General features: G+C 63.4%; 48 protein-coding genes, 2 tRNA genes, 1 pseudogene and 2 riboswitches (1 of these 53 cut by a window edge). Of the genes and pseudogenes, 32 read left to right on the top strand and 19 right to left on the bottom strand.

The genetic code is table 11. From position 1 onward, the window contains the following. The 3 genes in view from ASC48_RS16685 to ASC48_RS16675 are tightly spaced (at most 15 nt apart) and all read left to right on the top strand, a layout consistent with a single transcriptional unit that may run on beyond the window. Window positions 1-868, top strand: partial view of an RluA family pseudouridine synthase gene (locus tag ASC48_RS16685; protein ID WP_055456868.1) — the 3' portion only. 134 nt of this gene lie to the left of the window's left edge; only the last 868 of its 1,002 coding nucleotides appear in the window; its start codon lies off the left edge, out of view; it ends in the stop codon at window positions 866-868. Window positions 869-883: 15 nt separating this feature from the next. Continuing rightward, on the top strand, window positions 884-1,564 hold the full coding sequence (locus tag ASC48_RS16680; RefSeq protein ID WP_055456845.1) for an HAD-IA family hydrolase: 681 nt from the start codon (window positions 884-886) through the stop codon (window positions 1,562-1,564). Then, window positions 1,564-2,340: an ATP12 family chaperone protein gene (locus ASC48_RS16675; RefSeq protein WP_055456844.1), complete on the top strand. Its 777-nt coding sequence runs from the start codon at window positions 1,564-1,566 to the stop codon at window positions 2,338-2,340. The genes ASC48_RS16680 and ASC48_RS16675 overlap by 1 nt, the downstream gene beginning before the upstream one ends. A 415-nt stretch (window positions 2,341-2,755) precedes the next feature. On the opposite strand, the gene ASC48_RS16670 is transcribed toward ASC48_RS16675, so the two are convergent. The 4 genes from ASC48_RS16670 to ASC48_RS16655 are packed head-to-tail and all read right to left on the bottom strand — an operon-like array spanning window position 2,756 to window position 6,751. Beyond that, window positions 2,756-3,487 carry a proteasome-type protease gene (locus ASC48_RS16670; protein ID WP_055456867.1) on the bottom strand — a complete coding sequence of 244 codons (732 nt, stop codon included), beginning with the start codon at window positions 3,485-3,487 and terminating at the stop codon, window positions 2,756-2,758. 40 nt (window positions 3,488-3,527) lie between these two features. Continuing rightward, window positions 3,528-4,340 carry a transglutaminase family protein gene (locus ASC48_RS16665; protein WP_055456843.1) on the bottom strand — a complete coding sequence of 271 codons (813 nt, stop codon included), beginning with the start codon at window positions 4,338-4,340 and terminating at the stop codon, window positions 3,528-3,530. 36 nt (window positions 4,341-4,376) lie between these two features. Beyond that, entirely contained in the window at window positions 4,377-5,321 is a 945-nt protein-coding gene (locus ASC48_RS16660) for an alpha-E domain-containing protein (RefSeq protein WP_055456842.1), read from the bottom strand. Between the two features lie 5 nt (window positions 5,322-5,326). Continuing rightward, window positions 5,327-6,751, bottom strand: a complete 1,425-nt coding sequence (locus tag ASC48_RS16655) for a circularly permuted type 2 ATP-grasp protein (protein WP_055456841.1) — start codon at window positions 6,749-6,751, stop codon at window positions 5,327-5,329. Window positions 6,752-6,958: 207 nt separating this feature from the next. Between ASC48_RS16655 and ASC48_RS16650 the strand changes: the two genes are divergently transcribed. After that, window positions 6,959-8,491, top strand: a complete 1,533-nt coding sequence (locus ASC48_RS16650) for an acyl-CoA carboxylase subunit beta (RefSeq protein WP_055456866.1) — start codon at window positions 6,959-6,961, stop codon at window positions 8,489-8,491. Between the two features lie 114 nt (window positions 8,492-8,605). On the opposite strand, the gene ASC48_RS16645 is transcribed toward ASC48_RS16650, so the two are convergent. From ASC48_RS16645 to cobD, 3 genes are read right to left on the bottom strand one after another with little or no spacing between them, the layout of a single operon-like run. Further along, entirely contained in the window at window positions 8,606-9,214 is a 609-nt protein-coding gene (locus ASC48_RS16645; protein ID WP_055456840.1) for a DUF938 domain-containing protein, read from the bottom strand. 36 nt (window positions 9,215-9,250) lie between these two features. Next, the gene (cbiB, locus tag ASC48_RS16640; RefSeq protein WP_055456839.1) at window positions 9,251-10,225 is read right to left on the bottom strand and encodes an adenosylcobinamide-phosphate synthase CbiB; all 975 of its coding nucleotides are present in this window, start codon (window positions 10,223-10,225) and stop codon (window positions 9,251-9,253) included. Continuing rightward, window positions 10,219-11,238: a threonine-phosphate decarboxylase CobD gene (gene cobD, locus ASC48_RS16635; protein WP_055456865.1), complete on the bottom strand. Its 1,020-nt coding sequence runs from the start codon at window positions 11,236-11,238 to the stop codon at window positions 10,219-10,221. The genes cbiB and cobD overlap by 7 nt, the downstream gene beginning before the upstream one ends. Window positions 11,239-11,715: 477 nt before the next feature. Between cobD and ASC48_RS16630 the strand changes: the two genes are divergently transcribed. Next, window positions 11,716-13,938 (top strand): putative bifunctional diguanylate cyclase/phosphodiesterase, encoded by a 2,223-nt coding sequence (locus ASC48_RS16630; RefSeq protein ID WP_055456838.1) that lies wholly within the window; start codon window positions 11,716-11,718, stop codon window positions 13,936-13,938. Window positions 13,939-13,970: 32 nt separating this feature from the next. Here the strand turns inward: ASC48_RS16630 and ASC48_RS16625 are convergent. Then, a tRNA-Cys gene (locus ASC48_RS16625) sits at window positions 13,971-14,044 on the bottom strand. A 284-nt stretch (window positions 14,045-14,328) separates the two neighbouring features. Here ASC48_RS16625 and ASC48_RS16620 point away from each other — a divergent pair. From ASC48_RS16620 to ASC48_RS16600, 5 genes are all read left to right on the top strand, one after another. Then, entirely contained in the window at window positions 14,329-14,991 is a 663-nt protein-coding gene (locus tag ASC48_RS16620; RefSeq protein WP_055456837.1) for a protein-L-isoaspartate O-methyltransferase family protein, read from the top strand. Window positions 14,992-15,215: 224 nt separating this feature from the next. Beyond that, complete coding sequence (locus tag ASC48_RS16615) at window positions 15,216-16,580, top strand: TolC family outer membrane protein (RefSeq protein ID WP_072242684.1); 1,365 nt, start codon at window positions 15,216-15,218, stop codon at window positions 16,578-16,580. Between the two features lie 238 nt (window positions 16,581-16,818). After that, on the top strand, window positions 16,819-17,553 hold the full coding sequence (locus ASC48_RS16610; protein ID WP_055456835.1) for a PopZ family protein: 735 nt from the start codon (window positions 16,819-16,821) through the stop codon (window positions 17,551-17,553). A gap of 162 nt (window positions 17,554-17,715) precedes the next feature. After that, a complete protein-coding gene (locus tag ASC48_RS16605) occupies window positions 17,716-20,547 on the top strand; it encodes a valine--tRNA ligase (protein ID WP_055456834.1) in 2,832 nt (943 codons plus the stop codon). 127 nt (window positions 20,548-20,674) lie between these two features. Then, window positions 20,675-21,217 (top strand): DUF2155 domain-containing protein, encoded by a 543-nt coding sequence (locus ASC48_RS16600; RefSeq protein ID WP_055456833.1) that lies wholly within the window; start codon window positions 20,675-20,677, stop codon window positions 21,215-21,217. A gap of 49 nt (window positions 21,218-21,266) precedes the next feature. Here ASC48_RS16600 and ASC48_RS16595 read toward each other — a convergent pair whose 3' ends face one another. Beyond that, on the bottom strand, window positions 21,267-21,860 hold the full coding sequence (locus tag ASC48_RS16595) for a hypothetical protein (RefSeq protein WP_208975787.1): 594 nt from the start codon (window positions 21,858-21,860) through the stop codon (window positions 21,267-21,269). Window positions 21,861-22,560: 700 nt separating this feature from the next. Here ASC48_RS16595 and hemA point away from each other — a divergent pair. Then, on the top strand, window positions 22,561-23,778 hold the full coding sequence (hemA, locus tag ASC48_RS16590) for a 5-aminolevulinate synthase (protein WP_055456863.1): 1,218 nt from the start codon (window positions 22,561-22,563) through the stop codon (window positions 23,776-23,778). Between the two features lie 178 nt (window positions 23,779-23,956). Next, window positions 23,957-24,970: an SDR family NAD(P)-dependent oxidoreductase gene (locus ASC48_RS16585; protein ID WP_055456832.1), complete on the top strand. Its 1,014-nt coding sequence runs from the start codon at window positions 23,957-23,959 to the stop codon at window positions 24,968-24,970. A gap of 30 nt (window positions 24,971-25,000) precedes the next feature. Here the strand turns inward: ASC48_RS16585 and ASC48_RS16580 are convergent, their stop codons facing one another. Both ASC48_RS16580 and ASC48_RS20020 read right to left on the bottom strand, forming a co-directional pair. Beyond that, window positions 25,001-25,642 (bottom strand): TetR/AcrR family transcriptional regulator, encoded by a 642-nt coding sequence (locus tag ASC48_RS16580; protein ID WP_082440171.1) that lies wholly within the window; start codon window positions 25,640-25,642, stop codon window positions 25,001-25,003. 147 nt (window positions 25,643-25,789) lie between these two features. Beyond that, window positions 25,790-25,978, bottom strand: coding sequence for a DMT family transporter (locus tag ASC48_RS20020; RefSeq protein ID WP_244270094.1), 189 nt, complete (start codon window positions 25,976-25,978; stop codon window positions 25,790-25,792). Between the two features lie 72 nt (window positions 25,979-26,050). Here ASC48_RS20020 and ASC48_RS16570 point away from each other — a divergent pair, with 72 nt between their 5' ends. The 6 genes from ASC48_RS16570 to fhuB all read left to right on the top strand — a co-directional run bounded on the left by ASC48_RS16570 (window position 26,051) and on the right by fhuB (window position 34,055). Next, window positions 26,051-26,737, top strand: coding sequence for a LysR substrate-binding domain-containing protein (locus ASC48_RS16570; RefSeq protein WP_341860389.1), 687 nt, complete (start codon window positions 26,051-26,053; stop codon window positions 26,735-26,737). Window positions 26,738-26,982: 245 nt separating this feature from the next. Continuing rightward, window positions 26,983-27,471: an RNA polymerase sigma factor gene (locus ASC48_RS16565; RefSeq protein ID WP_244270091.1), complete on the top strand. Its 489-nt coding sequence runs from the start codon at window positions 26,983-26,985 to the stop codon at window positions 27,469-27,471. Window positions 27,472-27,591: 120 nt separating this feature from the next. Then, window positions 27,592-28,563, top strand: a complete 972-nt coding sequence (locus ASC48_RS16560; RefSeq protein ID WP_244270090.1) for a FecR family protein — start codon at window positions 27,592-27,594, stop codon at window positions 28,561-28,563. Window positions 28,564-28,705: 142 nt separating this feature from the next. Further along, window positions 28,706-31,204: a TonB-dependent siderophore receptor gene (locus ASC48_RS16555; protein WP_244270089.1), complete on the top strand. Its 2,499-nt coding sequence runs from the start codon at window positions 28,706-28,708 to the stop codon at window positions 31,202-31,204. An 11-nt stretch (window positions 31,205-31,215) separates the two neighbouring features. After that, window positions 31,216-32,100, top strand: coding sequence for an ABC transporter substrate-binding protein (locus tag ASC48_RS16550; RefSeq protein ID WP_055456827.1), 885 nt, complete (start codon window positions 31,216-31,218; stop codon window positions 32,098-32,100). Next, on the top strand, window positions 32,097-34,055 hold the full coding sequence (gene fhuB, locus ASC48_RS16545) for a Fe(3+)-hydroxamate ABC transporter permease FhuB (RefSeq protein WP_055456826.1): 1,959 nt from the start codon (window positions 32,097-32,099) through the stop codon (window positions 34,053-34,055). Before ASC48_RS16550 ends, fhuB begins: the two co-directional genes overlap by 4 nt. A 79-nt stretch (window positions 34,056-34,134) precedes the next feature. Here the strand turns inward: fhuB and ASC48_RS16540 are convergent. Continuing rightward, window positions 34,135-34,210: transfer RNA gene (locus ASC48_RS16540), tRNA-Asn, on the bottom strand. A 271-nt stretch (window positions 34,211-34,481) separates the two neighbouring features. Then, window positions 34,482-34,705: riboswitch (cobalamin riboswitch) on the top strand. 136 nt (window positions 34,706-34,841) lie between these two features. Between ASC48_RS16540 and cobU the strand changes: the two genes are divergently transcribed. From cobU to ASC48_RS16515, 5 genes are all read left to right on the top strand, one after another. After that, window positions 34,842-35,414: a bifunctional adenosylcobinamide kinase/adenosylcobinamide-phosphate guanylyltransferase gene (gene cobU / locus ASC48_RS16535; RefSeq protein WP_055456825.1), complete on the top strand. Its 573-nt coding sequence runs from the start codon at window positions 34,842-34,844 to the stop codon at window positions 35,412-35,414. Further along, complete coding sequence (gene cobW / locus ASC48_RS16530; RefSeq protein WP_055456824.1) at window positions 35,411-36,529, top strand: cobalamin biosynthesis protein CobW; 1,119 nt, start codon at window positions 35,411-35,413, stop codon at window positions 36,527-36,529. Before cobU ends, cobW begins: the two co-directional genes overlap by 4 nt. A gap of 106 nt (window positions 36,530-36,635) precedes the next feature. Beyond that, window positions 36,636-40,391 carry a cobaltochelatase subunit CobN gene (gene cobN, locus ASC48_RS16525; RefSeq protein ID WP_055456823.1) on the top strand — a complete coding sequence of 1,252 codons (3,756 nt, stop codon included), beginning with the start codon at window positions 36,636-36,638 and terminating at the stop codon, window positions 40,389-40,391. A 5-nt stretch (window positions 40,392-40,396) separates the two neighbouring features. Then, a complete protein-coding gene (gene cobO / locus ASC48_RS16520; protein ID WP_055456822.1) occupies window positions 40,397-41,032 on the top strand; it encodes a cob(I)yrinic acid a,c-diamide adenosyltransferase in 636 nt (211 codons plus the stop codon). Further along, complete coding sequence (locus ASC48_RS16515; protein ID WP_055456821.1) at window positions 41,032-42,519, top strand: cobyric acid synthase; 1,488 nt, start codon at window positions 41,032-41,034, stop codon at window positions 42,517-42,519. The genes cobO and ASC48_RS16515 overlap by 1 nt, the downstream gene beginning before the upstream one ends. Window positions 42,520-42,526: 7 nt before the next feature. Here ASC48_RS16515 and ASC48_RS16510 read toward each other — a convergent pair whose 3' ends face one another. Both ASC48_RS16510 and folB read right to left on the bottom strand, forming a co-directional pair. Further along, on the bottom strand, window positions 42,527-42,838 hold the full coding sequence (locus ASC48_RS16510) for a hypothetical protein (RefSeq protein ID WP_244270088.1): 312 nt from the start codon (window positions 42,836-42,838) through the stop codon (window positions 42,527-42,529). A gap of 147 nt (window positions 42,839-42,985) precedes the next feature. Further along, window positions 42,986-43,351 (bottom strand): dihydroneopterin aldolase, encoded by a 366-nt coding sequence (gene folB / locus ASC48_RS16505; RefSeq protein WP_055456819.1) that lies wholly within the window; start codon window positions 43,349-43,351, stop codon window positions 42,986-42,988. Between the two features lie 258 nt (window positions 43,352-43,609). On the opposite strand from folB, the gene ASC48_RS16500 reads away from it, so the two are divergent. From ASC48_RS16500 to ASC48_RS16490, 3 genes are all read left to right on the top strand, one after another. After that, window positions 43,610-45,622: an acetyl-CoA carboxylase biotin carboxylase subunit gene (locus tag ASC48_RS16500; RefSeq protein WP_055456818.1), complete on the top strand. Its 2,013-nt coding sequence runs from the start codon at window positions 43,610-43,612 to the stop codon at window positions 45,620-45,622. Then, a complete protein-coding gene (locus ASC48_RS16495; RefSeq protein WP_055456817.1) occupies window positions 45,619-46,284 on the top strand; it encodes an HAD hydrolase-like protein in 666 nt (221 codons plus the stop codon). The genes ASC48_RS16500 and ASC48_RS16495 overlap by 4 nt, the downstream gene beginning before the upstream one ends. A gap of 60 nt (window positions 46,285-46,344) precedes the next feature. Beyond that, a riboswitch (FMN riboswitch) is annotated at window positions 46,345-46,502 on the top strand. A 91-nt stretch (window positions 46,503-46,593) separates the two neighbouring features. After that, window positions 46,594-47,496 carry a DMT family transporter gene (locus tag ASC48_RS16490; RefSeq protein WP_055456816.1) on the top strand — a complete coding sequence of 301 codons (903 nt, stop codon included), beginning with the start codon at window positions 46,594-46,596 and terminating at the stop codon, window positions 47,494-47,496. A gap of 13 nt (window positions 47,497-47,509) precedes the next feature. On the opposite strand, the gene ASC48_RS16485 is transcribed toward ASC48_RS16490, so the two are convergent. After that, entirely contained in the window at window positions 47,510-47,947 is a 438-nt protein-coding gene (locus tag ASC48_RS16485) for a rhodanese-like domain-containing protein (RefSeq protein ID WP_055456862.1), read from the bottom strand. A 146-nt stretch (window positions 47,948-48,093) separates the two neighbouring features. On the opposite strand from ASC48_RS16485, the gene ASC48_RS16480 reads away from it, so the two are divergent. Beyond that, the gene (locus ASC48_RS16480; RefSeq protein WP_082440169.1) at window positions 48,094-49,149 is read left to right on the top strand and encodes a helix-turn-helix domain-containing protein; all 1,056 of its coding nucleotides are present in this window, start codon (window positions 48,094-48,096) and stop codon (window positions 49,147-49,149) included. Here ASC48_RS16480 and ASC48_RS16475 read toward each other — a convergent pair. From ASC48_RS16475 to ASC48_RS16460, 4 genes are read right to left on the bottom strand one after another with little or no spacing between them, the layout of a single operon-like run. After that, a complete protein-coding gene (locus ASC48_RS16475) occupies window positions 49,110-49,838 on the bottom strand; it encodes an ABC transporter ATP-binding protein (protein WP_055456815.1) in 729 nt (242 codons plus the stop codon). The two genes, ASC48_RS16480 and ASC48_RS16475, sit on opposite strands and share 40 nt — an antisense overlap. After that, on the bottom strand, window positions 49,835-50,671 hold the full coding sequence (locus tag ASC48_RS16470) for an ABC transporter ATP-binding protein (RefSeq protein WP_055456814.1): 837 nt from the start codon (window positions 50,669-50,671) through the stop codon (window positions 49,835-49,837). The genes ASC48_RS16475 and ASC48_RS16470 overlap by 4 nt, the downstream gene beginning before the upstream one ends. A gap of 10 nt (window positions 50,672-50,681) precedes the next feature. Further along, window positions 50,682-51,584: an ABC transporter permease gene (locus tag ASC48_RS16465; RefSeq protein WP_055456813.1), complete on the bottom strand. Its 903-nt coding sequence runs from the start codon at window positions 51,582-51,584 to the stop codon at window positions 50,682-50,684. Beyond that, the gene (locus ASC48_RS16460) at window positions 51,581-52,633 is read right to left on the bottom strand and encodes an ABC transporter permease (RefSeq protein ID WP_055456812.1); all 1,053 of its coding nucleotides are present in this window, start codon (window positions 52,631-52,633) and stop codon (window positions 51,581-51,583) included. The genes ASC48_RS16465 and ASC48_RS16460 overlap by 4 nt, the downstream gene beginning before the upstream one ends. Window positions 52,634-52,713: 80 nt before the next feature. Here ASC48_RS16460 and ASC48_RS16455 point away from each other — a divergent pair, with 80 nt between their 5' ends. From ASC48_RS16455 to ASC48_RS16435, 5 genes and pseudogenes are all read left to right on the top strand, one after another. Further along, complete coding sequence (locus ASC48_RS16455) at window positions 52,714-53,334, top strand: helix-turn-helix domain-containing protein (protein WP_055456811.1); 621 nt, start codon at window positions 52,714-52,716, stop codon at window positions 53,332-53,334. Between the two features lie 50 nt (window positions 53,335-53,384). After that, window positions 53,385-54,989, top strand: a complete 1,605-nt coding sequence (locus ASC48_RS16450) for an ABC transporter substrate-binding protein (protein WP_055456810.1) — start codon at window positions 53,385-53,387, stop codon at window positions 54,987-54,989. A 278-nt stretch (window positions 54,990-55,267) separates the two neighbouring features. Beyond that, window positions 55,268-55,726, top strand: coding sequence for a GAF domain-containing protein (locus tag ASC48_RS16445; RefSeq protein WP_055456809.1), 459 nt, complete (start codon window positions 55,268-55,270; stop codon window positions 55,724-55,726). Beyond that, window positions 55,727-56,362 (top strand): aminopeptidase P family N-terminal domain-containing protein, encoded by a 636-nt coding sequence (locus ASC48_RS16440; protein ID WP_055456808.1) that lies wholly within the window; start codon window positions 55,727-55,729, stop codon window positions 56,360-56,362. Window positions 56,363-56,422: 60 nt separating this feature from the next. Beyond that, window positions 56,423-56,692 (top strand): annotated as a pseudogene (locus ASC48_RS16435) (transposase); the annotation flags it as partial. Between the last annotated feature and the right edge of the window lie 9 nt (window positions 56,693-56,701).

The following is a 56,701-nucleotide window of genomic DNA, read 5'->3' as shown; positions in this document are numbered from 1 at the left end:
CGACGGCAAGCGCGCCGAAAGCGCCACGCGCCTCGCTGCCGGGCAGAGCGTGCGCATCCCGCCGCTCGGCATCGAAATCGAGGCGGACGACCGCAAGAACGCCCGGCCGAAGTCCACCAAGCTCATTGATGACGACCGCAAGGCCATCGAGGACATGTTGCTGTTCGAGGACAGCATGGTGATGGTGCTGAACAAGCCCGCCGGTCTTGCCGTGCAGGGCGGTTCGGGCCTGCGCCGCCATCTCGATGGCATGCTGGATGCCTTCACCGACAGCAAGGGCAACAAGCCGCGCCTCGTGCACCGGCTGGACCGGGAAACCTCCGGCATCATCCTCGTCGCCAAGACCCGCCTTGCCGCGCAGGAGCTGACCAAGTCCTTCCGCCACCGCAATACCCGCAAGATCTACTGGGCGATGCTGGCCGGCGTGCCGAAGCCCAAGCAGGGCCGCATCTCCACCTATCTCGCCCGTGACGAGAGCGAGGAGCGCATGCGCATTGCCCGTCATGGCGAGGACGAGGCCCAGCACGCGGTGTCGCTCTACAATGTGGTGGAACAGTCGGCGCAGAAACTGTCCTGGGTGACCATGAAGCCGGTGACCGGCCGCACCCATCAGCTGCGCGCTCATGCCGCCCACATCCATCACCCGATCATCGGGGACGACAAGTATTTCAACGTGGAGAACTGGGAGCTGCCCGGCGGCATCCAGAACCGCCTGCACCTGCTGGCCCGGCGCATCATCATTCCGCACCCCTCGGGTCACGGGAAGATTGACGTCTCCGCGCCGCTGCCCCCGCACATGCAGCAGACCTGGAACCTGCTCGGCTTTGATGTGGCCGATTATGTTCCGGAGCTGGACGAGGAAGACTGACGACCGGGGCGGCCCATGTATCTTGTGATCTTTGACTGCGACGGCACGCTGATCGACAGCCAGGAGACCATCCTGCACGGGCTTGAGGTTGGCTTTGCCGCCGCCGGCCTGCCGATGCCGGGCCGCAAGGAGGCGCTGTCCATCGTCGGCCTGTCGCTGGAACAGGCCTTCGCCCGTTTGGTGGGGCCCGATCACCGCGGCAAGGTGGCGATGATGTCCGAAGCCTACCGGGCCTCCAAGCGCAGCCGCCGTGAGGCGGGGCTGGATCATGATCCGCTTTATCCGGGTGCAAGGGAGGCCATCCTGCGCCTTGGCGCGCGCGATGACGTGCTGCTGGGCATCGCCACCGGCAAGGCCCGGCGCGGTGTGGACCACATGCTGAAACTGCATGATCTGGAAGGCCGCTTCATCACCATCCAGACCGCCGACACCAGCCCCTCCAAGCCGCATCCGGACATGGTGCTGAGGGCCATGGGCGAGACGGGCGCCGAGCCCCTGCGCACGGTGATGATCGGCGACACCAGCTTTGACATGGAAATGGCCCGGGCCGCCGGTGCGCTCGCCGTCGGCGTGTCCTGGGGCTATCACACGGCGGACCTGCTGCATGGGGCAGGGGCCCATGCGGTGATCGGCCAATTTGACGAAATCGACGGCGCGATTGCCCGCTGCCTCGGCTGGACACTGGAGACACTCTGATGCGCGATATCTTTGAAGAGATCCACGCGGACCTTGCCAAATATGATCCGGTCGAGCGGGCCAAGGAACTCTCGCGCCGGGAACTGCCCAAGCGCTTCTATGATGTTGCTTCATCCGCGCCCGCTGAGGGGGGGCACGCAGTGCTGCTGGATGGCCGCGCGGTGAAGACACCGGGCCGCAAACCGCTGCTTCTGCCCGATGCCCGCATTGCTGCCGCAGTTGCTGCCGAATGGCAGGCGCAGGAAAAGGTGATCAACCCCGGCATCATGCCGCTGACCCGTATCGCCAATGCGGCGATCGATGCGGTCGGGGCCCGCTTTGCGGAGGTCGCGGACGAGATCTCCCGTTATGCCGGCAATGATGCCCTGTGCTACCGCGCCAGCGAGCCGGAGCGCTTGACCGAACGCCAGCGCCAGAGCTGGGACCCGCTGCTGGCTGCCGCAGAAGCCGAACTCGGCGGCCGTTTCCGCCTGTCCTGCGGCATCATGCATGTGCCGCAGGACGAGGCGCTGGTGGCCGCTTTCCGCAAGGCGCTGGATGGTTTTACGGCGCTGGAACTCGCCGCTCTGCACACGGTGACCAGCGTCACCGGTTCGGCCGTCATCGCCCTGCTTCTCGCCCGCCGCAACCATGGCGCCGAAGACCTCTGGGCCGCAGCCCATGTGGACGAGGACTGGAACGCCGAACTCTGGGGCGAGGACACCGAGGCCCGCCGCATCCGCACCTACAAGAAGACCGAGTTCGACGCCGCCGCGCTGATCCTAGGTCGTGGATAATACCAATGTTTGATGAGCTTGACTCATCAAGCATTGGTTAAGCCCGTACGGCGCTTGTGCATTTTCAAGGCGTGATGCGTCAGCATCGAAAGCCTTGGTATAAGGCAAAAGCGGTTTGAATTCAGTAGGTTGAGGGCATGACCGGAATCAAACTCGCAGCACGTTGAGCCAGGTTTCAAACGCGTTGAATCTGTTTCTCAACCGCTTGAATCTGTGTGTGAGCACTGCCTCTCGCCACACTCCGCGCCGCCCCGGCCTTGTGCCGGGGCCTGTGATGGGCGCACTTCCGGTCAAGTTCTTCTACTTTCAATCTGACGCCACTCGTCCCTGACAGGTCCCGGCACAAGGCCGGGACGGTGGAGGAAGAAAGGCCGAATGCCCAAGGCACAGCCGTAGCAATCCAGCGTCCGGCGCCTCAGATCTCGAACTCCGGAATTTCCGTGAACGCCTTGCGCAGGGCGTTGGACCATTCCGAGGAAAGCGTCTGGAAATAGGGGTCTTCGCGGTCGATGCGCTTCTGGCGGTGGGCGGTGAAGCTGTCGGTGTTGTAGAGCATCAGGTCGATGGGCATGCCGACCGACAGGTTCGAGCGCAGGGTGGAATCGAAGGACAGCAGTACCATCTTGGCCGCTTCACCAAGGCGCATGTCGCGGCGGGTCACACGGTCGAGGATCGGCTTGCCATATTTGTGCTCGCCGATCTGGAAGAACATGGTGTCGTCGGTGGCCTCGATGAAGTTGCCAGCCGAATAGATCTGGAACAGGCGTGGCGCCTCGCCCTTGATCTGGCCGCCGAAGACGAAGGTGACGAAGAAACTCTCCGCGCTTGCCGCCAGTGCATCGCCATCCAGCGCCCGCACATCCCGCACAGCCTGCCCGACAAGCCGGGCCGCCTGGAACATGGTGTCCACGCTCATCAGATTGGTCTTGTTGAGGGTGGGCGAGGCGATCTGTTCGGACAGGATCGACACCACCGACTGGGTGATGGCGAGATTGCCGGCGGTCAGCAGGGTGAAGACACGCTCGCCCGGCTCTTCCCAGACATGCAGCTTCTTGAAGGTGGCGATATTATCGACACCCGCATTGGTGCGGGTGTCGGCAGCAAAGACGAGACCACGGTCAAGTTTGAGGCCAACGCAGTAAGTCACGGCAAGGGGGTCCGCTTCATCATCCGGCCGCTTCGGCCTGTTATTGTTGCTGGCTTCCGGCGCGGGTGACATCAACCTCGACATTGAGGTTTTCTTCCATGCCGCCGAACCGGATGCCGCGTATCGGAGCAGCGGAACGCGAGTCCAGCCCGGCCGTCAAGCGGATATAGCGCTCGGTCGGGCAAATCGCATTGGAAACGTCAAAGCCGACCCAGCCCAGCCCCTCGACATAGGCCTCGGCCCATGCGTGATGAGCTTCGGACTCCTGATCCTCGTCCAGAAGCAGATAGCCCGAGACATAGCGGGCGGGAACCCCGGCCGCGCGGGCGGCGGCGATGAAGATGTGTGCATGGTCCTGGCACACGCCTTCCCCGGCGGCGAGCACCTGAATGGCCGTGGCATGGGTTTCGGTGACGCCCACTTTGTAGGCCACCTTGTCGCGGATCGCGTGCATCAGCGCATGGCAGCCGCCGATCTGGTCTTCTGGCGTCAGCAGGCCGGAGAGCTTGCGGATCGCGTTGTTGGCCTCTGTCAGCGGCGTGACGCGGGTGTAGATCCGCACCGGCGTCTCCACGGGCTCCTCGCCCAGAACGCCGTTGAGGTCGGTGGTTTCCACCGTGCCGGAGGCGGTGATGGTGACGGCCTCCAGCGCTTCGCGGCTGGAGACCATATGCACCAGATTGCCGAAGGCATCCCGGTAGGTGGTGGCCCGGTCCATGCCTGGCGCTTCGATACGCCAGTCAAGGATCGTCTGGCCTGCGCAGGATGGCGGGGTCAGCCGCAACTGCTGCATCGCATTGGCAAGCGGGGTGTCATAACGGTAATGCGTCGTGTGGCGGACTGTCAGGCGCATCGGATGCTGTCTCCTGGCTTCGGCCTTCTTCTTCGGTCAGGCGAAATTGTAATCACGGGCGACCCGATCGGCGAAAGCGTTGTTCCGGAGGGTGAAGTCCACCAGGAACTCATGCAGGCCCTTGCTGTAGATATCCCGCATGTGCCCGGTTCTGAGCTGTTCCTGCATCGTGCCTGCGAGAAGGGCGCTCGGCATCTGCTCGCCGTAATAGGCGGTCAGATCATTCATCGTGCTGTTAAGCCAGTCGTAGCTGTGCGCCAGCGAGCGCGGCATTTCCCGGCGCAGGATCAGGAACTCGGCGATATTCGCCGCCTTCAGCTCCGCATTGGGGAAAGCGAAGCGGTAGCTTCTGAGGCCGGACATGACGCGCAGGATCGAGGACCACTGGTGATGGTGCCCCTTGCCGGCCATGTCGGTCACCGGCAGCAGGATCCAGTATTTGGCATCCAGCACCCGGGCCGTATGGTCCGCCCGCTCGACGAAATGGCCAAGCTGCGAGAAGGAATAACCGTCGTCGCGCAGGAGCGTGCCCAGCAGAGCCCCGCGGAACAGCATGGCGCGCTGGCCAATCCAGGCGAGGAACTCCGGCAGCTTGTCCTGCGTCAGCGTCTGCGGCTTCACGTCGCTGAATTCGATCCAGGTGGTGTTGATCGCCTCCCAGAGTTCGGACGTGATGCCGGTGCGCACGGCGCGGGCATTGTTGCGGGCCATCTCCAGGCTGTTGCGCACGGAGGAGGGGTTCTCCTTGTCGAACAGCATGAAATTGGTCACCGCGCGCGAGGTCACCTCGCCGGATTTCTCCATGAAGGCCGCTTCGCAGCCCGAGCCTGCCAGCGCCGAGCGCCAGTCTTCGGCCTCGTTCATGCCCTGTTGCGGGATCATGGCGGTGCGCCATGCCGCTTCCAGCAGGCGTGCGGTGTTGTGGGAGCGCTCCTTGTAGCGCGACATCCAGAAAAGGGAGGCGGCTGTGCGGCCGAGCATGATGATCAGTCCTCCAGAACCCAGGTATCCTTGGTGCCGCCGCCCTGGCTCGAATTCACGACCAGGGAGCCCTTCTTCAGCGCCACGCGGGTCAGCCCGCCGGGGGTGATCCGCACCTGATCACCGATCAGGACATAGGGGCGCAGGTCAACGTGGCGGGGTGCAACCCCGGAGGCCACATGGGTGGGGCAGGCAGACAGCGACAGGGTCGGCTGGGCGATATAGTTCTTCGGATTGGCCTTCAGGATCTCCCGGAAGGCGGCAATTTCGCGCTTGGACGCGGTGGGGCCGATCAGCATGCCGTAGCCGCCCGAGCCATGCACTTCCTTGACGACGATATCGGTGAGGTTGTCGAGCACATAGGCAAAGTCGTCCGGCCGCGAGCAGTTCCAGGTCGGCACGTTGTTCAGGATCGGCTTCTGGCCGGTGTAGAACTCGATGATGTCCGGCACATAGGCATAGATGGCCTTGTCATCGGCAATGCCGGTGCCCGGCGCGTTGCAGATGGTGACCGTGCCCGCCCGGTAGGCATCGAAGAGCCCCGGCACACCCAGCATGGAATCCGGGCGGAAGGTGAGGGGATCAAGGAAGGCATCGTCAATGCGCCGGTAGATCACGTCCACCTGCTTGGGCTGGCGCGTGGTGCGCATCCAGACCTTGCCATTGTCGACGAAAAGATCGCGCCCTTCCACCAGCTCGACGCCCATCTGGTCGGCGAGGAAAGCGTGCTCGAAATAGGCCGAGTTGTAGATGCCCGGCGTCAGGATACAGATCGTTGGTTCATTGCGCGCCGTGTCGGGCGCAACGCTTTCCAGCGTCTGGCGCAGAAGATCCGGATATTGCTCGATTGCCGCCACCCGGTGCATCTGGAACAGATCCGGGAACATGCGCATCATGGTTTCCCGGTTCTCCAGCATGTAGGAGACGCCGGAGGGCGTGCGCGTGTTGTCTTCCAGGACGTAGAAGTCATTCTCGCCAACGCGCACCAGATCGGTGCCGATGATGTGCGAATAGACGCGCCGGGCCGGAGTGAAGCCCACCATTTCCGGCAGGAAGGCATCATTCTGCAGGATCAGTTCGGCCGGCAGCCGCCCGGCGCGGATGATTTCCTGCCGGTGGTAGATGTCATGCAGAAAGGCGTTGAGGGCTCGCACGCGCTGCTCGATGCCGGCCGACAGGCGGCGCCACTCGGCGGCGGAGATGATGCGCGGGATGGGGTCGAAGGGGATGAGGCGTTCCGTTGCCTCCTGAGCGCCATAGACGGCAAAGGTGATGCCAAGGCGTCTGAAGATTGTTTCTGCTTCCCGGCTTTTGCGCGTCAGGAAGTTTTTCGGCTGGCTGTCGAGCCATTCGGCCAGTCTTGCGTAGGCCGGCCTTGGCCGCCCGTCTGCCCCCAGCATCTCATTGAAGACCTCCCGCTCTGGCGCCATTCCGTACCCCGCCGTTATTGCTGTTCATTTAGGCAAGCATGGCAAATCCGCGCAGGCTGCAAAAGAACAATCTTCACGCTCATGTGCCTAGAAGTTGTGCAATGTTCCCGGTGTTGACGGCAAAGGTCCTTCTTTGTGCTGACTTCTCGTCTTTGGCTCTGACGTGGTAGACCCTGCGGCAGATGTTTTTTTCTGAAGAGGCGGATGATGAAGGATATCCTGGCCGAACTGGAGCACCGGCGCGAGACAGCGCGGCTGGGAGGCGGGCAGCGCCGCATCGACGCCCAGCACGGGCGCGGCAAGCTGACGGCGCGCGAGCGGATCGACATCCTGCTGGACGAAGGGTCCTTCGAGGAGTTCGACATGTTCAAGCAGCACCGCTGCACGGACTTCGGCATGGACGAGGCGCATATCCCGGGCGATGGCGTCGTCACCGGTTGGGGCACCGTAAATGGCCGTGTCGTCTATGTTTTTTCCAAGGACTTCACGGTCTTCGGCGGCTCCCTGTCCGAGACGCATGCCCAAAAAATCATCAAGATTCAGGACATGGCCCTGAAGAACCGCGCGCCCATCATCGGCCTGTTCGATGCCGGCGGCGCGCGCATTCAGGAAGGCGTGGCAGCGCTGGCCGGTTACGGCGAGGTGTTCCAGCGCAATGTCACCGCCTCCGGCGTCATTCCGCAGATCTCGCTGATCATGGGCCCTTGTGCGGGCGGTGACGTTTACTCCCCGGCCATGACCGACTTCATCTTCATGGTGCGCGATACGTCCTACATGTTCGTCACCGGCCCGGATGTGGTGAAGACCGTGACCAACGAGACGGTGACCTCAGAGGAACTGGGCGGTGCCAGCATCCACACCACCAAGTCCTCCATCGCGGACGGCGCCTTCGAGAATGATGTGGAGGCGCTTCTGGAAATGCGCCGTCTCATCGACTTCCTGCCTATGAACAATCTGGCCGATGTGCCGGAGGTGGATTGCCACGACGATCCCTCCCGCATCGACATGAGCCTCGACACGCTGGTGCCGGACAATCCGAACAAGCCCTACGACATGAAGGAGCTTGTGATGAAGACGCTGGACGAGGGGGATTTCTTCGAGATCCAGGCGGGCTTTGCGAAGAACATCATTACCGGCTTCGGCCGCCTCGAAGGGCGTACTGTCGGCATCATCGCCAACCAGCCGATGGTGCTGGCGGGGGTGCTGGACAGTGACGCCAGCCGCAAGGCCGCCCGTTTCGTGCGCTTCTGCGACTGCTTCAACATTCCGGTCGTCACCTTCGTCGATGTGCCGGGCTTCCTGCCGGGCACGGCGCAGGAATATGGCGGGCTGATCAAGCACGGCGCCAAGCTTCTGTTTGCCTATGCCGAGGCAACGGTACCGAAAGTCACGGTGATCACCCGCAAGGCTTATGGCGGCGCCTATGACGTGATGAGCTCCAAGCACATTGGGGGCGACATCAACTATGCCTGGCCGAGCGCCGAAATCGCGGTGATGGGCGCCAAGGGCGCGGTCGAAATCCTCTACCGCTCGGAATTGTCCGACAAGGACAAGATCGCCAAGCGCACCAAGGACTACGAGGATCGCTTCGCCAATCCCTTCGTCGCGGCCGAGCGCGGCTATATCGATGAAGTGATCATGCCGCATTCCACCCGCAAGCGCGTCTCCCGCGCCCTTGCCCTGCTGCGATCCAAGCAGGAAGAGCTGCCTTGGAAGAAGCACGACAACATTCCGCTCTGATAAACAGGCGCGGGCTCCGATGGGGCTCGCCCTCTGGCTGCAGGCACTGGGTCACCCCGGCCAAGCGCAGCGCGAGCCCGGGGCGATGCAGAGTGGGGATAGGGGCTGTGCCCCTCAACCCCGCCGGTAGATCAGAAGCTGGTTGTTTGCAGGCATGGCATGGTCGGCGAGCAGTGTCAGACCGATGGCACGGGCGAGGGCGTCAACCTGCTCAAAGTCGCGAAGGCCGCTTTTCGGATCTTTCTTGCGCAGGCTCTGGTCGAAGGCCTCGTTGCTGGGTGTGGTAAAGGCGCCGCCATATTTGAAGGCGCCATAGATCGCCAGAGTGCCGCCATCGGCAAGCGTTTCCCCAACTCCTTCAAAGAACGCTTCCACGCCTTCCCAGCTGATGATGTGCAGGCTGTTCGACGTATAAATGGCGTCAAAAGCGTCGTCCGCCTCCCGGTCCGGAGTCGGCCAGGGCAGGTCGAGCACGTCGAGCTCCAACGGTTCCCCGATGTTGTCGAGGTCGGTTTCAACGATCCGCTGTTCAAGGCCCGCCAGATGCTCGGGCAGATCGCTGGGCTGCCAGACGAGATGCGGCAGGTGCTTGGCGAAATGCACCGCATGCTGGCCCGTGCCGCTGGCAATTTCCAGCACACGGCTCGACCCGGCAAAGGCGTCTTTCAGGATTTCGAGGATGGGGGTCTTGTTATTCTCGGCAGCTGCGGAAAACGGGATCATCTCACGGTCCGGCCAGTGTTCTCATGGATCATGACATCAGGATAATGCCAGAGCCATGATGAGAACCAGCAAAGCCTCGATTGCGCAAGCCCCTGCCAGCACCTTGAGTGCGCGGCGTATATCTGCCTCGCCTGCGTCCTTGCTCCCGTCCGGGTTCATGAAAGGGTCTTCCACCCGGTAGGTGGCATAGACGCGCGGGCCCGCCAGTGCGACGCCAAGGGCCCCGGCCATCGCCGCCTCCGGCCAGCCGGCATTCGGGGAGCGGTGCAGCCCGGCATCCCGGCGCACCGTGGCAAGGGACCGCAAGGGTGAGCCGCCGGCCAGAGGTGCGGCGAACGCAATGAACAGGGCCGAAAGCCGGGACGCAGGCAGGTTGATCAGGTCATCAAAACGGGCGGACGCCCAGCCGAAATCCTGATGCCGGGCGGTCTTGTGACCGATCATGGAATCGGCGGTGTTGACGGCCTTGTAGGCGATAAGCCCCGGCAGGCCCAGTATGGCGAACCAGAAGACGGGAGCCACAACGCCGTCGGAGAAGTTTTCGGCGCAGGATTCAATGGCGGCGCGCGAAACACCGCTCTCGTCCAGCTGCTCCGGATCACGCCCGACGATCATCGACACGGCCCGGCGCCCGCCCGCCAGCCCCCCGTTACGCAAGCCATCGGCGACGGCCTTCACATGCACGTAGAGGCTGTTCTGGGCGAGGAACACGGCGGCGATGACAATGATCCCAGCCTCGCCATAGGGCAGGGCGGAAAGGCCTGCCTGTAGCAGAAAACCGGTGCCCGTCCCCCCGGCCACCAGCAGGACAAGCGTCAGGAGGCCTGCCAAACGGCGCAAGGCAGCAGGCCAGCTTTCGCGGTTGAGGTTGCTGTCCAGCAGGTTGATGAGTTTGCCGATCCACACGACCGGATGCGGCAGGCGCCGCCACAGCCAGTCCGGATCGCCAATGACGGCATCAAGGGCTATGGCCCCCAGCAGCAGCCAGAGCGCCAGCGGGTCACTCAGCACGATGTTGCCTCTTTGCGTGATGCCATGGTTTCGGTGAGCGCCAGCCGCAGACGGGCAAGGCCTTCCGGCGAGCCGGGCAGACCAAAGCGCAGCCAACTGGGAGCGTAGTCGAAGGCACGTACCCAGATGTGATGACGCGCCAGCGCTTGATGCAGGCGGGCAGCACCCGGATGCTCTGTCAGTACGTAAAGCGAAGTGCCGCCATGGATCGCAAGGCCTGCGGCCCGCAGCACGCCTTCAAGTGCGGCCATTTCCTGCCCCAGCGTCTTGCGCATGGCGGCCTGCCAGTCCAGATCCCGCAGGGCCTGCGTACCGACTTCCAGCGCCGGGCCGCTGACGGACCAGCTTTCGAGGCGCCGGGCAAGGGCATCCGTCACATTCTGCGGTCCCGCCAGAAAGCCGAGGCGCAATCCCGCAAGACCGAAGAACTTACCGAAGGAGCGCAACACCAGAACCGGCTCATCCGCCAGATGCGGCAGCAGGCTGCGGGACGGATCCACGTCGGCAAAGGCCTCATCCACTACCAGAAAGCCGCCGCGCCGCTGCATGTCTCTGGCAAGGTTCAGAAGCGCCTCCGGTTCATGCCAGCGGCCATCGGGATTGTTGGGGCTGACGATGAGGGCAATCCGGCTGCCTGCTCCGGCATGGAAGATATCAGTCACTTCCTGCACATTGCGCCCCGCCGCCCGCCAGGCATCGCAGTGGCTGGAATAGGTGGGGCCTGCGATCGTGACGCCGCCTTCCGGCAGAAGGGCCGGCAGATGCGGCAGGATCACCTGCGTGCCCGGCGCCGCGGCAAGGCCGAGATGCGCGGGCACCTGATAGGCCGCACGGGCTGCTTTCAGAAGGCTTTCCTGCGCGGCATGCGCGGGCAGACGGGTCCATGCGGAGGCGGGCAGGCTGGCAGGCACCGGATAGGCATGCGGATTGATGCCGGTGGAAAGGTCCAGCCAGTCTTCCTCCGCCCCGCCATAGGTTGCCATGGCCTGAAACAGATCGCCGCCGTGTTTCATCATGCTCTCTTGATTGGATTGTGGCCCTGACGGTGGAGCCTTCGTGAGCTGGAGATAACCCGATCGGAGCGCCCGGCAAAAGTTTTTTTGCCCTGACGGCCGCCCACGGCCCTTGTCTGAGTGGCTCCTGTCACGGCTCCGGAACTTTTACCGGCGCCCGATGGGTCAAGCTCATCGAGCGCCGGTCAAGCCCGTGCGGCGCATGAGCAATTTCAAGGCATGATGCGGCAGCATCCAAAGCCTTGGTATTAAGTCTGAATTTATACAAATTGACATCACCAAGTTGATGTTTTGCGGTTCATTTAAGTTTATGAGTGTAGGTTATCGACCATGCTGAAGCATGGCGCGGATTTCCTCAGGGGAAGTATTATGAATTCCAAATGGAATCCTGTGATTTCTGGGCGTGGTAATTTTGACAGTACTGACCACGCAGAGATATCCGGTTTGCTGGAAACTCAGCCGGAGCAGGAAGGTTCCATGCAAAAATCCGGCTTGCAGGTACGGGGAAAGTTTCTGCAGGAGCATGTCTGGCTGCGCACCATGTTTGATCAGGTGGCTGACTACCTGTTCGTCAAGGACACCCGCTGCCGGTTTGTACTCGCCAATCGTGCCATTGCAGCCGATCTTGGGCTGGAGTCGGCGGACAGCCTGATCGGCAAGACGGATCTCGAGCTGCATCCCTTGCCTGTGGCCTTGGGCTTTTTCAGGGATGAGAGGCAGATTCTGCGCACCGGCATTCCCTTGATCGACAAGGAGGAATGCATCATTCAACCCAATGGTGCCCGCCGCTGGTTTGCGTCCTCGAAATATCCTCTCCGGGACGGTGACGGGAACATCGTTGGCCTCTTCGGTGTCTGCCGCGACATCACCGAGCGGCGCAAGGCCGATGGCCTGCGCGATGCCCAGGCGCATGTGCTGGAGATGATTGCCTCCAGCGCCCCCCTCTCGGATATTCTGGAATGCATGGTCCGTCTGATCGAGGGGCAACTGGACGGTGCCATCTGTTCCGTCCTGCTTCTGGATGAGGATGGCCGCCATCTGCGCCACGGTGCGGCGCCGAGTCTTCCGAAGGCCTATTGCGATGCGATTGATGGTATCGAGATCGGCCCCAGCGTCGGCTCCTGCGGCACTGCGGCCTACACATGCAAACCCGTGACGGTTGCCGACATTCAGGCCGACCCGCTCTGGGCAGACTTCCACCCGCTTGCCACGAAATTCGGGCTGCGCTGCTGCTGGTCCACACCAATCATGTCGCTGGACAACCGGGTGCTCGGCACATTCGCCATTTACAAGCAGACCCCGGGCATGCCGGGACCCATGGAAGACCGGTTGATCGCCGATATGGCCCGGATCACCGCCATTGCCATTGAACGCAAGCGGGCCGAGGAGAAGATACGCTTTCTCGCCCACCACGATCCGCTGACCAGCCTGCCGAACCGCAGCCAGCTGGAAAGCTTCATCGACGCGGCGCTGGCCAGGGTGCACCTGCCGGATGAACGTGTGGCGGTGGTCTTTGTAGATCTCGACAATTTCAAGACCGTCAATGACAGTCTCGGCCATGCCGCCGGTGACCGGCTTCTGCTGTCCATTGCTGCAAGGCTGAGCGATGAGGTCCAGGACCGTGGCAAGGTGCTGCGCCTTGGCGGCGATGAGTTTGTGCTGATCCTGGAGGGTTCGATTGCCTCGTCTGAGGAATTGCCCCGATTCCTGCGCGGTCTGCGGGAAAAGCTGTCTTTGCCGGTGCATTTGGCCGGGCAGTCTTTTCACGTCACCGGCAGCATGGGTGCTGCCTGCTATCCAGATGATGCGACGGAGGCGGCCGCGCTGGTCCAGTGTGCCGATACGGCGATGTATATGGCCAAACGCGCTGGCCGCAATACGTTTCACCTCTACTCACCGGAAGAAGGACAGACGTCCTCCTGCAAGCTTCAGATGCTTGAAGGGATACGCCGTGCGCTGCGCAACAATGAATTCATCTTGCATTACCAGCCGCAGGTCGATCTCATGGAAAACCGGATTACCGGTTTCGAAGGGCTGGTGCGCTGGGAAAATCCCTTCGAAGGCCTCATCATGCCGCGCTATTTCGTGCCGCTGATGGAGGAGGCGGGGCTGATTTGTGAACTTGGCCACGTGGTTCTGGGGCAGGCCGTGGAGCAGGCGCGGCTCTGGCAGGAGCAGGGGTTCTCCGGCTTTAAGATCAGCATCAACATCGCGCCGCAGCAGTTCAGTGATCCGGACTGGACCCAGACTGTCATGGGCGCCCTGAAACAGGCAGGTTTGCTGCCGGGGCTTCTGGAGCTGGAAATCACCGAAGGCGTTCTGATGCAGAATGTGGAGCGGGCGGTGGCCGTCATGGCCGAATTGCACGCGCTGGGCGTTGGTCTCGCCATCGACGACTTCGGCAAAGGGCACTCCAGCCTGGCTTCTCTGAGACGTTTCCCCGTCTCCCGGCTCAAGATTGACGAGGCCCTTGTCCGTCACATTGACAGGGACGAAAGCGACCGGGGGATCGCTGAGACCGTGGTGACACTCGGGCAGAAGCTGAAGCTGCGGGTCATCGCCGAAGGCGTCGAACGGGAATCACAGGTTGAGGCACTGCGGGCAATTGGCTGCCCGGAGGCGCAAGGCTACTTTCTCGGCATGCCCATGACAGCTGACGAAGCCACGGCTCTGCTCGAAGCGCAAGGCCCAGCGCTATAATCTGACTGTCTTTTATGAGGTGTAAAGGGGAATGGAGGCCTCGCCCGGAATCGAACCGGGGTGGACGGATTTGCAATCCGCTGCGTAACCACTCCGCCACGAGGCCTTGGCGCGTCTTTTCGACTACCGCCTCTTTCCTGTCAAGCGGCCTCTTTGCGTTTTCCCTTCCTTGATCAGTTGCATCTGTGCCGGCGGGCATGGCTGCAATCGGCGGAGAACGCAGGGTGAGGCGCATCATGGCCCCGGCTCCATGCAGAACAGGCCGGCTTGAATGTCTCGAGAAGACAGGGGGCAGCGCCGATCTGCCCCTTGTCACGCCTGCCTGCGCCCGGTAATGGATCAGGCAAGAAAGTTGGAGAGGCTTTCGCCAGAAATCGAAAGAGGCACGCGATGGGTGACTACGCGCAATCCCGCACGCGAATGGTGGATAACCAGCTCAGAACCAATGATGTCACGGATCTGCGGATCCTCGACGCGATGCAATCCGTTCCGCGTGAGCTGTTCGTGGCAGGTTCGAAGAAGCCGGTTGCCTATATCGATGAAGACACGCCCGTGTCTGACACGGGGGCACCGCGCTATCTCCTGAAGCCGCATGTGCTCGGCAAACTGATCCAGCTTGCCGAAGTGAAAGCGGATGATGTTGTGCTCGTTGTTGGCGGAGCGTCCGGCTACAGCACCGCTGTGCTCGCACGGATCGCCGGAACGGTGGTCCAGGTGGAAGAGGATGCCGGGCTTGCGGCCCGCGCCAGCCAGACCCTCGTCAGCCTCGGCATTGAGAATGCCGCTGTCGTGGAAGGCAAGCTCACTGATGGCTGTCCGTCGGAAGGCCCCTATGACGTGATCCTTCTGGATGGTGCGGTTGACTTCATTCCGGAGCAACTGGCCAGCCAGCTGAAGGAAGGCGGACGGCTCGTGGCCATCGAAGGGCGTGGCGGGGCCGGTCTTGCCCGTGTCTATCAGAACTCCGGGTCGGTGATTGGTGCCCGCTTTGGCTTCAACGCCAGCGCGCATACTCTGCCCGGCTTCGGCAAGGCCCCCGAATTCGTCTTCTGAGAACACACATATCTGAACGCCGTTCAAGTCTCGCGCCCGGAAGCTGCTGAAAACCTGCAGTTTTCGGGCGCTTTACGTATGACGTTACCTGTTGCAATGCTGCCTCAGCCGGACAGAAACAGATTCTTAATTTTCGGTGAGGGGTAGGCAGGGCGTTGCAGCTGGGTATACTCCCCGCCAAATGACAGCACGGGTGGGGGCCCGTACATTAAGGGGCGTTTTCAGTGCGTTTTCGTATAACCCTTTCTGCTGCTTTGCTTGGTCTCAATGCCTTCGTGCTTTCTTCCACGGCTCGGGCTGAGAGCATTTCTGAAGCATTGGCGCTGGCATATGCCAACAACCCAACCCTGAATGCGGCCCGTGCTGCGCTCCGTGCGACGGATGAGCGTGTGCCTCAAGCTCTGGCCAACTGGCGTCCGGTAATTACGGCCAATGCCTCCATCGGCTCGACCCGTACCTCCACCGGTATTGGCCCCGACAACATCCGCAACAATGCATCCATGTCACTGTCGGTTCAGCAGGCCCTGTTCCGCGGTTTCCGGACGGTGAACTCGACCAAGCAGGCCGAAGCTCTCGTCCGTGCACAGCGCGAAAGCCTGAACGCGACCGAGCAGGATGTGCTGCTGTCCGCAGCTCAGGCCTATGTGAATGTAATCCGCGACACGGCGCTCGTTGCCCTGCAGCGCAGCTCGGTTGAGTTCCTGCGTGAGCAGGTGCGCGCCTCCAAGGATCAGTTCGAGGTGGGCGAGGGCACCCGCACCGATGTGTCCCAGGCGGAAGCGCGTCACGCGGAAGCTCAGGCCAACCTCAACTCGGCCATCGCAAACCTGAATGCCAGCCGCGCCGTCTATGAGCAGATCGTTGGCATTGAGGCCCGCAACCTTTCGGCCTCGACCCCGGTCGGCAGGCTGATGCCGCGTTCAGTCGAAGAAGCGATCCGCTTGGGCGAAGAGTATCAGCCGCTTCTGCGCCAGGCGCAGCATCAGGTTGATGCCGCACTCTACAACGTCAAGGCCATTGAGGGCGAGCAGCTGCCCACCGTGACGCTGGAAGGCTCCATCGGCCGCGACTGGAAGCCGTCCCAGTCGGTCAGCACCGTCAATTCCGCCTCCGTCCTTGGCCGCGTCTCCGTTCCGCTCTATCAGGGCGGTGCCCTGTCTTCCCGCGTGCGTCAGGCCAAGGAAGAACTCGGCCAGGCTGAAATCCAGTTGGACGTTCTGCGCAATCAGATCCGTGCCAATGTGATCACCGCCTGGGGCGATTATCAGGCGGCCGAGGCTTCGATCACTGCGGCTCAGGCTGCCGTGGAAGCGCAGCAGCTCGCCCTGCAGGGCGTCATCGAGGAGCAGCGCGTCGGTCAGCGCACCACGCTCGACGTACTCGACTCCCAGCGCGAGCTGATCACGCAGCGCTCAAATCTGGTGACCGCACAGCGTAACCGCATCGTCAGCGCCTATCAGCTGCTGTCCGCCATGGGCCGTCTTGATGCGGAATTCCTGAACCTGCAGGTGGCCCGCTACGAGCCCACCGAACACTACAGCAAGGTTCGCGACAAGTGGTTTGGCATGCGCACGCCGGACGGCCGCTGATGATTCGAAACTGATTTGCTAAATCGCCAGGAATTCAGAGAACGCGCCCTTCCGGGGCGCGTTTTCCATTGAGAAGGCTGGTCAACCCGGCAAGTTTTTCCTATTAAAAGGGGATAAGCTGGCTGTGCTGAACTGCTGACCTATGATGTTGACAGGCGACTCAGCATAATATCCTTAACCGAATCGTAACTTTTGAAACTTCGGTCCAGTGCGTTTGTAACCAGTTCTGGGGGAACTCATGTCGAAGGCCAGTCAGGCACAGGAACCCTCGATGGAGGAAATTCTCGCCTCCATTCGCCGGATCATTTCCGACGAGGAAGCCCCTGCCGCCAAGAAGACTGCACCAGCAGCCCCGGAGCTCGTAGCCGAAATGACGCAAGTCAATGAATTGCCCGAGGAAGAAGAAGCCGGCATGTCGCAGGATGACCTGGACAAGCTGTTCGACATGGCAGGCGATGATGATGACGGCGATGCTGCCATCGATGATGACATTGCGGCCTTCGAGGCCGACGAAGACGTTGCCGATGACGACGTTCTTGAACTGACGGAAGAACTGGCTGTCGGGGAGGAAGAAGATCCCTTCGCCATGGTTGAGGGCATGCCCGACACGATGGACGATGACACTGGCGACATTGGCTTCATGGAAGAAAAAGGCGAGCCTGCTCCGGCTCCGAAAGCTGCACCGCAGCCGGCGCGCTCATCCGTTGCCGAAGGTCTTGTGCCCGTTTCCATGGACAATCTCGATCCGCTGGACGAGGAGGCGCCGCTTATCTCTGACATGGCGGGAGCAGCCGTCAGTGCCGCTTTCGAGAACCTGTCCAGCACCATCCTGTCGGCCAATGCCCGCACGCTGGAGGATCTGGTGAGGGAGATGCTGCGCCCGATGCTGAAGAGCTGGCTGGATCAGAACCTGCCTGTCATGGTGGAACGTCTCGTTCGCCAGGAAATCGAACGCGTGGTACGCAAGCGCTGATCTGCGGCGGCTTGTTATGTGCCATGCATGACTGGAACGCCGCCTGCGGGCGGCGTTGCCATTTCTGCCTCTCTTCAGGCCCCATTCCGCTCAGGATGTTGACTCGCTGCCCGCCATCCGATTTACACAGGCCCAGATAACGGAAAGTCCCGAGAAGCCCTCATGCTTGACAAGACCTATGACGCAGCGGCCGTCGAGCCGCGGATCACCGAAATGTGGGAAAAGGCCGGAGCCTCGCGCGCCGGTGCCGGTGCCGCCGATGGCGCCCCGTCCTATACGATCGTGATCCCGCCGCCGAACGTGACGGGCTCCCTGCACATGGGCCATGCGCTCAACAACACGCTGCAGGACATCCTCATCCGCTTCGAGCGCATGCGTGGCAAGGACGTACTGTGGCAGCCGGGCATGGATCACGCAGGCATTGCCACGCAGATGGTGGTGGAGCGCCAGCTGGCCGAGCGCAAGGAGCCGTCGCGCCGCGACATGGGCCGTGACGCCTTCATCGAGCGCGTATGGAACTGGAAAGGCGAATCCGGTGGAATGATCTTCAACCAGCTGAAGCGCCTTGGCGCGTCCTGTGACTGGGACCGCGAGCGCTTCACCATGGATGAGGGCCTGTCGGCTGCCGTTCTGGAAGTCTTCGTTTCGCTGTACCGTGATGGCCTGATCTACAAGGACAAGCGTCTCGTCAACTGGGACCCGAAACTGCTGACCGCGATTTCCGACCTGGAAGTCGTGCAGCAGGAGATCAAGGGCAGCCTCTGGCACTTCCGCTATCCGCTGGAAGGCGGTGCCACCTATCAGCATCCGGTGGCCTTCGATGACGAAGGTAATGCGACGGAATACGAGACCCGCGACTACATCGTTGTGGCCACCACCCGTCCGGAAACCATGCTGGGCGACACTGCCGTTGCCGTGAACCCGGAAGATCCGCGCTACAAGGACCTGATCGGCAAGCACATCATCCTGCCGCTGGTCGGACGCCGCGTGCCGATCGTGGGTGATGACTATGCCGATCCCACCGCCGGTTCCGGCGCGGTCAAGATCACCCCGGCGCATGACTTCAACGATTTCGAGGTCGGCAAGCGCCATGACCTGCCGATGATTTCGGTTCTCGACCGCGAGGCACGCGTCATTCTTTCCGAGAATGCCGAGTTCCTTGCCGGCGTTCCGGCGTCCGGAATGCTGGATGCCACCATCGCTGCCTTCCACGGGCAGGACCGCTTTGCCGTGCGCAAGGCGCTGGTGGCGCAGATGGAAGAGCAGGGATTGCTGGACCGCATCGAGGATCACACCCACATGGTGCCTCATGGCGACCGTGGCGGTGTGCCGATCGAGCCGATGCTGACTGACCAGTGGTATGTGGATGCCGCCACGCTGGCCAAGCCTGCGATTGCCTCCGTCCGCGAGGGCCGCACCAAGTTCGTTCCGTCCAACTGGGACAAGACCTATTACGAGTGGATGGAGAACATCCAGCCCTGGTGCATCTCGCGCCAGCTGTGGTGGGGTCATCAGATCCCGGCCTGGTATGGTCCCGATGGCAAGATCTTCGTCGAGAAGACGGAAGCCGAAGCCCTGAAGGCGGCCGCGGCCCACTATGGCAAGCCGGTTGAAATGGCGGCCATGGAACAGGCGCTGGCCGCCTGGGAAGCCGGGGCAGGGGAGAGCGTTCTGCTCTACCGCGATGAGGACGTGCTCGACACCTGGTTCTCGTCTGCGCTCTGGCCGTTCTCGACGCTCGGCTGGCCGGACAAGACGCCGGAACTGGCCCGCTACTTCCCGACGTCGGTGCTGATCACCGGCTTCGACATCATCTTCTTCTGGGTCGCCCGCATGATGATGATGTCGCTGCACTTCATGAAGACCGAGCCTTTCGAGACCGTCTACATCCATGCCCTCGTCCGTGACGAGAAGGGGCAGAAGATGTCGAAGTCCAAGGGCAACGTCATCGACCCGCTGAAGCTGATCGACGAGTTCGGCGCCGATGCGCTGCGCTTCACGCTGGCGGCCATGGCGGCGCAGGGCCGCGACATCAAGCTGGCCACCAGCCGTGTCGGCGGCTACCGCAACTTTGCCACCAAGCTGTGGAATGCGGCCCGCTTTGCCGAGATGAACGGCTGCAAGCGCGTCGCCGGGTTTGATCCGGCCCGCGCCACCCATACGCTCAACCGCTGGATCGCCACGGAAGTAGGCCGCTGCGCCGAGGAAGTGCGCGAGGCGCTGGAGGCCTACCGCTTCAATGATGCGGCCAATGGCGTCTACCGTTTCGTCTGGAACACCTATTGCGACTGGTTCCTGGAACTGGCCAAGCCCGTGTTCAACGGCACGGATGAAGCCGCCAAGGCGGAAATCCGCGCGACCGCAGCCTGGACGCTGGACGAGATCCTGAAGATCCTCCACCCCTTCATGCCCTTCCTGACCGAAGAGCTGTGGGCGCGTCTCGGCGAGGAAACCGGCGCTCCGGACCAGATCCTGATGCTGACCCGCTGGCCGGCTCCCGCGCTGGCCGATGCGGCGGCGGCTGAAGAGATCAACTGGCTTGTCGGCCTCATCTCCGAAATCCGCTCCGTGCGCTCGGAAATGAACGTTCCGGCCGGTGCGCAGATCCCGGTGGTGATGGTTGGTGCCGGTGACGTGACGGTTGCGAGGGTGAAGACCCACGAGGCCGCCATCCTGCGCCTTGCCCGCGCCGAAAGCCTGACGCTGGCGGACGAGCTGCCCAAGGGCGCCGCTCAGATCATTGTGGGGGATGCCACGGTCTGCCTGCCGCTGGCCGGTGTGATTGATCTGGGCGCCGAAAAGGCGCGGCTTGCCAAGGAGCTTGGCAAGCTTGAGGACGAGATCGGCCGCATCGAGAAGAAGCTCTCCAATCCGGCTTTTGTCGAGAAGGCAAAGGAAGAGGTTGTCGAGGGCGAGCGCGAGAAGCTGGCCGAGCTCTCCACCCGCAAGACGCAGGTGCAGATGGCGGTCAGCCGTCTGGCGTCGCTGGGCTGATAAACAGTCTTGCGCGGCGGCTGAAACCGTTGCCGCGCAATGGCTTGCCTTCCGGCAGCCGCAATCGGGTGTTACGCCCGCCAAACTCAGGGACTTGCCAGGGACAATCATGCGGCAAATCAACAGGATGAAGAGCAAGCCGGTCTTCGGCACAGCCTTTGCTGGCGCCCTTGTCTGCGCCCTTGCCGCCGTGCCCGCCCGCGCGGATGTCATTGAGAACCCGGTGGCTGTCTTCTCCGGGCTCGACAAGATTACCGGCCGCATCACGTCTTTTGATGTCTATATCGGCGAGACGGTGCAATTCGGCGCGCTTCAGGTGACGCCGCGCGTCTGTCACACCCGGCCGCAGACCGAAAATCCGCTGACCACGGCCTTCGTGCAGGTGGATGAAGTGACGCTTAACAACGAGATCCAGCGGATCTTCTCCGGCTGGATGTTTGCCGCAAGCCCGGGCCTGCATGGCGTCGAGCATGCTGTCTATGACGTGTGGCTGACCGACTGCCGCCAGACCTCCACCGTGCCGCCTCCGGCCGGCTATTCCGGTCCCCCGGTCACTGTGGTGGAAGAGGGCGCAGACACACTCGGCGGCGGCGCGGCAGGCACCGGCGAACAAGCTGAGGGCGCAATGGGCACCGTGCCCGCCCCGCGGCCCAAGCCGCCGCTATTCTGATCATTCTGCCTGCCGGAGAGGATCCGGCAGGGCCACAGACTCTGTCAGCTCAGACGGCAACCGTATCCATGATCCAGTTCCAGGCAACGCGGACCGAGTCGGCTGCGCTCTGGAAGAAGGCAACGATGCCGTGCCACACGGATTCGCCGGCCTTTGCCAGCTGCAGCAGAATGGACGGCTGCTGCGGCGGTGTCTGGACCAGTTCGACGGCAGTCTTGCCTTCCTCATCATCCACCACGCGTCGGGTGATCATCTGGCCGGTTTCCGAGGGGACACGCGATTCGTCCTTGGCCACGGCAAGCGTGCCTTCCGGCGCATTGAGCGGGCTCACGACGATGGCGCGGCCATCGGGAAGGAGATGGGTTTCGTTCTGCGCGACCTCTGACGCGTAGATGACTTCGCCCTCGGAGTCGATCAGTTCGACCCAGATGACCTTGCGGCCCTGAATGTCGACCGGTCCAACCCAGATGGACGTGTCCTCACCGGCCGCAGGCCCGGCGCCAAGGCTGGCGAGCGTGACGGAGAGGTTGTCCTCGGGCAGCAGATGCCGTTCCGACTTGGGGGCGGCAAGCGCGAGCGGGGCGGCAGAAAGCATGATGGCAACTGCCGGAATGATGGCTTTCTTCATGAGACGATGCGTCATTTTTGCCTCCCTCGGCATGACAGTCACGTCTGAACACAGATCACGGCACCGGTTTTTTGGGTCTGAAGTATACCTCGTCTTTTTGACAGGTGCCTTGCTCATCCGGTTGCTGTGATGCAGCCATTATTACGCCATTTCCCTTAAGATAGATGTTATCCGAATCACAAAATGACGTGGTTCTGATCTTTCCTGATTGGCTGCGGCCGGGGATTCATGCTTCCGGTCTGGCTCAGTTCCTTGATTTTGTTCCTGTTTTCAGCGGTGCTGAGTTTCTGGCCGGGACAAGCCGTCAGCATCAACTTGCCGTGATGCCCGGCTTGTCCCAGATCAAAGTGTTAACGCGGGCGGGAGGCTAAGGTTCCGGAACAATCGCCGGAAGAGAGGGCGGCGGGGCAGGCGTCTCAGAGTTGACCGGCCGGGCTCTTCTCCTAAAAAGAATTCTGTAACCCGGAATTAGAATAATGACAGCCTGCGGCATTTTAAACTATGTGTTATGGCGCTGCCTTGCGCTACATGGTGCAAGGTCTCGAGGCTGTCAGGCTTCGGATCACAGGACGCGTGAGTGGGGCGGGGCAACTTCCCCTTATCAGATCCGTCTGGGAGGGCTGGCCAGATGATGACCGGCTCCGGACACAAGGGCTTGCAGGACGCCAATGGCGGACGTGGAATGCGTCTGCTTGAGAAGAAGAGGGAATACGCCATGGACTTCGAGAGCTTCTTTGCGCAGGCGCTGGACGGCTTGCGGGAGGACGGCAACTATCGCGTATTCGCTGATCTGAAGCGTCATTCAGGCGAGTTTCCCAAGGCGACCCGTTTCCGCGAAGATGGCTCCACCCACGAAGTGACCGTGTGGTGCTCCAACGATTATCTTGGCATGGGCCAGCATCCGGATGTGGTTACCGCCATGAAGGATGCGATCGACAGCTGCGGTGCGGGCGCTGGCGGCACACGCAACATCTCGGGCACCAACCACTACCATGTCCAGCTTGAGCAAGAGCTCGCGGATCTGCATGGCAAGGAATCGGCGCTCATCTTTACCTCGGGCTATGTGTCCAACTGGGCAGCGCTCGGCACGCTGGCTTCGAAGATCCCCGGCTGCATCGTTTATTCCGATGCGCTGAACCATGCCTCGATGATCGAGGGCATCCGCCACAGCCGCGCCGAAAAGCGCGTGTGGAAGCACAACAGCCCGGAAGATCTGGAGCGCAAGCTCGCCGCCGATGATCCGGCGGCTCCCAAGCTGGTTGCCTTCGAGAGCGTCTATTCGATGGACGGCGACATTGCCCCCATCAAGGAAATCTGTGACGTGGCCGAACGCTATGGCGCGATGACCTATCTGGATGAAGTGCATGCGGTCGGTCTCTACGGCCCGCGCGGCGGCGGCATTGCCGAGCGCGAAGGCCTGATGGACCGTCTGACGGTGATCGAGGGCACGCTTGGTAAGGCCTTTGGCGTCATGGGCGGTTATATTACCGGCTCGCGCCAGCTCTGCGACTTCGTGCGCTCCTTCGCTTCGGGCTTCATCTTCACCACCGCGCTGCCGCCGTCACTGGCCGCTGGTGCCACGGCTTCGATCCGCCATCTGAAGCAAAGCACGGCCGAGCGTGAGGCGCACCAGGACCGGGTGGCCCGCCTGCGCAGCCTGCTGGACCGCCGCGGCATCCCGCATATGGACAATCCCAGCCACATCGTTCCGGTGATGGTCGGCAACGCGTCCAAGTGCAAGTGGATCTCGGACATCCTGCTCGACAACTACGGCATCTATGTCCAGCCCATCAACTACCCGACCGTGCCGAAGGGCACCGAGCGGCTGCGCATCACGCCGACGCCGTTCCATTCGGATGCCGATATCGACCATCTGGTCGGCGCGCTGAATGCCCTGTGGTCACGCTGCGCGCTGGCCCGCGCCGTCGCCTGACCGGGCAAGGGAGTTGAACACTACGGAAAGCGCTGGCTGCAAGGCTGGCGCTTTCTGCTTTTGGACTGGACGGTCCGGCGGTGCTAATCCTTGGCTCTGGGCTGTCCGGATGCTATGACGGCTCCGGCGCCGCATATTTTGCTGCTGCTTTCAGCTTTTTCTTCAAAGGGTTTCAATCATGCGTACTGCGCTCGTGACGGGGTCGGCCGGCTTCATCGGATATTTTCTCTGCACCCGGCTGCTGGAAGAGGGGGTCCGCGTTATCGGCCTCGATGCCATGACGGATTACTACGACGTGCGCCTCAAGGAGCGCCGTCACCAGATGCTGCTGCAGAACGAGCATTTCACCGCCGTCACAGGCCGCGTCGAGGATGGGGACCTGGTGCGCTCGCTGTTCGAGGCCAACCGCCCGGATGTTGTCGTGCATCTGGCCGCCCAGGCGGGGGTGCGTTACTCCATCGAGGCGCCACGGTCCTATCTCGACAGCAACATTGCCGGCACATTCGAGATGCTGGAAGCCGCGAGAGCCTTTCCGCCGCAGCACATGCTGATCGCCTCCACATCCTCGGCTTATGGCGCCAATACGGACATGCCGTTTCAGGAGACGGTGAAGGCCGATCACCAGATGTCCTTCTACGCGGCGACGAAGAAGGCCTGCGAGGTGATGGCCCATTCCTATGCCCATCTCTACGGCACGCCCATCACCATGTTCCGCTTTTTCACGGTCTATGGCCCCTGGGGGCGGCCTGACATGGCGCTGTTCAAGTTCACCAAGTCGATCCTCGAAGGCCAGCCGATCGAGGTCTATAACTACGGCGACATGAGCCGGGACTTCACCTATGTGGAAGATCTGGTCGAGGGCATCCGCCTCCTGATCGATGCGGCTCCCGTGAGACCCGAAGAGGGCGCAGCCGTACCGGAAGGCGACAGTCTGTCGCCAGTCGCTCCCTGGCGCGTCGTCAACATCGGCAATTCGGAAAGCGTGCAGTTGACCGAGTTTATCGCCGCCATTGAGGAGGCGGCCGGCCGCACGGCGGAGCGCAAGCTGATGCCGATGCAGGCAGGTGATGTGCCCGCCACCTGGGCCGATGCCAGCCTGTTGCAGACGCTCACCGGCTACCGCCCCCGCACGGGCGTGCGCGAAGGCGTGGCAAAATTCGTGAAATGGTACCGCGAGTATTACAAGATCTGACCGAAGTGCCGCAGTCAGGCCCTGATGGCGTCAGGCTGCCCGTGTCTCGCGGGTTTCGGCACCTGCGCTGTCCGGGGCAAGGCCGCGCAGGGCCATCTCGGCTGCATCACGGATCAGGCTGCACGGATCGCCAAGATCCAGGTCCTTCACGTTGAGCAGCAGCACGACGGCACCATGCACCGCACTCCAAAGGAGATGGGTTGCATGGCCCGGATCCATGCGGCGGATGGCTCCCTCCTCCATTGCGATCGCCATCCGTGCTTTCAGCAACTCGTAGCCGGTCAGCTTATCGTCAGCAAAGGCGATTTCCATCTGATGGCTCATCTCCAGGTCAAGGAACATGAGCCGGAACCTGTCGGTATCTTCCAGGGCAAATTCCGAATAGGCCATGATCAGCTTGCGTATGATTTCAATCGAGGGAAGGTCCATGCCATGAATGGCAAGGGTCCGTTCGTTCAGCGTCTCGATTGCACTGGAGCAATAGGCGATCATCAGATGCTGCTTCGTCGGGAAGTAGCGGTAGAGCGCTCCTGCTGTCAGGTTGAGGCCTTCGGCCAGCTTGCGCATGGACAGCGCGGCATAGCCCTCGGCAGCAACGATGCGTGCGGTTTCAGCCAGAATGCGGGCCTGAACGGCTGCAAGCTCTTCATCGGTCATTGCGGGTCTTGGCATGATATTACCTGATCGCGTTTAATGAATTTGTTCAATAAACGCGTTTACAGTTGGGCCTGTAGGCGGTCAATCGGAAAACCGTGTTGAGTGAATTTGTATTGAACGCGTTCATACTAAGCTTCAGGTAAGCACGGCCGCTCTTCTGTGTCAGCTTCCGCTGCCGGATACAGGCGAGACCTTCAGGAAAGCGGCGCCCTGTATCAGCGCAACTCCGGCCACCACGAGCAGGATGCCGATGAGACGCGAGGGCGAAATATCGCGGGCGCTGAAGCCCATGAGACCATAGGCATCGACCAGGAGCGAGGCGGCGAGCTGCCCGGCAATCACGGCGGTCATGAAACCGGCGGCCTTGTTCCGACCATCCGGGCGCTGGAAATCGCCCAGCCGCTGGCCGATGCGCTGGCCGGTGTGCGCGGCGTGCTGGGGCCGCAGGGTTTCGACCCGCAAGGCACCCGCCACCGGTTCCGCCTGTCCATGTCGGATTATGGCGGGGCGATGCTGCTGCCGCATCTGGTCCGGGACCTGCGGCAGCATGCGCCGGGCATCGATCTTGCGATCAGCCAATTCAGCCGTGAAGCCATGGCCGCCGGTGTCTGCGATGGTGATCTGGATCTCGGGCTCGGGGTGTTCCCCGTTCTGCCGCCGCAGGTCAGGTCGGAGCTGATCATCAACGATGACTATGCCTGCCTGCTGGACCGGCGGACGCTGGAGGGAAAGCCGCTGGATGCTGCAATCTATTTCTCGCGCCCCCATGCCATGGTCGCCATGCGCGATGACACCATCAACGAGGTGGACGAAACGCTTGCCCGTTCCGGCCACACCCGCCGGCTGGCGCTGGTGCTGCCGCACTGGGGCGTCGCACCGGAGCTGATTGCGGGCACGGACCTCATTCTCACGGTCGCCAGAGGCAGCCTGCGGGACCTTGTTCTGGACGATCATCTGATCATTCTGCCGGCGCCCATTCCGCTGCCGCCCGTGCCCTATGTTCAGATCTGGCACAAGAGCCGCGACAGGGACCCGGCCCTGCGCTGGCTGCGCGCGCGGATCCTGCAGGCCGCAGGGCAGGGGGCAGAAACGCAGCGGAAGGATGGCTGAAGGGGCTGAAACACCCGTCATGCGGACTTTCCCCGCAGATCTGTCCATCGCCCTCGTGCCGCTGCTTATAAAACTGGATTTCTTGAGTAGACTTTTGCTAAAGACGGGACACGGCGGCACCGGGCTTCATCCCGAATGCTGCCGTGAGAGATTTCAGTCCGTTCGGGCCTGTGCATGAGCGGCGAAGCTCCCGACTGGTTCGCGCCCCGATTGGTTCCTGCATGGCCGAAGACAAGAAGAAGAGTATGCTTGACTGCTTCGTGTCCAGTTACACGGAGCTGTCGCGCCATCTCTCGCGCCGCTTCGGCCGTGATCTCGATCCGCAGGACGTGATGCAGGATACCTATCTGCGGCTTGAAACGATTCCCGCCGGGAGTGACATCCGCAATCCGCGGTCCTATCTCTTCCGCATGGCGAACAATGTTGCAACCGACCGGCTGCGCGGGCAGCGCTCTGCGGTGGGCTACGCGCCCAGCGAGGAACTGGCCGCTGCCGTGGATGACAGCGCCTCGCCGGAGCAGATCACCGACTACCGCCAGCGCCTTGCGCGCCTGCAGGAGGCTATCGGCGAGTTGCCGCCGCGCCAGAAACAGGTGCTCCTGATGCACAAGTTCGATGGTCTGACCCACACGCAGATTGCCGCTGAACTGGGCATCACGAGAAGCGCTGTCGAGAAGCTGGTCATGAAGGCGCTTGCGCATCTTCGCGACCGGATGGGTACACTCATTGACTGAAACCGGCAAAAAGATGCGCGATATGGGTGAGGTGAGACGCTACCGGATCCGTCTATGGGAAGGATATGCGCGCAAGGGCGTGCCGTGCGGCCGCGCGCAGGGAAACAGCCGGTGGCCATGATGGGTTCAACGAATACAGACAGACGGCAGAAAGCCCGCGATGAGGCTCTGAGCTGGTTCGTCCGTCTCAACTCCGGTGACGCGGGAGAGGGGGACCGCGCCGGACATGACCGCTGGATGGCCGCCGATCCGCTGAACCGTGCCGAATATGCGCGGCTCGGCGGCATCTGGCAGGATCTCGGCCGTATAGCGGATCCGCGCGAGGCCTTGGACATGTCCGGGACCATTGTTCCGGCCTCCGCCCGGAAGGGCTTTGTCTCGCGCCGTGCGTTTCTGTCCGCTGGTGCCGCTGCGCTGGCTGCCGCCGGTGTGGTGGCGGTTGCCGGGCCGCCGGATTTCCTGACGAGCGATCATTTCACCGGCACCGGCGAACAGCGCAGCCTGACGCTTGAGGATGGCAGCCGGGTGGACCTTGATGCAGATACCGCCATTGCGCTGGATTTCAGTGAGACCCTTCGCAGCATCCGTCTGCTGCGCGGGCGCGCCTTCTTCGATGTGGCCAAAGATCCCGGCCGCCCCTTTACCGTGCTGGCGGCCGCCGGTTCCACAACCGCGCTGGGCACCCGTTTCGTTGTTCATGAATGGAGCGGGGCTGTCACGGTTTCAGTAGAGGAAAGCGCCGTTTCGGTGGTTGGGCCAGACAAGTCGGACACCGTCGTGAGGGCCGGCGAGCTTGTCACCTATGACGATGTGCATCTGGGCCAGATCCGGCCCGTCGACATGGAAGCGGAAATCGCCTGGCGGCGCGGCAAGCTGATCTTTGAGGACAGGCCGTTGCGGCAGGTGCTGGCGGATGTCAACCGCTACCGGTCCGGCACGATCCGGGTGACAGACAGCCGCCTTCTGAACATGCGTGTCAGCGGCATCTTCGACATCCGCAATCCGGACGGTGTTCTGGAGGCGATCCGCCAGACGCTGCCGGTGAGAAGCTTCCAGATCTCGCCCTGGCTGGTCGTGTTGCACCCGGTCTGACCGGGTGGACACAGCCGGAAAAGAAACCTGATAATTATTTTCCACTTTGGGGGTGAGGTGTCTGGCCCTTGAAACCGTCCTTGCATCAGACGGGTGCGTTCGCGCCCGGACAAAGTGCAAATGCAAGAGTTGGACAGGGGTCATGGCAAAGCAGTTTGGGCAAAGGGCATCCGGGGCGCGGGCAGCGCGGATGAGCGGTTTGGGGTTGGCGCTTCTGGCGTCAACGGCGGTTTTCACCGCAAGTGTGATCTACACCGGCCCGGCAGCGGCGCAGCAGGCGGCTGCGGTCAGTTACTCCGTTCCGGCAGGCCCGCTGGGCACGGCTATCTCCCGTTTTGGCGACCGCTCCAATCTGCAGGTGCTCTATCCGGCAGCTCTCGTGCAGGGCAAGACGTCGCCGGGCGTTTCCGGCACGCTGACGCCCTCCGAAGCGCTCAACCGGATTCTGGCTGGAACCGGCCTGTCCTACCGCTTTACCGCCGCCAACACGGTGACCATTCTTGATCCGGCCGCAGCCGCTGCCACGGGCGCCACGGTGGAAGGCGCGACACAGTTGCAGACGGTGACCATCGAGGGCGAAAACGCCTGGGGCCCGGTGAATGGCATCGTCGCCACCCAGAGCGCGACGGCGACCAAGACCGGAACGTCACTCAGGGACACGCCGCAAGCCGTCAATGTCGTGACCCGTGACGAGATGGCGGAGAAGGGCGCTGCGACCATCACGCAGGCGATGCGCTACACGCCCGGCGTTGTCGCTCAATACGCCGATACGGATGTGCGCCATGACTGGCTGACGGTGCGCGGCTTCACGCCGGGGCGCTACAAGGACGGCCTGCGCCTGCCTTTCGGTGCGCGCGGCTATTCCCAGCCGAGGATCGAGCCCTATGGGCTGGAGCGCGCCGAAGTGCTGAAGGGACCGGCCTCGGTCCTTTACGGCCAGGGCCAGCCCGGCGGCATGCTGAACATGGTCAGCAAGCGGCCTCGCAATGAGGAGATCCGGGAAGTCGAGCTGCAATATGGCAGCCACAACCGGTTCCAGACCGCTTTCGATTTTGGCGGCAAGCTCGATCAGGACGGTGCCATGCTCTACCGCATCGTCGGCGTGGGGCGCCTCAGCGACACCCAGTATGACCACGTGGAAGAGAAGAAGGGCTACATCGCCCCGTCCTTAACCTTCAAGCTGTTCGATGCCACGACACTGACGGTCCTGGGTGAATACCAGAAGATCGACTCCCCCGGCGGCGGCGGTGCTCCGGCGCTGCCTGCCAATGGCACGCTGCACACCGGCACCTATTCCGCCCTGCCGCGCAACGCCTTCGTCGGCGAACCGGGCTATGACAAGTTCGAAAACGAGCAGGCCTTCATCGGCTATGAATTCAGCCATGAGTTCAACGACACATGGTCGTTCAGGCAGAACCTGCGCTATGGCTTCGTCGATACCGATACACAGCGCGTGCAAGCCTTCTGCCTGTCTGCGGCCAGCTGCAACCCATCCTCGCTGCTGCGCTATGCCTGGGCTTTCCCGGAAACCTCGAACCTCTTCACGGTGGACAACAACGCCATGGCGCGGTTCAGCACCGGCAGTGCGAAGCACACGATGCTGTTCGGCTTCGATTACTCCTTCGAGGACAGCTCGTTTGAAGAATCGGCGCTTTCGGTGATCTATACGCCCTTCAACGCCTATAATCCGGTCTATGGGGCAACCAGCATCTCCCGCCCTGCGACGGCGACCTGGATCGACCAGCAGCGCTCGCAGGCAGGGCTTTATGCGCAGGACCAGATCGAGTGGAACAACTTCGTCCTGTCGCTTGGCGGGCGCTATGACTGGGCCAACACTGACACGCGCACCCGGACAGCCACAACCAACACCCCGGTGAACCAGCAGGACGGCAAGTTCACCTGGCGGGCGGGCCTCGTCTACAATTTCGGCAATGGCCTTTCGCCCTATGCCAGCTACTCCACCTCGTTCAACCCGGCAAGCGGCACGGACCGCGGCGGTTCGCCGTTCAATCCGACCACGGGCGAGCAGTTCGAGGCCGGGGTGAAGTTCCAGCCCAATGGCATGAACAGTTTCATCACGCTGTCGGCCTATCAGCTGACGCAGCAGAACGTGCTCACGCCCGATCCGGTCAACACGAGCTTCCGCGTGCAGACCGGCGAGGTGCGCATGCGCGGTATCGAGCTGGAAGGCAAGGCCGAGCTCGCCTCCGGCCTTTCGCTCACGGGTTCCTATGCTTATACGGACAGCGAGATCACCCGCGACAATGCCAACTCCAGCGGCACCAGCAACAAGGGCAAGCGTCTGGCCTTCGTGCCCGAGCACCAGGCATCGCTCTGGCTGGACTACACCGTCCAGTCCGATCAGGCCTGGGGCGGGCTCAGCTTCGGCGGCGGCGCCCGCTACATGGGGCAGACCTTTGGCGACAATGCCAACACCTTCGATGTGCCAGACTACACCCTGTTTGACGCGGCATTGCGCTATGACTTCGGCAAGGTGGATCCGAAGCTCGCCGGGCTGAAGACCTCGCTCAATGTCAGCAACATCTTCGACAAGAAATATGTCTCCACCTGTCTCAGCACGACGGGCTGCTACTGGGGCGAGGGCCGCACGGTCTATGCCACGCTGAAATACAGCTGGTAATGCCGGAGCGGATGATTTCCGGACCGAATGCTCTGACGCGGCGGCAATTTGCCGCCGCGTTGCTTGGGTTTGCCTCCCTGCCGTTTCAGGGCCGGACCGGCCGGGCAGGGGAGGAGCTGCCGCGCATCGCCGTGCTGGACTGGGCCTGGGCCGAAACGCTGCTGGCGCTGGGCGTGGCACCTGCCGCCGTGGCGGAAGCCCCGCTCTATGGCGCGCGTGTCGTCAGCCCGGCGCTCGCGGAGGGCACCATCGATCTGGGCCTGCGCTCCTGGCCCAACATGGAACTGCTCAGGGCCTTCCGGCCGGACCTGATTGTCACCCAGACCGGCTATGGCGTTCCGGCGGCCATGCTGGAGCCTGTGGCGCCCGTGCTGTCCCTGCCCCTTTACACGCCGGAGCGCCAGCCGCTGAAACGGGCTGAAGAGGGACTTGAGGCGATTGCCGCCCGCCTGCAGCGCCGTGACGGGGCTGCCATCTATCTGGAACATGCGGAGCAGCAGTTTGCCGCGCTCCGCAATCAGCTTCAGTCCTATGATGGCCGCCCTCTGCTGATCCTGAAATTCGCCAGTGACCGGCTCGCCGATATCTACGGCCCCGGCAGTCTTTTCCACGATGTGCTGGGCCGTCTCGGCCTGCCGTCAGCATGGCAGCATAGCGGCAGTCATTGGGGCTTCTCGACCGCAGGCCTCGACGCGATTGCCGCCAACCCGGAAACACGTATCGTCATCATCGAGCCGGGTCCGCCGGAAGCGCTCGCCGCCAGCGGGTTGTGGCGGGCCATCCCGGCGGTGCGGGCACGGCGCGTTGTCAGCATTCCACCGGTCTGGGTCTTCGGAGCTTTGCCATCCGCCCTGCGTTTTGCCGGTATTCTCACCAAGGCCCTGCAGATCTCATGACGCTTCGTCTTCCCTTGCTTCTTGCGGCGCTGCTGCTGCCTGCCGCCGTCCTGACCCTTGTGGCCTTCAGCGCCCATGTACCCCTGTCTGCGCTGGGCGGGGCGCTGCTCACCCCGGACCCGGCTGTCTTCGGGGAAATCTATCTGCATTATGCGCTGGTGCCGCGCCTTGCCGTGGCGGCGCTGGCCGGGGCCGCTCTTGCGCTGGCGGGAGTGGTGTTTCAGCAGGTGCTGAAGAACCCGCTGGCGGAACCGGCAACCCTCGGCCTTCTCTCCGGTGCGCAGCTTGGCATCATGGCGGCAACGCTACTCGTGCCCGCACTCGCCATGTGGCAGCGTGAGGCGGCGGGGCTGGCGGGCGGCTTTGCCGCACTGGCGCTGGTGGGGATGCTTGCCTCCCGGCACGGTTTTTCGCCGGTGACCCTGCTCTTGTGCGGCATGATCGTCAGCTTCTTCGCCGGATCGGCTTCCGTTGTGCTGGCCCTGTTCCAGCATGAATATCTGCGCTCGGTCTTCATCTGGGCCAGCGGCTCGCTGGTGCAGAATGATCTTTCCGATGCCTCGGCCCTGTCCGTCAGGCTTGCGTTCTGCGTGCCGCTGCTGGCGCTGCTGCTCAGGCCGCTGACGGTTGCCGGGCTCGATGATGCCAGCGCCCGCAGCCTGGGCCTCTCCATCCGCACGATCCGGCTTGTTGCCCTGTCGCTGGCCTGCTGTCTCTCCGCGCTGGTGGTGGTGCGGGTAGGCGTGATTGCCTTCGTTGGCCTTGCCACGCCGCATCTGGCGGCACTTGCCGGTGTCCGGAGTTTTGCCGGGCGTTTTGTCTCAGCGCCCGTCATCGGCGCGGCGCTGCTGCTGCTTGCCGACAGCATCGTCCTGGCACTGTCCGGCATGATTGCCGAAGTGCCCACGGGAACAGCCACCGCCATGGCCGGAGCCGTGCTGCTGCTGGTGCTGCTGCGCCGCATGCCTGCGAGCACGCGCATCGGCGGTTCACACCTGCCGGCGCCATCCGTTCCGGCCGCCAGCCGTCAGCGCCTCGTCCTGCTGCTGGCTCTGGCCTGTCTTGCCGCGCTCACGCTCTTCTCTCTCACCAGCCAGTTGCATCCGGGGGGCCTGTCCGCCGGAGAACTGATTGAAGGGCGCTGGCCGCGGGTGCTGGCCGCAGCCGCTGCCGGGGCGATGCTGGCGCTGGCCGGAGGTCTCATTCAGGCGATGACCGGCAATCCGCTCGCCAGTCCCGAAGGGCTGGGCGTCAGTTCCGGGGCGGGGCTCGGCATCACCGGTGCGCTGCTTTTGACCGGCTCCTTCGCGCCGCCCGTTTTGCTGGCGGGCGGGGCTGCAGGTGCTGTGCTTGCCTTCCTTTTCGTGCTGGCCATCACCCGCAAGTCCGGTCACGCACCTGGACCGGTGCTGCTGGCCGGTGTTGCCATCGGCACGTTTGCCGCCGCGCTCATATCCTTCATTCTGGCCAGCGGTGATCCGCGCGCGGTCTTCGTGCTGGCCTGGTCCATGGGGCCGACCTACCGCGCCGCCGGACTGACGGCCCTTGCCGCGCTGGGCATCCTGCTCGTTGTGCTGCTGGTGCTGCCGCTGATGGGGCGCTGGCTGGAGATTCTGCCGCTGGGCGACACCACAGCCCGCGCGCTGGGCCTTTCGCCCCGCCGCTCGCGCACCGTGCTTTTGTCACTCTCGGCCCTGCTGACGGCCGCCGCGACGCTGATCACCGGCCCTTTGAGCTTCATCGGCCTCATCGCGCCCCATATTGCGGCCTCCGTGGCGCCGGGCAGGGCGCTGCTGCGGATCGTCTGTGCTGCAGCGATCGGCGCAGCGCTGATGGTCAGCGCCGACTGGCTGGGCCGCACGCTCGATTTTCCCTACGAGATCCCTGCAGGCATCCTCGCCTCCTTCATCGGCGGGCCGTATTTTCTCTGGCTGCTCTACCGCAAGCCCGCGTGAGGTGCAGTCTGCCGCACAAACGCAAAAAGCCCTGCTGTCGCGGGAAAGCTTTGAATTTTATCGAAGGAAGAGAAAAGGTTGGCTCCGCGAGCAGGACTCGAACCTGCGACCATTCGATTAACAGTCGAACGCTCTACCAACTGAGCTATCGCGGATCACCATAAGGGCAGCGCCCTTTGCGGTGGCGGCTGTGTGCGCCGCCGTCGGTGAGAGGCGTATAACAAAGGCCTTGAGCATTTGCCAAGCCCTTTCTTCAAGAAAGTTTTCCACAGGGGCGGCTTTGGCGGAAATCTGCGGTCTTTCAACGGCTTGAGCCAGTGGATAACCCGTCCGTGCCGGTCCTTGCACCCTTTGCCAGGGATGCGGGGGCGGCAATTGCGCCGCTGAGGTGCCCAAAGGGCGTCCTTGCTGCGGTGCCGCCAAGCCGTTACAAGGAGAAGATCAGGTTCCCCGGCGGGCCAAGCCCAAGGGGATGAAACGGGAATGCGGTGCGGAGCGACTCAATCCGGGGCTCCAAAGCCGCAGCTGCCCCCGCAACTGTCAGCGGAGAATCTTGCCGCCTCATGCCACTGCAAGGCCAGCCCTTGCGGGAAGGCGCGGCAAGGTGAAGACCCGCGAGCCAGGAGACCGGCCTGATGTGGTGCAACCCCAAGGCCGCCGGGTGGGCGGACCGGAGGATTTGACATGATTTCTACTCCCCCAGACTGGGCGGATGGCAGGGCGGATCGCGCCCGCGCATCCGCAAGACTACCTGACGCTGCCATGCTTTCAGCCTGCGGCTGACCCATGGCGCAGGCTGAAGGGCAGGGGGCCGCACTTTCCGTTCTGGTGACGGGGGGCGCACGCTCCGGCAAGAGCAGATATGCAGAGCAGCTGATCCTCGGAAGCGGGCTTGAGCCTGTCTATGTGGCGACCTCCGCCGCATGGGACGGGGAAATGGAGGCCCGCATCGGCCTGCACCGCACGCGGCGGGGGGGAGAGTGGTGCACCATCGAGGACAAGGGCGGCATCGGCGCGGATTTGACGGACGTGCTCCGGCGTGAAGCCGTTCCCGGACGTGCGGTGCTGGTCGATTGCCTGACGCTCTGGCTCACCAATCTGACGATGGCCGAAGCAGACCTTGCCGCTGCCACGCAGGCGCTTTGCGCGCTTGTGCCCAATCTGCCTGCGCCTGTTGTTTTTGTTTCGAATGAAGTGGGTCTTGGCATCGTGCCGGACAACGCCATGGCGCGTCAGTTCCGCGATGCGCAGGGCCGCCTCAATCAGGAGCTTGCCGCCGTTTGCAGCCGGGTGGTCTTCGTGGCCGCGGGTCTGCCGCTTCTGCTCAAGCCTTCCTCCCAACCGGATATCTCCCTATGACCGATTTTCAGACCCCTGCCGTGGCCAAGATCCCGGCCACCATCGTCACCGGCTTTCTGGGCGCGGGCAAGACGACACTCATCCGCAATCTGCTGACCAACGCGGGCGGGCGGCGCATTGCGCTGATCGTCAACGAGTTCGGCGACATGGGTTTTGACGGCTCGCTGCTGGATGGCTGTGCCGATCCGTCCTGCTCTGCCGATGATGTGGTGGAGCTGACCAACGGCTGCATCTGCTGCACCGTGGCCGATGATTTCCTCCCGGCGATGGAAATGCTGCTGGCCCGCGAAACACCGCCGGACCATATCGTCATCGAGACCTCGGGCCTCGCTCTGCCTCAGCCGCTGGTGCGCGCCTTCACCTGGCCGAGCGTCAAGACGCGGGTGACGGTGGATGGTGTCGTCACCGTGCTGGATGCGGCAGCGCTCGCCGAAGGGCGCATCGTGCTGGATGAGGAAGCCCTTGCCGCGCAGCGCGCTGCTGACGAAACGCTGGATCATGACAATCCGGTGGAGGAGCTCTTCCACGATCAGCTCGCCTGCGCCGATCTGGTGGTGCTGAACAAGGCCGATCTGGTGGATGATCACGCACTGGAGCATATCCGTGAGCATATCGCCGAAGATGTCCGCGCCGGTGTCGAGATCATTGCCGCTGAAAAGGGCTCGCTGCCCATCGACGTACTGCTGGGCCGCTCCTCCGCTGCCGAGGATGATCTGGCCGCCCGCCGTGGTCATCATCACCACCATCATGATGATGACCACGATCACGATCACGATGATGACCATGATCACGATCACGATGATGACCATGATCACCACCATGATGATTTCGAGAGCCACGTGGTCACAGCGCCCGAGTTTGCTTCTCTGAAGGACGTTGAGGCGGTGGTGAAGCAGGCGATGGCGCTGAAGGGCGTGCTGCGCATCAAGGGCGCGGTGACGGTCTCCGGCAAAGCCGCGCCTGCGCTGGTGCAGGCGGTTGGGCCGCGTGTCGAGGCCTGGTTTGCCGCTGGCGCCAAGGCGCCCGGCAAGCTGGTGGTGATCGGCCTCAAGGGGCTGGATCTGGCCGCCGTCACGGACGCTCTCGCCTCCCTTCAGGCAGGCCGTGCGGCCTGACCCTTCGCGGTGTGGACCCCCGCCGCCCCGCTCCTGACGCAAGTTGCGAAAGGGGCGGGACGCGGGTACAGGCACACCCAGTCTGAGCCTATTGAAGGCGTGCCAGATGCATATCCTCGCAAGTCAAACCAGGCGAATTGATGACGGCGGTGATGCCGTGGACCTCGCGCAGGACCCGGCCGATCTCGTGTTCCTGTCGGCGGCCGATACGGAACTCTCGGCTTTCGCCGCCGCGCATGCCTTCCTTGGCGGGGATGTGTCACTGCGGCTTGCCAGCATTCTGGCGCTGTCTCATCCCTATTCCGTCGATCTTTATGCGGAAAAGACGCTGGCCGGTTCAAAGCTTGTTGTGCTGCGGCTGCTGGGCGGAGCGGGCTACTGGTCCTATGGGCTGGACCGGCTGCGGGAGGAAGTCAACCGCAGCGGGTTGCAGCTGGCTGTCTTTGCAGGCTGCGACAAGTGGGATGAGGATCTGGCCGCTCTCTCCACCGTGCCGGTGGACGCCGTGCGGCGGCTGTGGCGCTACTGCATTGAAGGTGGCGCAGAAAATTACCGCAATGCCTTGAGGTTTTGCGCTCATCTCATTGGCAAGGATCAGGAGCCGCCCCTGCCTGCGCCCTTGCCGCGTGCGGGCATCTTCCTGCCCGGCCACACCGCACCGGGGCTCGATGATCTGACGGCCCGCTTCGCAGATCCGGCAAGGCCGGTGGCGGCGCTGGTCTTCTACCGGGCGCTGGTGCAGGCGGGCGAGACGGCGCCTGCCGAGGCGCTCTGCCGTCATCTGGAGGGGCAGGGGCTTAACGTGCTCCCCGTCTTCGTGGCCTCGCTGAAGGATGCGGAATCGGCTGCCGTGCTGTCGGCCCTGTTCGAGGCGCTGCCGCCGGCGGTGGTGCTGAATGCGACGGCCTTTGCCGTTTCCAGCGGCGGACGCGTGCATCAGCCGTCACCGCTGGATGCGCCGGGCCGCCCGGTGCTGCAGGTGGTCTTCTCCTCCTCCTCGCGGGCGGGCTGGGCCGAAAGCACGCAAGGGCTCTCCGTGCGCGATCTGGCCATGCATGTGGTTCTGCCGGAGCTGGACGGGCGGCTGATGACGCGGGCGGTCTCGTTCAAGGAAGAAGGCATCCTTGATCCCGCCACCCAGTTCCGCCCCGTGCTCTTCAGGCCCGAAGAAAGCCGCATGGCCTTTGTGGCCGCTCTTGCGGCAAACTGGGCGAAGCTGGGCGGCAAGCCCGCTGCCGCGCGCAAGGTGGCGCTGGTGCTGGCGAATTATCCCGACAGCGGCGGCCGCATTGCCAATGGGGTGGGGCTGGATACGCCTGCCTCCTGCGCTGCCCTGATCGCGGATCTGCGGGACGCAGGCTATGACGTCCCGGTTGATGCACCGGTTACTTCCGAAACGCTGATGGCCCATCTGACGGCGGGCGTGACCAATGATATCCATGGGCGGGCCGGGCGCCGGGTGGATGTGCGCTTTGCGCTTGCGGATTACCGCAGGGCTTTTGCGTCCTTGCCGGAGGCGGTGCAGGCGCAGGTGACGGCGCGCTGGGGCGGTCCGGAAGATGACCCTGCCGTGCGCGATGGCGCCTTCGAGCTGCCGCTGACCCGGTTTGGCAGGGTCTATGCCGGCATTCAGCCCGCGCGCGGCTATAACATCGACCCCAAGGCGACCTATCACGATCCGGATCTGGTGCCGCCGCACAACTACTTTGCCTTCTATATCTGGCTGCGCGAGGTGGCCGGTATCGATGCCGTCGTCCATCTCGGCAAGCACGGCAATCTGGAATGGCTGCCGGGCAAGGCGCTGGCCCTGTCCGAAGAATGCTACCCGGAGGCCGTGCTGGGTCCGGTGCCGAACGTTTATCCTTTCATTGTCAATGATCCGGGTGAGGGCATGCAGGCCAAGCGCCGGGCCTCTGCCGTAATTGTTGATCATCTGACACCGCCGCTGACGCGGGCTGAAAATTATGGCGTTGCCAATGAAATGGAAAATCTGCTCGATGAATATTACCTCGCCAGCGGCGTCGATCCGCGCCGGCAGAAAGTGCTGACGCGGGACATTCTGGAGCTTGCTTCCGTTCATGGGCTTGATGCGGATATCGGCCTGACGCCGGACATGTGCGAGACGACCCGGCTGGCACGGCTTGATGCGCATTTGTGTGACCTCAAGGAATTGCAGATCCGCGACGGGCTGCATGTGCTGGGTGAAAGCCCGCAGGGGCGGCTGCTGCATGATCTGCTGGTGGCGCTGGTGCGCGTGCCGCGTGGAAGCAGGCCTCAGGATGAAAGCCTGATCCGGGCGCTGGCGCGTGATCTGCTCGCCGATGCGCCAGACTTCGATCCGCTGTCCTGCGATTTTTCCGCCCCCTGGACTGGGCCGAAGCCGGAGCTTCTGGCGGGCATGTCCGATGCTCTGTGGCGCTCTTGTGGTGACACGGTGGAGCGGCTGGAGCTGCTGGCCGTGAAGCTTGTCTCCAGGGAAATGAAATGTCCGGAGCTGACTGCAACAGCTTCTGTTCTTCAGGAGATTGAGTCCACATTGAGACCTGCCATAGCGGCCTCCGGAGCTGCGGAAACGGCGGCGGTTCTGGCGGCGCTGGATGGCCGTTTCGTGCCGCCGGGGCCGTCCGGTGCGCCGACGCGGGGCCGGCCGGATGTGCTGCCGACGGGCCGGAATTTCTATTCGGTCGATGTGCGAGCGGTGCCGACCGAGATTGCCTGGCGGCTGGGTCAGGCCTCGGCGGCGGAAGTGGCGCTGCGCTATTTTCAGGATGAGGGCGAGTGGCCGAAGGCACTGGTGCTGACCTGCTGGGGCACGGCCAACATGCGTACCGGCGGCGATGACATTGCGCAGGCGCTGGCGCTGATCGGCGCAAGGCCGGTCTGGGAGCCGGGCTCCGGGCGCGTAACCGGTTTCGAGATCATGCCCCTGTCGGAGCTGCGCCGTCCGCGCATCGACGTGACGCTGCGCATCTCCGGCTTCTTCCGCGATGCCTTCCCGCACCAGATGGACCTGTTCACCAGCGCCGTGCGGGCGGTGGCTGCACTTGATGAGCCAGAAAGCGCCAATCCGATCGCGGCGCGGGTGCGGGCCGAACGGGCGGAACTGCAGGCCAGGGGGCTGGCGCAGGATGATGCCTTTGCCGAAGCTTCCATCCGTGTGTTCGGCTCCATGCCGGGCGCCTATGGCGCTGGTCTTCAGGCGCTGATGGATGAGGGCATCTGGGAGGGGCGGGAGGATTTCGCCGAGGCCTTTCTCGCCTGGGGCTCCTATGCCTATGGCGGCGGGGCGAAAGGCGAGGTGCTGCGCGAGCGCTTCGAGACGCGCCTGCGCGGCGTCGACCTGGTGCTGCACAATCAGGACAACCGGGAGCATGATTTGCTCGACAGCGACGATTACTACCAGTTCGAGGGAGGCCTTGCGGCAACGGTTGAGGCGCTGACGGGGGAGGCGCCCGTCAGCTATCACACCGATCATTCGCGGCCCGAACGGCCCGTGGTGCGGGCGCTGTCAGAGGAGATTTCCCGCGTGGTGCGGGGCCGGGCGGCTAACCCGAAGTGGATCGCCGGGGTCATGCGCCACGGCTACAAGGGCGCCTTCGAGATTGCCGCGACGCTGGATTATCTCTTTGCTTTCGCCGCGACGACAAGGGCGGTGCGCGAGCATCATTTCGATCAGCTTTACACCGCCTATATCGAGGATGCCGCCGTGCGGGAGTTCCTGGCCCATGCCAATCCCGCCGCCTATAAGGATATTCTCCAGCGCTTTGACGAAGCGATCCGGCGCGGGCTCTGGACGCCGCGCCGCAACTCCGTCCATGCTGGCCTCTCCAGCCAGCTCACATCCCAAGCCATGAGGGCCTGACCGCCGTGACCGAGACCGACACCGAGATTCAGACCGAAGAAGACCTGAACGCCCGCCATGCGGAGAAGATGCGCAAGAAGAAGGCGGCGCGCGACAAGATCATGGCCACCAAGACCATCGAGAAGGGTCTGACCATCGTCCACACCGGCAAGGGCAAGGGCAAGTCCACCGCAGGCTTCGGCATGGTGTTCCGCTCCCTCGGTCATGGCCACCGGGTTGGTGTGGTGCAGTTCGTCAAGGGCCGCCTCGACACGGGCGAAACCCATGCGCTGGAGCGCTTCGCCGATCTCGTCACCGTCAAGCGCATGGGCGAGGGGTTCACCTGGGAAACGCAGGACCGCCAGCGCGACATCGCCGCGGCACAGGAAGCCTGGGATGCAGCCAAGGAGATGATCACCAGCGGTGACTACCGGATGGTGCTCTGCGACGAGCTGAACATCGTGCTGCGCTACGATTATCTCGACATTGCCGAGGTGGTGGCGTTTCTGAAAGATGAGAAGCCGGAGGACGTGCATGTCGTCATCACCGGCCGCAACGCCAAGGATGAGCTGATCGAGGTGGCCGATCTCGTCACCGAGATGGAACAGGTGAAACACCCCTTCCGCTCCGGCGTGAAGCCGCAGGCGGGGGTGGAATACTGATGGCGCAGGCGGGCATCCGCAAGCCCGCCCTGATGGTGCAGGGCACGGGATCGAATGTGGGCAAGAGCCTGATCGTCGCGGGTCTGTGCCGCCACTTTGCCAATCAGGGCCTGAAGGTTGCTCCCTTCAAGCCGCAGAACATGTCGAACAACGCTGCTGTCACCGTTGATGGCGGCGAGATCGGACGGGCACAGGCGTTGCAGGCCATGGCTTGCCGGATGCCGGCCACCGTGCACATGAACCCGGTGCTGCTGAAGCCGGAGACGGATACGGGCGCGCAGGTGATCGTGCAGGGCCGCCGCTTCGGCACCATGCGGGCGCGCGAATATGGTTCGCGCAAGGCCGAGCTGCTGCCGAAGGTGCTTGAAAGTTTCGCTCTTCTGTCTGTAGAGGCGGATCTGGTGCTGGTGGAAGGGGCAGGCAGCCCGGCGGAGATCAATCTGCGCCAGGGCGACATTGCCAACATGGGCTTTGCGCAAGCCGCTGACCTGCCGGTGCTTCTGTGCGGGGATATCGACCGGGGCGGGGTGATTGCCGCGCTGGTCGGCACCCATGCCGTGCTGGAGCCGGAGGAGCAGGCCCGTATCCGCGCCTTTTTCATCAACCGCTTCCGGGGTGATCCGTCGCTGTTCGATGATGGCCTTGCAGAGATTGTCCGCCGCACGGGCTGGGCCTCAGCCGGGGTGGTGCCGTGGTTTGCAAAGGCCGGGCTGCTGCCGGCCGAAGACGCGCTGGGTCTTGAGGATGGGCTTGGCAACGGGCCGGTGAAGATCGCAGTGCCGGTTCTCGCCCGTATCGCCAATTTCGATGATCTCGATCCGCTGCGGCAGGAGCCGGGGGTGACGCTGGTGCTGGTGCAGCCCGGCCAGCCGCTGCCGGGCGATGCGGATGTGGTGCTGCTGCCCGGCACCAAATCCACCATGGGGGATCTGGCTTTCCTGCGGGCGCAGGGCTGGGACATCGACCTTGCCGCCCATCACCGGCGCGGCGGGCGGATCATCGGCCTGTGTGGCGGCTATCAGATGCTGGGGCGCACCATTGCCGATCCGGATGGGATCGAGGGGCGGGCGGGCACGGTTGAGGGGCTTGGCTTTCTCGATGTGCATACCGTGCTGACGGCGGACAAGAAGCTGCGCGAGGCGCAGGGCACCTTCCTGCCTGCACAGGTTCCCATCTCCGGCTATGAGATCCACCTTGGCGAAACGTTGGGCCCGGATTGTGCAAGGCCGGTTCTGAGCCTGCGGGACAGTGCAGGCAGCTTGCGGCACGATGGGGCGCAGAGCGCCGATGGCCGGGTGCTGGGCACCTATCTGCACGGGCTTTTCACGGGAGACGCCTTCCGCGCCGCCTGGCTGTCAGGCCTCGGGGCGGCAGCGGAAGTCTCCTACACGGCGTCCATTGACGCAGTGCTGGATGAACTGGCCGGGCATCTGGCCCGCCACATGGACATGGGCCTGATCCTGAGCCTTGCCCGGTCACGGGTGTGAAGGCAGATCAGTCATCCCAGCCGAAGCGGTTATTGAAGGCCGGTTCCTGGCATTTGTAGGCCACCGGGCACTGCGGTGTGTCGCGCGTGGCTGCGGTCACGGGCACCGCCTCTTCCCAGCGGTCGCAATAGGAGTGATTGGCGACGAAACGGTCATAGGTGTAAGGCCCGGTGGTGAAGACCACGGCACCATTGCGCAGCACGGTCTGCTGAGCCTCGGCGCAGGTCATCTGCCGCAGGTCGGGCCTGGCTTCCGCAACGCTCGTGCCAACCGCAATGATTGTCAGCGCAAGGGCGGCATGCCGCATGAATCCAGACATCATCATCTCCTTAAAGAGGCGCCCGGTCTTTCTGCTCCCTCAAGGAAGCGGCAAGTCCGGGGAAACACCTGCCGGTTCGAAATATAACGGCGCGGAGGAACCTAGGTTCCAGCGGAGGGACGGCAAGGGCGGGGCGGCCTGAACCCGTTAACGATTGCGTGTGCGCTCCAGTTCGACACTGGCGCGCCCTTGCGCAATGGGAAGAGGCGCGCCCGGCTTGTGAACCCGCACCCGCACCTTTTCGATCCGGCTGTCGGCCGCCAGAACCGCCTCGATGATGGCCCCGGCGAGGCGCTCGATGAGATTGAAGCGGTTGTTCAGCACCACGCCTTCGATGGTCCTCACCAGCATGCCATAGCAGACCGTCAGGGCATACTCGTCTTCGCGGCTGGCGGGCCCGAGATCGAGCCAGCAGCTCATGTCGACGATGAATCTCTGGCCAAGCCGGATCTCCTCCTCGTAAAGCCCGTGATAGGCGTAGAAGGCAAGATCTTCGAGGTGAATGGCATCCATGGAGGGCTCACAGGCTGGTGCCGCAGCAGATAAGGGCGGCAGGCCAGCGGGTGATAGGCGATTGGCGGGGGAAAATCCAGCGCCGGGCTTTGAGGCCGCAGATGCCTGCTGGCAGGCAATGCTGCGGCGGCTCATCCTTTGGTGATATTGCGCCGCTGTGACAGCCCGCCTAAAACCCGGGGAAGGCTTACAAATATCGCTGGCAAACCGTTCGTCATGCAACGGAGGCAGCCAGTTGGACGCGGGAGCAGGCGAGGCATGTTTTCAAAGATCCTGATCGCAAACCGGGGTGAGATCGCCTGCCGGGTCATCAAGACCGCGAAGCGGATGGGCATCAGGACCGTAGCCGTCTATTCCGACGCCGACCGGGACGCCCTGCATGTGGAAATGGCCGATGAGGCGGTGCATATCGGCCCGGCCGCCGCATCCGAGTCCTATCTGGTCATGGACAAGATCATCGCCGCCTGCAAGCAGACCGGCGCTGAGGCCGTGCATCCGGGCTATGGCTTCCTGTCCGAGCGCGCCGCTTTTCCGTCAGCACTGGCAGCGGAAGGCATTGTCTTCATCGGCCCCAACCCCAAGGCCATCGACGCCATGGGTGACAAGATCGAATCCAAGAAATTCGCCAATGCAGCCAGGGTCAGCACCGTGCCGGGCTATCTGGGGGTGATCGGGTCTCCCGAAGAAGCCGTGCAGATCGCGGAGGAAATCGGCTATCCGGTGATGATCAAGGCCTCCGCCGGTGGCGGCGGCAAGGGCATGCGCATCGCCTGGAACGCCGGTGAAGTGCATGAGGGCTTTGCCCGCTCCAAGTCGGAAGCCGCATCCTCCTTCGGCGATGACCGGGTGTTCATTGAGAAATTCATCCAGAACCCGCGCCATATCGAAATTCAGGTGCTGGGCGACAAGCATGGCAACGTGATCTATCTGGGCGAGCGGGAATGCTCGATCCAGCGCCGCAACCAGAAGGTCATCGAGGAAGCACCGTCGCCGCTCTTGGACGAGGCCACCCGCCGCGCCATGGGCGAGCAGGCGGTGGCCCTTGCCAAGGCCGTGAACTATGACAGCGCTGGCACGGTGGAATTCGTCGCCGGACAGGACAAGAGCTTCTTCTTCCTGGAAATGAACACCCGCCTGCAGGTGGAGCATCCGGTAACGGAACTGATCACCGGCATCGATCTGGTCGAGCAGATGATCCGCGTTGCCGCCGGTGAAAAGCTCTCCATCCGCCAGTCCGATGTAAAGCTGAACGGCTGGGCCGTGGAAAGCCGCATCTATGCGGAAGACCCGTACCGCAATTTCCTGCCCTCCATCGGCCGGCTTGTGCGCTACAGGCCGCCGGAGGAAAAAGTGAGCGATGGGGTGACCGTGCGCAATGACACGGGCGTGGTCGAGGGCTCTGAAATCTCCATGTTCTACGACCCGATGATCGCCAAACTGGTCACCCATGCGCCGGACCGGGCCGGGGCGATCGCGGCCATGTCCGAAGCGCTTGATGCTTTCTACGTGGATGGCATCCAGCACAACGTGCCCTTCCTCACCTCGCTGATGAACCATCCGCGCTGGCGTGCCGGCACTCTCTCCACCGGCTTCATCGCCGAAGAATTTCCGGATGGCTTTGCCCCGGCGGAGCCGGATGCGGCTGCGCTGGAGACGCTGGCCGCCGTAGCACTGACCATGGAAACCCTGCGGCGCGAGCGGCTGGACCATCTGCCGGGCCGCCTGCGCCCGCATTCGGGTGCGGTGCGCGAGGCATGGACCGTCAAGGTCGGCAAGGACTACATCCCCGTGCGCCTCACCGAAGGCTATCCCGGCACGCCCATCGAGATGGATATTGCCGTGGGCGAGGGCGCGCCGGTCACGGTCACTTCCAGCTGGGTGCCGGGGAATGTTTTGTGGAACGGCACGGTGGACGGCAGGCGCGTCACGGTGCAGGTGCGCCCGGTGCGCGGCGGCTACCGGCTCGACTGGCAGGGCTTCTCCGTCATCGCCCGCGTCATGACCCCGCGCACGGCGGAGCTGGATGCGCTGATGCCGGAAAAACTGCCGCCGGACACCTCCCGCCTGCTGCTGTGCCCGATGCCGGGCCTCGTCGTCTCCATCGCCGTCACCGAGGGGCAGGAGGTGAAGGCAGGCGAGCAGCTGGCCATCGTCGAAGCCATGAAGATGGAAAACGTGCTTCGCGCCGAACGGGACTGTGTTATCTCCTCGATCAAGGCCAAGCCGGGCGACAGCCTGGCGGTGGATGCCGTGATCATGGAGTTTGAATGACGCAGTCCTCTGGCGGGATCGATACGGTCCTGTTCGATCTGGACGGGACCCTGACTGATCCTTTTGCCGGGATCACGCGGTCCATCCAGCATGCCCTCGCAGCCCTTGGCGCCGTTGTGCCGCCAGCCGAAGAGCTCGGCTGGTGCATCGGCCCGCCGCTGTGGGACAGTTTCGCGGTGCTTCTCAACAGCAGCGACAAGGAGCTGCTGGACCGGGCCGTAGCGCTCTACCGCGAGCGCTACACGGTCACTGGACTTTACGAGAACGAGCTGATTTCCGGCATTGCGCCGCTGACCCGCAAGCTGTCTGAAGCTGGTTTCTCGCTTTATGTCGCTACCTCCAAACCGCATGCCTATGCAGGCAAGATCGTCGAGCATTTCGGCCTGATGCCGGATTTCATCCGCGTCTATGGCTCGGAGCTGGATGGCACCCGTTCGGCCAAGGCGGAGCTGATCGCCTATCTGCTGGCCGAAGAGGGGCGCGAGGCCGGGCAGTGCGTCATGATCGGCGACCGCAAGCATGACCTGATCGGCGCCAATGCCAACGGGTTGCGCAGCATCGGCGTGCTCTGGGGCTATGGTTCGCGCGAGGAGCTTGAGGCGGAGAAGCCTGCCTTGATCGCCTATGAGCCAGCCGAGATTGGCAGCTGGCTTTCAGTCTGACTGAAAAATCCTGATCTGCCCTCTTGCGTCAACAGGGCAGGCGGGTCTATGCCTTGGCACTGAAGTTCTCGGGGCGGGGTGCAATTCCCCACCGGCGGTATCAGGCAGGCTTGTTTCTGCCCGGAGCCCGCGAGCGCCTCTCCGGCTTGCCGGAGAGGGTCAGCAGATCCGGTGTGATGCCGGAGCCGACGGTATAGTCCGGATGAAAGAGAGCTTGTGCGCCAGCTGGCCCGCCCGCCGCAAACGGGTGCGGCTTGCCATGCGCATGATTGTCCCCGGGGACATGACGACAGCGTCGGAGCGCCGTGCATGTCCGCAAATACCTTTTCCCGTCAGCCGCTTGCGGCCGCCGCCTGCATGGTGGGGGCAGGGGCGTCCTTTGCCATCGTCAATCTGTGCCTGCAGGGCGCGACGATGCTGCACGGGCTGCCCGCCTCCAGCGCGGCTTTCTGGCAGTATTTTGTCGCCTTCCTCTTCGCCCTGCCGCTGGTGCTGCGCGGCGGGTTGAGGCGCTTCACCATGCGCCGCCCCGGTCTGCATGCCCTGCGTGTGGTGCTGGCAGTCGGCGGCGTGCAGGCCTGGGCCTTCGGTCTGGCCAACGTGCCGGTCTGGCAGGCGATTGCGCTGGTGATGACCTCGCCCTTCTTTGTCATCGCCGGAGCGCGGTTGTTTCTGGGCGAAGCCGTCAGTCCGCTGCGCTGGCTGGCAACGCTCACCGGTTTTGCCGGTGGCATGATCCTGCTGGCGCCCTGGTCGGAGGACTTCGTTCTGGCCAGCCTTCTGCCGGTACTGGCGGCTGCCCTGTGGGGCGGGGCCTCGCTTGTCACCAAGCGCCTGACCGGTGAGGAAGAGCCGGAGACGGTGACGCTCTTCCTCCTGATGCTGCTGACGCCCGCCAACGCGCTGATGGCGCTGGCCGATGGCGGCACGGTGCTGCCGCAGGGCTGGGGCATTGGTCTGGCGCTGGGCGCCGGGCTCTTCACCGTCAGCGCCAACTATCTGCTGACGCTGGCCTATGCCCGCGCCGATGCAGCCTTCGTGCAGCCTTTCGATCACCTGAAACTGCCGCTGAACATCCTCGCCGGCTGGCTCGCCTTCGGCTTCGCACCGGAAGGCTACCTCTGGCCCGGTGCGGCCCTTATCCTTGCCGGATCTTTTCTGGTGCTAGCAGATGAAAAGCGTTCAGGCCGGCTGACAACACAGGCGGCCTGAGGGTCTGCATGCTTTAAGCTACGGCCCCCTCCAGCTCCGCAACGCTGCCCGGCTCCATGCCCTTTGCCAGCGCAAAGCCCTCATCCAGCCAGCCGGTGACGCCGCCGATGAGTTCCTTGACGGGCAGGCCGAGCCGGGCGAGGCGGACGGCGGCCTTGTTGGCGCCGTTGCAATGCGGCCCGGCGCAATAGACGACGAAGAGCGAGCCAGCCGGAAACTCCGCCATCCGCCGCTCCGTCATCTTGCCATGCGGCAGGTTGAGCGCGCCCGGCAGATGGCCGCTTTCGTAAAGCGCCGGGCTGCGCACATCCAGAAGCACGAAGTCCTGCTGTCCCGTTGCAAGGGCATGATGCACGTCCCAGCAATCGGTCTCAAAACCAAGCCGCGCCTCGAAATGGGCCAGAGCCTCGGCGGAAGGGGCGGCGGGAAACTGTGTCACGGAACTGGGCATGGTCTCATCCTCGTGTTTCTCCGGCGCGTCTGTCTGCGGCAGGGCCGGGCTGTGATGGGCTGAAGATCGCCGGAAATCCGTTTCATCACCATTGGCCTGAATGCCATTGTCCGGTAGGATCATGCCATGTGATCAAAGAGGGCATTATGGGTGTTCAGGCGCAGGCCATCAGCCGCAAGACAGCCGAGCAGACGCCGCTGGCGGTGGCGCTGGTCTATGAGGGGCTGAGCCTCTTTGAATTCTCCATCTGCACGGAGGTCTTTGCCTCGAAAAAGCCGGAGGTGGAAGGGCCGTGGTACCGCTTCGCCGCAGTCGCGGTGGAGATGGAGACTGTCTCCGCCAGCGGCGGCGTTTCGGTGCGGGTAGATGCACCGCTGAGCCTCATTGATGAGGCGGATATCATTCTCGTGCCCGGCTGGCCGGGGCGGGATCACCGGTTGCCGCCCGGCCTCAAGGACCGGCTTCAGAAAGCACATGCCCGCGGGGCGCGGCTCGTCACCTTCTGCAGCGGTGCATTCCTGCTGGCGGCGGCGGGATTGCTGGACGGCCGCAGGGCGACGACGCACTGGCGCTACATTCCGGACCTGCGCCGGTTGGCGCCTGCCTCTGACATCGCCGAGGACGTGCTGTTCGTGGAAGATGGCACAGTGCTGACGGCGGCAGGATCTGCGGCCGGGATCGACCTTTCCCTGTCACTGGTCCGCCGGGATTTCGGCTGGCAGGCGGCCAATGCGCTGGCCCGCAGTCTTGTGGTTCCGGCGCAGCGGGAGGGCGGGCAGGCGCAATTCGTGCCAAGGCCCGTTGCCCGTTTTCCTCAAGGCTCGCTCGCGCCGCTGCTGGAGCGGATCGAGCGGGAGCTTGATCAGGAGTGGGACTTGCAGCGGATGGCGGAGGCCGCCTGCTGCAGCCTGCGCACCCTCAGCCGCCGCTTCCGCGATGCCACGGGGCTGGCCCCGCTTGACTGGCTGATCCGCGCCCGCATCCGCCATGCCTGCCATCTGCTGGAGGCAGGCAGCGAGAGCATCGATGCTATAGCCGCGCGCTGCGGCTTCGGCGCGCCGGAAACCTTCCGCCTGCATTTCCGCCGGATCATGACCGTCCCCCCATCCCGCTACCGGTCGGAGTTTCAGGGCTCCACCAGTCCAACGTCAGACGAAGCTTCTCAGAACGCCTCGCTGCGCTCCACCAGTTCGCGGCCATAGGCACTGGTCAGGGCGCCCGCCTTCAGGGCAGAGACCGGCGCGAGTTCCTCCAGCTGGCCATGGCGCAGCACACCCAGCCGGTCGCAGAGGAAGGAAACCACCGGCAGATCGTGGGTAACGAGCAGATAGGTGAGGCCGCGTTCCTCGCGCAGGGACTTCAGCAGGTTGAGGATTTCCGCCTGCACTGACACGTCGAGCGCCGAGGTCGGCTCGTCAAGCAGCAGCAGCTCCGGCTCCAGCATCAGGGCGCGGGCGATGGCAACGCGCTGGCGCTGGCCGCCGGAGAGCTGATGCGGCAGGCGGAAGCGGAACTTGCGGGCAAGGCCGACCGCATCCAGCATGGAGAGCACCCGCTGGTCCCGGCCGCCAAGCCCATGGATTGCCAAAGGTTCGCTCAAGGTGTCATCCACCGTCTTGCGCGGATGCAGCGAGCCGTAGGGGTCCTGAAACACCATTTGCACGTGGCGCATCATCGCCTTGGTGCGCTTGTGGCCGAGCGGCAGGCCGCTGAGCGTCAGTGCGCCGGACCAGCTGTCCACCTGTCCGGCCAGCGCCTTCAGGATGGTGGACTTGCCGGAGCCGGATTCCCCCACCAGCGCAAAACTCTCGCCGGTGGCGACGGAAAAGCTGACATCCCGCACCACCGCCGTGGCGCCATAGACAACCGTGAGGCCTTCAACGCCAATCATTTGAGTTTCTCCAGTGCCGTGCGGTCGAGCACGGGCAGGCGCTCGCGGGTCTCGTTGAGGCGGGGCAGGGAAGCGATGAGCCCCTGGGTGTAGGGGTGTTTCGCCTCATGCAGCTTGCCTGCGGCGCATTCCTCGACGATTTCGCCGTTGAACATGACGAGGATTCGGTCGCACCAGTGTGAGACCATGTTGAGGTCGTGGCTGATCAGCATCAGGCCCATGCCCCGGCGGCGGACGAGATCGTCCATGATTTCCAGCACCTGCGCCCGGACGGATACATCCAGCGCCGAGGTCGGCTCGTCGGCAATCATCAGGTCCGGTTCCAGGATCACCATCATGGCGATCATCACCCGCTGGCCCATGCCGCCGGAAACTTCATGCGGATAAAGTGCATAGACCCGCTCCGGATCATTGATCCGCACCGCTTCCAGCGCTTCCAGAACCGTGGCCTTGCGCGCCTTTGCGCTCATCCGCGCATGGAAGGCGAGGGCTTCGCCGATCTGCTCGCCGATGCGCATCACAGGGTTCAGCGAGAACTTCGGGTCCTGCATCACCATGGACATGCGCGCCCCGCGCAGGCGCCGGTATCCGGCCTCACCGGTTTTCGTGAGGTCGATGCCGTCAAACATCATCCGGTCTGCGGTGACGCAGCCCGGATGGCCGATCAGGCCCATGATCGACCGGCCTGTCATCGACTTGCCAGAGCCGGATTCACCCACGATGCCAAGCCGCTCGCGGCCCAGAGAGAAACTGATGCCCTTCACCACCTCCACCTCGCCGCGCTCGGTGGGGAAACGGACCTTGAGGTTCTGAACGTCGAGAAGCGTGCTCATGACCGGTCCCTCATTTCGTGCGCTGGCGCGGATCAAGCACGTCGCGCAGGCCATCGCCGAACAGGCAGAAGCCGAGGCTGACGATAACTATGGCAAAACCGGGCATGGTGGCGACCCACCACTGATCCAGAATGAAGGCCCGCCCGCGGGAAATCATCGCCCCCCATTCGGGCAGCGGCGGCTGCGCCCCAAGGCCGAGGAAGCCGAGGCCGGCGGCCGTCAGGATGATGCCGGCCATGTCCAGCGTGACGCGGACGATGGTGGAGGACATGCACAGCGGCAGGATGTGGCGCAGGATGATGCGGCCATGGCTTGCGCCCTGCATCCGTACGGCGGCGATGAACTCCGCCTTGCGGATGGTCAGCGTTTCAGCGCGGGCAAGGCGGGCGTAGACTGGCCAGGCGGTGATGGCGATGGCGATCACCGCATTCTCGATGCCGGGCCCGAGGGCGGCAACAAAGGCAAGGGCGAGGATCAGCCGGGGCATGGACAGAAAAATATCCGTTAGCCCCATGATGATCCGGTCGGCCAGGCCGCCGAAATAGCCGGAGACGGCGCCGATGATGAGGCCGAGCGGCGCGGAAATGATCGCCACCAGCAGCACGATGAACAGCGTGATGCGGGCGCCATGGATAACGCGGCTGAAGATATCGCGGCCCAGCTCGTCCGTGCCCATCCAGTGCGCGGCGGAGGGGGGCAGCAGACGGTCGGTCAGCTGGCCTTCAATCGGGCTGTAGGGTGCGATCCATGGCGCGAAGGCGGCCGTCAGCAGCAGGGTGAGGATGATCACCAGCCCCACCACCGTCAGCGGATTGCGCAAGAGCGCGCGCAAGGTGCGGTAGGCCTGGCCCAGCTGGGCCTGCAGGCGGGTGGCGGGCGTTTCGTCCAGCAGCCAGTCGCGGGTCGAGTTCATGCGCGGGCCCTCGGATCAAGAAGGAGATAAAGCGCATCAGAAAGCTTGTTGATGCAGATGAAGACGGCACCGATCACCAGCGTTGCACCCAGCACGGCGTTCATGTCGGCATTGAGCAGGGCGTTGGTGAGGTAGTTGCCGATGCCCGGCCAGGAGAACACGGTCTCGATCATCACCGAGCCCTCCAGCAGCCCGGCATAGGACAGGCCGATGACGGTGATCAGCTGCACGCGGATCGGGCGGAAAGCGTGGCGCCAGATCACCACCCGCTCCGGCGCGCCCTTGACGCGGGCGGTGGTGATGAATTCCTGCCCCAGCTGCTCCAGCATGAAGGAGCGGGTCATGCGGGCGATATAGGCGAGGGCGAAGAAGCCGAGGATGGTTGCCGGCAGGATGATGTGGGCGAAGGCGCTTTTGAAGCTGTCTATGTCGCGGCCGATCAGACTGTCGGCCAGCAGCAGCCCGGTGCGCGGCGTCACCATGCCATCAAGGAAGATGTCGATCCGCCCCGGCCCGCCAACCCATTTGAGCTTGGCGTAAAACAGCACGAGGCCGACAAGCCCGAGCCAGAAGGCAGGGACGGCATAGCCGGCAAGGCCGATGACACGGATGATCTGGTCGATGACGCTGCCCTGCCGCGCGGCGGCCCACACACCCAGCGGCACGCCAACGGCAACGCCGATGATGATGCCGAGCGTTGCCATCTCGAAGGTGGCGGGAAACACCCGCGCCAAGTCCTCGATCACCGGATTGGAGGTCGTCACCGCCCGGCCGAGATCGCCCTGCAGCACATCGCCCACATAGCGGACGAACTGGACGGGCAGCGGATCATCGATGCCCATCTGCAGGCGCACCGCATCATAGACTTCCTTCGGTGCCCGGTCGCCCACGACAGCCAGGACCGGATCAATCGGCACGACGCGGCCGATGACAAAGGTGATGGCGAGCAGGCCGAGGAAGGTCAGCGCAATCGTGGCGGCAAACCACAGCAGGGAAGCGAGCCGGGCAGGAAGGGCGCCCCGGCGGCCGGTCAGGGTGGCGTTGCTCACGGCATTTTCCTTGCCAGTTAAACTTCTTTTGACGTAGCAAAATTTTTTTACTAGCGTCAAAGAAATTTTGGAGATCCGTGATGAGCAACGCCCTCAAGGACGCTGAGGAGACGCAGGCCAGCGCAAATGTTGCGCCGACGCCGCACTTTGGCGGCCGTATCCGCGAACTGCGGCGCAAGGGGGATTTGACCCTGCAGCAGCTGGCCGATCAGGCAGGCATCTCCGTCGGTTTCCTGTCGCAGGTGGAGCGCGGCAAGGCAACGCCGTCGCTGGGCACGCTGGCCGCCATTGCCGATGCGCTGGGTGTCGAGATCGACTGGTTCGTGGCGACGCCCCGGCCTGCTGACAGTGTCACGCGGGCGGGGGAGCGCGAACTGTTTTCGCTGGGAGGTGGATCTCTGTCCTATGAGCGCCTCAATACCGTGCTGCCGGGCGGCACGCTGTCCTCGGTCATCGTGCACATCCCGGTCGGCTATGCCTCGGAACAGACATCTCATACGGGCGAGGAACTGATCGTCGTGCTGGAAGGCACGCTGCGCCAGACGCTGGGCGAAGCGGTCTTCACGCTCAACCCCGGAGACAGCCTGCATTTCATGGGCGACACGCCCCATTCCTTCGCCAATGCCGGAGACCGGCCCGTCCGCATCCTGTGGACCGGCAACACGCCCCGGCTCATTGGCCGAACCCCCGAACAGCCGTAGGGGGGCATGCCTGCGGCCAAGACAAACCTGCCTTCCTTCAGGAGAAGACAATGAAGCTTTTCAGAACCGCGTTTGCCGCCGGTCTGTTGTCGCTGACGGCCCTGACCACGCTGACCGCGCTGCCGGCCCAGTCCGCAACACCGGGCACGGCCCTCGTCGTCGCGCAGAACATCGATGACATCGTCACCATCGATCCGGCGACCGCCTATGAGTTTTCCTCCGGCGAATATGTCGTCAACGTCTACAACCAGCTCGTCCATTACGATGCAACGGACACCACGGCGCTGGCGCCGGGCCTTGCCAGCGAATGGGCCATCGACGCAGACAACAAGACCATCGTTTTCACGCTGCGGGATGGCGTGAAGTTCCACTCCGGCAATCCGCTGCGTGGCGAGGATGTGCTGGGCTCGTGGAAGCGCGTGCTGGTGCTCAACAAGGCACCGGCCTTCATTCTTGCCCAGCTCGGCTGGACCCCGGAAAACATCGAAGAGATGGTGACCGTGGACGGCAGCAAGATCACCGTCCGCTATGCCGGTGATTTCTCCCCGCTTTTCGTGCTCAACGTTCTGGCCGCCCGTGTCGCCTCCGTGGTCGACATGGAAACGGTCATGTCGCATCAGGAAAATGATGATCTGGGCAATGCCTGGCTGAACAAGAACTCCGCCGGCACCGGCCCGTTCAAGCTGCGCGCCTACCGGCCTTCCGAAATGCTGTCGCTGGAAGCCAATCCGGATTACTGGGGCGGCGCACCGGCCATGAAGCAGGTCGTCATCCGCCATGTGGCGGAAGCGGCCACCCAGCGCCTGCTGCTGGAATCCGGCGATGTGGATATGGCCAAGAACCTGACACCCGATCAGGTGTCGGGCCTTGAAGGCAAGTCTGACATCAAGGTCGAGACCTATCCGCAGGCCGCCGTTCACTGGATTTCCTTCAACCAGAAGACCGAGGCCCTGACCAACAAGGCGCTGTGGGAGGCTGCCCGCTATCTCGTCGATTATGACGGCATGGCCAGCACTTTCCTGAAGGGCCAGATGATGGTGCATCAGGCCTTCTGGCCGGAAGGCTTCCCCGGCGCGGTCAATGACACGCCGTTCAAGTATGATCTGGAAAAGGCAAAGCAGATCCTCGCTGATGGTGGTGTCACGCTGCCGCTGACGATCCAGCTCGATGTGATCAACTCCAGCCCCTTCACCGACATGGCGCAGGCGCTGCAATCGTCCTTTGCTCCGGCGGGTATCAACTTCGAGATCATCCCTGGCACCGGCGCGCAGGTGATTACCAAGTACCGCGCCCGCACCCATCAGGGCATGCTGCTCTACTGGGGGCCGGATTTCATGGACCCGCATTCCAACGCCAAGGCCTTCGCCTATAACGCGGACAATTCGGACGACAAGTATGCCTCGACGACCACCTGGCGCAATGCCTGGATGCCGCCGCAGGAGATCAACGAGAAGACCATGGCCGCGCTGACCGAAAAGTCGCCGGAAAAGCGCCTCGAAATGTATGCCGAACTGCAGCAGGCCATGCAGGCGGAATCGCCCTACGTCATCATGTTCCAGGCCGTCAAACAGGTCGCCATGAACGGCAAGGTGCAGGGCTACGTCAACGGCGCTACGTCCGATTTCGTCTACTACCGTCTCGTGACCAAGAACTGAGGCAGCCTGCCTGAAAGATATTCCGGAGGGCGGCATGACTGCCCTCCGGGTACCGGAAAAGCCTCTCCATCGTCATCCGGAAGAGAGCGAAGCGGAGATCCGGGGCCGGTGAGCCAAGGCCTGCCGGCTGTATCTCCTTGAAACAACTTCCACCCCGGCTCACCGGTCCCGGATCGCGCGGGCGCGTCCGGATGACGATGGAGGGGCGGGAGGGTTTCACCAGTCACACCACCACCGCTCCTCGATCCTCTCTCATCCCAACGCCCCGGAAGTCCATCATGACCTCATCTCCCGATACCGTCTTTGCCGCCCTGCATGAGGCTGCCCGCACCGCTGTGGGTGCGCGCCTGTTCACGGTGACGGTTCTCGACCGCAAGGCAGGCCTCAGCCGCCGCGCCTATACCTCGCATCCAGCCGAATACCCAACGTCCGGCACCAAGCCGATGCGTTCGGATGGCTGGACCGATCTCGTGCTGGGCGAACAGAAGAGCTTTGTCGCCAACACCACGCCGGAATTTGCGGTTTACTTTTCCGATCACGCCCTCATCAACCAGCTCGGCTGCCATTCGGCCATGAACATTCCCGTGGCGGATGGCGCAATGGTCGTGGGCACGGTCAATATTCTGGATGCTGAAGGGCATTTCACGCCCGAGCGGGTGGCGAAGCTGGAGGCGCTGGTGGAAGAGCACCGCGCTGCTCTGCTGGACGCCATGGCCCGCGTGCCGATGGAGGCGTGAATGGCGCAAGGATCCGCAAAGCCGCAGGCCGCAGAGCGTCTGGCGCGCCTGCGCCGCAAGATGGCAGATACAGGCACCGATCTGGTGGCACTGGCGCCCGGCGCGCATCTGCGCTGGCTGCTGGGCTTTGTCCCGGCAGCGGACGAGCGCGCCTCGCTGTGTCTCATCGGCCAGAAGCAGGCGTGCTTCCTGATGCCGGCCCTCAATGCCGAAGACAGCCGCCAGCACACGGATCTGCCCTTCTTCGAGTGGAAGGACGACACCGGTCCGGACAAGGCCCTGGCCGAAGCTCTGGCTTTTGCCGCGCCCAAGGCCGGCAGTTTTGCGCTGGATGAGACCATGCGTGCCGACCACGCGCTGATGCTGGTGGATGCGCTGCCGCGCGCCACCCGCAGCTTTGCCTCTGCCACCGTAGGCGCACTGCGCATGGTCAAGAGCGCCGAAGAAATCGCGCTCTTGAAGGAAAACGCCAAGATTGCCGACTTTGCCCAGGCCGCTGCCCGTGCGGCCTTGGCCGAAGGCGTGAGCGAGAGCGAACTGGCCAAGGCCGTGCAGGCTGCCTTTGCTGCAAACGGTGCGCAGCCCACCTTTGCCATCCTCGCCATCGGCCCGAACAGCGCCTATCCGCACCATTGATCCACCCCCATTGAACGGGTCCACCTTGAAGTATGGTTTTGACCCTGAAGGAGGACCACAATGGCAAACAAGCGACACAAGCCCGACGAGATCGTCACGAAGCTTCGGCAGGTTGAGGTTTTGCGCGGCCAAGGCATGGCGATGGCGGATGCCGTTCGCCAGATCGGCGTTTCCGAGCTGACGTTCTACCGGTGGCGTAAGCAATATGGCGGCATGAGCCGTGACCAGCTTCGGCAGTTGAAGGATCTCCAGAAGGAGAACGAACGGCTTCGCAAGGCGGTGGCGGATCTGACGCTGGACAAGCTGATCCTGACGGAGGCTGCGCGGGGAAACTTCTGA

Source organism: Pannonibacter indicus (genome assembly GCF_001418225.1).
Lineage (GTDB): Bacteria > Pseudomonadota > Alphaproteobacteria > Rhizobiales > Stappiaceae > Pannonibacter > Pannonibacter indicus.
This window is presented reverse-complemented; position numbering and strand designations above follow the sequence as displayed.

Bases quoted from the DNA above. Each gene is read 5' to 3' on its own strand.
- ASC48_RS16680 (WP_055456845.1), top strand. From the start codon at position 884: ATGTATCTTGTGATCTTTGACTGCGACGGCACGCTGATCGACAGCCAG.
- ASC48_RS16675 (WP_055456844.1), top strand. From the start codon at position 1,564: ATGCGCGATATCTTTGAAGAGATCCACGCGGACCTTGCCAAATATGAT.
- ASC48_RS16665 (WP_055456843.1), bottom strand. From the start codon at position 4,340: ATGCGCCTGACAGTCCGCCACACGACGCATTACCGTTATGACACCCCG.
- ASC48_RS16660 (WP_055456842.1), bottom strand. From the start codon at position 5,321: ATGCTCGGCCGCACAGCCGCCTCCCTTTTCTGGATGTCGCGCTACAAG.
- ASC48_RS16655 (WP_055456841.1), bottom strand. From the start codon at position 6,751: ATGGCGCCAGAGCGGGAGGTCTTCAATGAGATGCTGGGGGCAGACGGG.
- ASC48_RS16650 (WP_055456866.1), top strand. From the start codon at position 6,959: ATGAAGGATATCCTGGCCGAACTGGAGCACCGGCGCGAGACAGCGCGG.
- ASC48_RS16645 (WP_055456840.1), bottom strand. From the start codon at position 9,214: ATGATCCCGTTTTCCGCAGCTGCCGAGAATAACAAGACCCCCATCCTC.
- cobD (WP_055456865.1), bottom strand. From the start codon at position 11,238: ATGAAACACGGCGGCGATCTGTTTCAGGCCATGGCAACCTATGGCGGG.
- ASC48_RS16630 (WP_055456838.1), top strand. From the start codon at position 11,716: ATGCAAAAATCCGGCTTGCAGGTACGGGGAAAGTTTCTGCAGGAGCAT.
- ASC48_RS16620 (WP_055456837.1), top strand. From the start codon at position 14,329: ATGGGTGACTACGCGCAATCCCGCACGCGAATGGTGGATAACCAGCTC.
- ASC48_RS16610 (WP_055456835.1), top strand. From the start codon at position 16,819: ATGTCGAAGGCCAGTCAGGCACAGGAACCCTCGATGGAGGAAATTCTC.
- ASC48_RS16605 (WP_055456834.1), top strand. From the start codon at position 17,716: ATGCTTGACAAGACCTATGACGCAGCGGCCGTCGAGCCGCGGATCACC.
- ASC48_RS16600 (WP_055456833.1), top strand. From the start codon at position 20,675: ATGAAGAGCAAGCCGGTCTTCGGCACAGCCTTTGCTGGCGCCCTTGTC.
- ASC48_RS16595 (WP_208975787.1), bottom strand. From the start codon at position 21,860: ATGACGCATCGTCTCATGAAGAAAGCCATCATTCCGGCAGTTGCCATC.
- hemA (WP_055456863.1), top strand. From the start codon at position 22,561: ATGGACTTCGAGAGCTTCTTTGCGCAGGCGCTGGACGGCTTGCGGGAG.
- ASC48_RS16585 (WP_055456832.1), top strand. From the start codon at position 23,957: ATGCGTACTGCGCTCGTGACGGGGTCGGCCGGCTTCATCGGATATTTT.
- ASC48_RS16580 (WP_082440171.1), bottom strand. From the start codon at position 25,642: ATGCCAAGACCCGCAATGACCGATGAAGAGCTTGCAGCCGTTCAGGCC.
- ASC48_RS20020 (WP_244270094.1), bottom strand. From the start codon at position 25,978: ATGACCGCCGTGATTGCCGGGCAGCTCGCCGCCTCGCTCCTGGTCGAT.
- ASC48_RS16565 (WP_244270091.1), top strand. From the start codon at position 26,983: ATGCTTGACTGCTTCGTGTCCAGTTACACGGAGCTGTCGCGCCATCTC.
- ASC48_RS16560 (WP_244270090.1), top strand. From the start codon at position 27,592: ATGGGTTCAACGAATACAGACAGACGGCAGAAAGCCCGCGATGAGGCT.
- ASC48_RS16555 (WP_244270089.1), top strand. From the start codon at position 28,706: ATGGCAAAGCAGTTTGGGCAAAGGGCATCCGGGGCGCGGGCAGCGCGG.
- ASC48_RS16550 (WP_055456827.1), top strand. From the start codon at position 31,216: ATGATTTCCGGACCGAATGCTCTGACGCGGCGGCAATTTGCCGCCGCG.
- fhuB (WP_055456826.1), top strand. From the start codon at position 32,097: ATGACGCTTCGTCTTCCCTTGCTTCTTGCGGCGCTGCTGCTGCCTGCC.
- cobU (WP_055456825.1), top strand. From the start codon at position 34,842: ATGGCGCAGGCTGAAGGGCAGGGGGCCGCACTTTCCGTTCTGGTGACG.
- cobW (WP_055456824.1), top strand. From the start codon at position 35,411: ATGACCGATTTTCAGACCCCTGCCGTGGCCAAGATCCCGGCCACCATC.
- cobN (WP_055456823.1), top strand. From the start codon at position 36,636: ATGCATATCCTCGCAAGTCAAACCAGGCGAATTGATGACGGCGGTGAT.
- ASC48_RS16515 (WP_055456821.1), top strand. From the start codon at position 41,032: ATGGCGCAGGCGGGCATCCGCAAGCCCGCCCTGATGGTGCAGGGCACG.
- ASC48_RS16510 (WP_244270088.1), bottom strand. From the start codon at position 42,838: ATGTCTGGATTCATGCGGCATGCCGCCCTTGCGCTGACAATCATTGCG.
- folB (WP_055456819.1), bottom strand. From the start codon at position 43,351: ATGGATGCCATTCACCTCGAAGATCTTGCCTTCTACGCCTATCACGGG.
- ASC48_RS16500 (WP_055456818.1), top strand. From the start codon at position 43,610: ATGTTTTCAAAGATCCTGATCGCAAACCGGGGTGAGATCGCCTGCCGG.
- ASC48_RS16495 (WP_055456817.1), top strand. From the start codon at position 45,619: ATGACGCAGTCCTCTGGCGGGATCGATACGGTCCTGTTCGATCTGGAC.
- ASC48_RS16490 (WP_055456816.1), top strand. From the start codon at position 46,594: ATGTCCGCAAATACCTTTTCCCGTCAGCCGCTTGCGGCCGCCGCCTGC.
- ASC48_RS16485 (WP_055456862.1), bottom strand. From the start codon at position 47,947: ATGCCCAGTTCCGTGACACAGTTTCCCGCCGCCCCTTCCGCCGAGGCT.
- ASC48_RS16480 (WP_082440169.1), top strand. From the start codon at position 48,094: ATGGGTGTTCAGGCGCAGGCCATCAGCCGCAAGACAGCCGAGCAGACG.
- ASC48_RS16475 (WP_055456815.1), bottom strand. From the start codon at position 49,838: ATGATTGGCGTTGAAGGCCTCACGGTTGTCTATGGCGCCACGGCGGTG.
- ASC48_RS16470 (WP_055456814.1), bottom strand. From the start codon at position 50,671: ATGAGCACGCTTCTCGACGTTCAGAACCTCAAGGTCCGTTTCCCCACC.
- ASC48_RS16465 (WP_055456813.1), bottom strand. From the start codon at position 51,584: ATGAACTCGACCCGCGACTGGCTGCTGGACGAAACGCCCGCCACCCGC.
- ASC48_RS16455 (WP_055456811.1), top strand. From the start codon at position 52,714: ATGAGCAACGCCCTCAAGGACGCTGAGGAGACGCAGGCCAGCGCAAAT.
- ASC48_RS16450 (WP_055456810.1), top strand. From the start codon at position 53,385: ATGAAGCTTTTCAGAACCGCGTTTGCCGCCGGTCTGTTGTCGCTGACG.
- ASC48_RS16445 (WP_055456809.1), top strand. From the start codon at position 55,268: ATGACCTCATCTCCCGATACCGTCTTTGCCGCCCTGCATGAGGCTGCC.
- ASC48_RS16440 (WP_055456808.1), top strand. From the start codon at position 55,727: ATGGCGCAAGGATCCGCAAAGCCGCAGGCCGCAGAGCGTCTGGCGCGC.